Source organism: Caulobacter sp. FV2ps19 (assembly GCF_058681035.1).
On the sequence record NZ_CM178729.1, the window covers coordinates 1,737,703 to 1,793,693 of the forward strand.

General features: G+C 66.5%; 50 protein-coding genes, 3 tRNA genes, 3 rRNA genes and 1 pseudogene. 30 read left to right on the forward strand and 27 right to left on the reverse strand.

The genetic code is table 11. The features are described 5' to 3' along the window. Positions 1-13: 13 nt before the first annotated feature. Positions 14-667, forward strand: coding sequence for a rhomboid family intramembrane serine protease (locus tag ACW18B_RS08295; protein ID WP_492051096.1), 654 nt, complete (start codon positions 14-16; stop codon positions 665-667). 58 nt (positions 668-725) lie between these two features. Next, positions 726-1,157, forward strand: a complete 432-nt coding sequence (locus ACW18B_RS08300; protein ID WP_492051098.1) for a CBS domain-containing protein — start codon at positions 726-728, stop codon at positions 1,155-1,157. 60 nt (positions 1,158-1,217) lie between these two features. On the opposite strand, the gene ACW18B_RS08305 is transcribed toward ACW18B_RS08300, so the two are convergent. After that, the gene (locus ACW18B_RS08305; protein ID WP_492051100.1) at positions 1,218-1,649 is read right to left on the reverse strand and encodes an RrF2 family transcriptional regulator; all 432 of its coding nucleotides are present in this window, start codon (positions 1,647-1,649) and stop codon (positions 1,218-1,220) included. A gap of 908 nt (positions 1,650-2,557) precedes the next feature. On the opposite strand from ACW18B_RS08305, the gene ACW18B_RS08310 reads away from it, so the two are divergent. The 8 genes and pseudogenes from ACW18B_RS08310 to ACW18B_RS08345 all read left to right on the forward strand — a co-directional run bounded on the left by ACW18B_RS08310 (position 2,558) and on the right by ACW18B_RS08345 (position 8,610). Next, positions 2,558-4,041: ribosomal RNA gene (locus ACW18B_RS08310) — 16S ribosomal RNA — on the forward strand. 180 nt (positions 4,042-4,221) lie between these two features. After that, positions 4,222-4,298, forward strand: a tRNA-Ile gene (locus ACW18B_RS08315). 68 nt (positions 4,299-4,366) lie between these two features. Next, positions 4,367-4,442 (forward strand) — tRNA-Ala (locus ACW18B_RS08320). Positions 4,443-4,678: 236 nt separating this feature from the next. Further along, a 23S ribosomal RNA gene (locus ACW18B_RS08325) occupies positions 4,679-7,468 on the forward strand. Between the two features lie 111 nt (positions 7,469-7,579). Continuing rightward, positions 7,580-7,694 (forward strand): 5S ribosomal RNA (gene rrf / locus ACW18B_RS08330). Together the 16S, 23S and 5S rRNA genes with 3 tRNA genes alongside form the textbook arrangement of a ribosomal RNA operon. A 66-nt stretch (positions 7,695-7,760) precedes the next feature. Beyond that, positions 7,761-7,837 (forward strand) — tRNA-Met (locus tag ACW18B_RS08335). A 233-nt stretch (positions 7,838-8,070) separates the two neighbouring features. Continuing rightward, positions 8,071-8,274 (forward strand): annotated as a pseudogene (locus ACW18B_RS08340) (cold-shock protein); the annotation flags it as partial. A 141-nt stretch (positions 8,275-8,415) separates the two neighbouring features. Beyond that, a complete protein-coding gene (locus tag ACW18B_RS08345; RefSeq protein ID WP_233206781.1) occupies positions 8,416-8,610 on the forward strand; it encodes a cold-shock protein in 195 nt (64 codons plus the stop codon). 129 nt (positions 8,611-8,739) lie between these two features. Here the strand turns inward: ACW18B_RS08345 and ACW18B_RS08350 are convergent, their stop codons facing one another. After that, positions 8,740-11,037 (reverse strand): NADP-dependent malic enzyme, encoded by a 2,298-nt coding sequence (locus ACW18B_RS08350; protein WP_492051102.1) that lies wholly within the window; start codon positions 11,035-11,037, stop codon positions 8,740-8,742. Between the two features lie 318 nt (positions 11,038-11,355). Between ACW18B_RS08350 and uraH the strand changes: the two genes are divergently transcribed. The 5 genes from uraH to guaD all read left to right on the forward strand — a co-directional run bounded on the left by uraH (position 11,356) and on the right by guaD (position 17,917). Continuing rightward, entirely contained in the window at positions 11,356-11,703 is a 348-nt protein-coding gene (gene uraH, locus ACW18B_RS08355) for a hydroxyisourate hydrolase (protein WP_492051104.1), read from the forward strand. Continuing rightward, a complete protein-coding gene (gene xdhA / locus ACW18B_RS08360) occupies positions 11,703-13,151 on the forward strand; it encodes a xanthine dehydrogenase small subunit (protein WP_492051105.1) in 1,449 nt (482 codons plus the stop codon). Before uraH ends, xdhA begins: the two co-directional genes overlap by 1 nt. Next, the gene (xdhB, locus tag ACW18B_RS08365) at positions 13,144-15,477 is read left to right on the forward strand and encodes a xanthine dehydrogenase molybdopterin binding subunit (protein ID WP_492051106.1); all 2,334 of its coding nucleotides are present in this window, start codon (positions 13,144-13,146) and stop codon (positions 15,475-15,477) included. The genes xdhA and xdhB overlap by 8 nt, the downstream gene beginning before the upstream one ends. Positions 15,478-15,636: 159 nt before the next feature. Then, positions 15,637-16,647, forward strand: coding sequence for a xanthine dehydrogenase accessory protein XdhC (gene xdhC / locus ACW18B_RS08370; protein WP_492051108.1), 1,011 nt, complete (start codon positions 15,637-15,639; stop codon positions 16,645-16,647). Continuing rightward, on the forward strand, positions 16,634-17,917 hold the full coding sequence (gene guaD, locus ACW18B_RS08375) for a guanine deaminase (RefSeq protein WP_492051110.1): 1,284 nt from the start codon (positions 16,634-16,636) through the stop codon (positions 17,915-17,917). Before xdhC ends, guaD begins: the two co-directional genes overlap by 14 nt. Before the next feature lie 138 nt (positions 17,918-18,055). On the opposite strand, the gene ACW18B_RS08380 is transcribed toward guaD, so the two are convergent. Genes ACW18B_RS08380 through ACW18B_RS08395 form a run of 4 tightly spaced genes read right to left on the reverse strand, consistent with a single transcriptional unit; the run spans position 18,056 to position 21,054 of the window. After that, positions 18,056-19,021 carry a nucleoside hydrolase gene (locus ACW18B_RS08380; RefSeq protein ID WP_492051111.1) on the reverse strand — a complete coding sequence of 322 codons (966 nt, stop codon included), beginning with the start codon at positions 19,019-19,021 and terminating at the stop codon, positions 18,056-18,058. Positions 19,022-19,031: 10 nt separating this feature from the next. Further along, a complete protein-coding gene (hpxZ, locus tag ACW18B_RS08385) occupies positions 19,032-19,448 on the reverse strand; it encodes an oxalurate catabolism protein HpxZ (RefSeq protein ID WP_492051113.1) in 417 nt (138 codons plus the stop codon). Next, a complete protein-coding gene (locus tag ACW18B_RS08390) occupies positions 19,445-20,839 on the reverse strand; it encodes an AtzE family amidohydrolase (RefSeq protein ID WP_492051114.1) in 1,395 nt (464 codons plus the stop codon). The genes hpxZ and ACW18B_RS08390 overlap by 4 nt, the downstream gene beginning before the upstream one ends. Then, positions 20,836-21,054 (reverse strand): hypothetical protein, encoded by a 219-nt coding sequence (locus ACW18B_RS08395; protein WP_492051116.1) that lies wholly within the window; start codon positions 21,052-21,054, stop codon positions 20,836-20,838. Before ACW18B_RS08395 ends, ACW18B_RS08390 begins: the two co-directional genes overlap by 4 nt. A 233-nt stretch (positions 21,055-21,287) precedes the next feature. On the opposite strand from ACW18B_RS08395, the gene ACW18B_RS08400 reads away from it, so the two are divergent. Both ACW18B_RS08400 and ACW18B_RS08405 read left to right on the forward strand, forming a co-directional pair. Beyond that, positions 21,288-22,238: an acetamidase/formamidase family protein gene (locus ACW18B_RS08400; protein ID WP_492051117.1), complete on the forward strand. Its 951-nt coding sequence runs from the start codon at positions 21,288-21,290 to the stop codon at positions 22,236-22,238. A gap of 63 nt (positions 22,239-22,301) precedes the next feature. Then, positions 22,302-22,988, forward strand: coding sequence for a YceI family protein (locus ACW18B_RS08405; RefSeq protein WP_492051119.1), 687 nt, complete (start codon positions 22,302-22,304; stop codon positions 22,986-22,988). Here ACW18B_RS08405 and ACW18B_RS08410 read toward each other — a convergent pair. From ACW18B_RS08410 to ACW18B_RS08455, 10 genes are all read right to left on the reverse strand, one after another. Next, entirely contained in the window at positions 22,985-25,261 is a 2,277-nt protein-coding gene (locus ACW18B_RS08410) for a hypothetical protein (protein WP_492051121.1), read from the reverse strand. The genes ACW18B_RS08405 and ACW18B_RS08410 overlap by 4 nt on opposite strands. Positions 25,262-25,342: 81 nt before the next feature. Next, positions 25,343-26,035 carry a TetR family transcriptional regulator gene (locus ACW18B_RS08415; RefSeq protein WP_492051122.1) on the reverse strand — a complete coding sequence of 231 codons (693 nt, stop codon included), beginning with the start codon at positions 26,033-26,035 and terminating at the stop codon, positions 25,343-25,345. Then, the gene (locus tag ACW18B_RS08420) at positions 26,032-27,219 is read right to left on the reverse strand and encodes a urate hydroxylase PuuD (protein WP_492051124.1); all 1,188 of its coding nucleotides are present in this window, start codon (positions 27,217-27,219) and stop codon (positions 26,032-26,034) included. The genes ACW18B_RS08415 and ACW18B_RS08420 overlap by 4 nt, the downstream gene beginning before the upstream one ends. After that, positions 27,219-27,743, reverse strand: a complete 525-nt coding sequence (uraD, locus tag ACW18B_RS08425) for a 2-oxo-4-hydroxy-4-carboxy-5-ureidoimidazoline decarboxylase (RefSeq protein ID WP_492051126.1) — start codon at positions 27,741-27,743, stop codon at positions 27,219-27,221. Before uraD ends, ACW18B_RS08420 begins: the two co-directional genes overlap by 1 nt. 151 nt (positions 27,744-27,894) lie before the next feature. Continuing rightward, on the reverse strand, positions 27,895-28,812 hold the full coding sequence (puuE, locus tag ACW18B_RS08430; protein ID WP_492051128.1) for an allantoinase PuuE: 918 nt from the start codon (positions 28,810-28,812) through the stop codon (positions 27,895-27,897). Between the two features lie 166 nt (positions 28,813-28,978). After that, positions 28,979-30,262, reverse strand: coding sequence for a pyridoxal-phosphate-dependent aminotransferase family protein (locus tag ACW18B_RS08435; protein WP_492051130.1), 1,284 nt, complete (start codon positions 30,260-30,262; stop codon positions 28,979-28,981). A gap of 37 nt (positions 30,263-30,299) precedes the next feature. Beyond that, the gene (locus ACW18B_RS08440; RefSeq protein ID WP_492051132.1) at positions 30,300-31,583 is read right to left on the reverse strand and encodes an allantoate amidohydrolase; all 1,284 of its coding nucleotides are present in this window, start codon (positions 31,581-31,583) and stop codon (positions 30,300-30,302) included. Positions 31,584-31,776: 193 nt separating this feature from the next. After that, complete coding sequence (locus tag ACW18B_RS08445; RefSeq protein WP_492051134.1) at positions 31,777-32,499, reverse strand: anti-sigma factor; 723 nt, start codon at positions 32,497-32,499, stop codon at positions 31,777-31,779. Next, positions 32,496-33,050, reverse strand: a complete 555-nt coding sequence (locus ACW18B_RS08450) for a sigma-70 family RNA polymerase sigma factor (RefSeq protein ID WP_492051136.1) — start codon at positions 33,048-33,050, stop codon at positions 32,496-32,498. Before ACW18B_RS08450 ends, ACW18B_RS08445 begins: the two co-directional genes overlap by 4 nt. A gap of 103 nt (positions 33,051-33,153) precedes the next feature. Then, positions 33,154-33,555: a DUF2177 family protein gene (locus tag ACW18B_RS08455; protein WP_492051138.1), complete on the reverse strand. Its 402-nt coding sequence runs from the start codon at positions 33,553-33,555 to the stop codon at positions 33,154-33,156. A 138-nt stretch (positions 33,556-33,693) separates the two neighbouring features. Here ACW18B_RS08455 and ACW18B_RS08460 point away from each other — a divergent pair, with 138 nt between their 5' ends. Together ACW18B_RS08460 and ACW18B_RS08465 are read left to right on the forward strand one after the other, a co-directional pair. Further along, positions 33,694-35,031: an NAD(P)/FAD-dependent oxidoreductase gene (locus ACW18B_RS08460; protein ID WP_492051139.1), complete on the forward strand. Its 1,338-nt coding sequence runs from the start codon at positions 33,694-33,696 to the stop codon at positions 35,029-35,031. Next, a complete protein-coding gene (locus ACW18B_RS08465) occupies positions 35,028-35,783 on the forward strand; it encodes a DUF1365 domain-containing protein (RefSeq protein ID WP_492051141.1) in 756 nt (251 codons plus the stop codon). Before ACW18B_RS08460 ends, ACW18B_RS08465 begins: the two co-directional genes overlap by 4 nt. On the opposite strand, the gene ACW18B_RS08470 is transcribed toward ACW18B_RS08465, so the two are convergent. Both ACW18B_RS08470 and trmFO read right to left on the reverse strand, forming a co-directional pair. Further along, positions 35,780-36,907 carry a hypothetical protein gene (locus ACW18B_RS08470; protein ID WP_492051143.1) on the reverse strand — a complete coding sequence of 376 codons (1,128 nt, stop codon included), beginning with the start codon at positions 36,905-36,907 and terminating at the stop codon, positions 35,780-35,782. The two genes, ACW18B_RS08465 and ACW18B_RS08470, sit on opposite strands and share 4 nt — an antisense overlap. A gap of 129 nt (positions 36,908-37,036) precedes the next feature. Next, the gene (gene trmFO, locus ACW18B_RS08475; RefSeq protein ID WP_492051145.1) at positions 37,037-38,572 is read right to left on the reverse strand and encodes a methylenetetrahydrofolate--tRNA-(uracil(54)-C(5))-methyltransferase (FADH(2)-oxidizing) TrmFO; all 1,536 of its coding nucleotides are present in this window, start codon (positions 38,570-38,572) and stop codon (positions 37,037-37,039) included. A 139-nt stretch (positions 38,573-38,711) separates the two neighbouring features. Between trmFO and ACW18B_RS08480 the strand changes: the two genes are divergently transcribed. The 3 genes from ACW18B_RS08480 (at position 38,712) to ACW18B_RS08490 (ending at position 41,487) form a co-directional block, all read left to right on the forward strand. Beyond that, a complete protein-coding gene (locus ACW18B_RS08480; protein WP_492051147.1) occupies positions 38,712-39,665 on the forward strand; it encodes a hypothetical protein in 954 nt (317 codons plus the stop codon). Positions 39,666-39,810: 145 nt separating this feature from the next. Continuing rightward, positions 39,811-40,611 carry a hypothetical protein gene (locus tag ACW18B_RS08485; RefSeq protein WP_492051148.1) on the forward strand — a complete coding sequence of 267 codons (801 nt, stop codon included), beginning with the start codon at positions 39,811-39,813 and terminating at the stop codon, positions 40,609-40,611. After that, positions 40,612-41,487, forward strand: a complete 876-nt coding sequence (locus ACW18B_RS08490; RefSeq protein ID WP_492051150.1) for a hypothetical protein — start codon at positions 40,612-40,614, stop codon at positions 41,485-41,487. It abuts the gene before it with no gap. A 159-nt stretch (positions 41,488-41,646) separates the two neighbouring features. Here the strand turns inward: ACW18B_RS08490 and ACW18B_RS08495 are convergent, their stop codons facing one another. Continuing rightward, complete coding sequence (locus ACW18B_RS08495) at positions 41,647-42,261, reverse strand: glutathione S-transferase family protein (protein ID WP_492051151.1); 615 nt, start codon at positions 42,259-42,261, stop codon at positions 41,647-41,649. Between the two features lie 171 nt (positions 42,262-42,432). Here ACW18B_RS08495 and ACW18B_RS08500 point away from each other — a divergent pair, with 171 nt between their 5' ends. Next, entirely contained in the window at positions 42,433-43,362 is a 930-nt protein-coding gene (locus ACW18B_RS08500) for a hypothetical protein (RefSeq protein ID WP_492051152.1), read from the forward strand. 35 nt (positions 43,363-43,397) lie between these two features. On the opposite strand, the gene uvrA is transcribed toward ACW18B_RS08500, so the two are convergent. Then, positions 43,398-46,310 carry an excinuclease ABC subunit UvrA gene (gene uvrA, locus ACW18B_RS08505; RefSeq protein ID WP_492051154.1) on the reverse strand — a complete coding sequence of 971 codons (2,913 nt, stop codon included), beginning with the start codon at positions 46,308-46,310 and terminating at the stop codon, positions 43,398-43,400. A gap of 445 nt (positions 46,311-46,755) precedes the next feature. Here uvrA and ACW18B_RS08510 point away from each other — a divergent pair, with 445 nt between their 5' ends. Then, positions 46,756-46,923 carry a hypothetical protein gene (locus tag ACW18B_RS08510; protein ID WP_492051156.1) on the forward strand — a complete coding sequence of 56 codons (168 nt, stop codon included), beginning with the start codon at positions 46,756-46,758 and terminating at the stop codon, positions 46,921-46,923. Here ACW18B_RS08510 and ACW18B_RS08515 read toward each other — a convergent pair. Next, entirely contained in the window at positions 46,920-47,384 is a 465-nt protein-coding gene (locus ACW18B_RS08515; RefSeq protein ID WP_492051158.1) for a DUF1203 domain-containing protein, read from the reverse strand. The genes ACW18B_RS08510 and ACW18B_RS08515 overlap by 4 nt on opposite strands. A 122-nt stretch (positions 47,385-47,506) precedes the next feature. Here ACW18B_RS08515 and ACW18B_RS08520 point away from each other — a divergent pair, with 122 nt between their 5' ends. From ACW18B_RS08520 to ACW18B_RS08530, 3 genes are all read left to right on the forward strand, one after another. Continuing rightward, positions 47,507-47,623 carry a hypothetical protein gene (locus tag ACW18B_RS08520; protein WP_492051159.1) on the forward strand — a complete coding sequence of 39 codons (117 nt, stop codon included), beginning with the start codon at positions 47,507-47,509 and terminating at the stop codon, positions 47,621-47,623. Beyond that, positions 47,577-49,169: an ABC-F family ATP-binding cassette domain-containing protein gene (locus tag ACW18B_RS08525; RefSeq protein ID WP_492051161.1), complete on the forward strand. Its 1,593-nt coding sequence runs from the start codon at positions 47,577-47,579 to the stop codon at positions 49,167-49,169. The genes ACW18B_RS08520 and ACW18B_RS08525 overlap by 47 nt, the downstream gene beginning before the upstream one ends. Before the next feature lie 111 nt (positions 49,170-49,280). Further along, complete coding sequence (locus ACW18B_RS08530) at positions 49,281-50,354, forward strand: alkene reductase (protein ID WP_492051163.1); 1,074 nt, start codon at positions 49,281-49,283, stop codon at positions 50,352-50,354. On the opposite strand, the gene ACW18B_RS08535 is transcribed toward ACW18B_RS08530, so the two are convergent. Further along, positions 50,351-50,935 (reverse strand): HD domain-containing protein, encoded by a 585-nt coding sequence (locus ACW18B_RS08535; protein ID WP_492051165.1) that lies wholly within the window; start codon positions 50,933-50,935, stop codon positions 50,351-50,353. The genes ACW18B_RS08530 and ACW18B_RS08535 overlap by 4 nt on opposite strands. Before the next feature lie 90 nt (positions 50,936-51,025). Between ACW18B_RS08535 and ACW18B_RS08540 the strand changes: the two genes are divergently transcribed. Beyond that, entirely contained in the window at positions 51,026-51,409 is a 384-nt protein-coding gene (locus ACW18B_RS08540) for a DUF1801 domain-containing protein (RefSeq protein ID WP_492051166.1), read from the forward strand. Here the strand turns inward: ACW18B_RS08540 and ACW18B_RS08545 are convergent. From ACW18B_RS08545 to ACW18B_RS08555, 3 genes are read right to left on the reverse strand one after another with little or no spacing between them, the layout of a single operon-like run. Then, the gene (locus ACW18B_RS08545) at positions 51,406-51,852 is read right to left on the reverse strand and encodes a flagellar basal body protein (protein ID WP_492051168.1); all 447 of its coding nucleotides are present in this window, start codon (positions 51,850-51,852) and stop codon (positions 51,406-51,408) included. The genes ACW18B_RS08540 and ACW18B_RS08545 overlap by 4 nt on opposite strands. 2 nt (positions 51,853-51,854) lie before the next feature. Continuing rightward, positions 51,855-52,175, reverse strand: coding sequence for a rod-binding protein (locus ACW18B_RS08550; protein ID WP_492051169.1), 321 nt, complete (start codon positions 52,173-52,175; stop codon positions 51,855-51,857). Then, on the reverse strand, positions 52,175-53,287 hold the full coding sequence (locus ACW18B_RS08555) for a flagellar basal body P-ring protein FlgI (protein ID WP_492051170.1): 1,113 nt from the start codon (positions 53,285-53,287) through the stop codon (positions 52,175-52,177). Before ACW18B_RS08555 ends, ACW18B_RS08550 begins: the two co-directional genes overlap by 1 nt. A 219-nt stretch (positions 53,288-53,506) precedes the next feature. On the opposite strand from ACW18B_RS08555, the gene fliX reads away from it, so the two are divergent. Continuing rightward, entirely contained in the window at positions 53,507-53,935 is a 429-nt protein-coding gene (fliX, locus tag ACW18B_RS08560; RefSeq protein ID WP_492051171.1) for a flagellar assembly regulator FliX, read from the forward strand. A 235-nt stretch (positions 53,936-54,170) separates the two neighbouring features. Then, positions 54,171-54,599, forward strand: coding sequence for an RNA polymerase-binding protein DksA (gene dksA / locus ACW18B_RS08565; RefSeq protein ID WP_492051172.1), 429 nt, complete (start codon positions 54,171-54,173; stop codon positions 54,597-54,599). 187 nt (positions 54,600-54,786) lie between these two features. On the opposite strand, the gene ACW18B_RS08570 is transcribed toward dksA, so the two are convergent. Then, positions 54,787-55,401: a pyridoxamine 5'-phosphate oxidase family protein gene (locus ACW18B_RS08570; RefSeq protein ID WP_492051173.1), complete on the reverse strand. Its 615-nt coding sequence runs from the start codon at positions 55,399-55,401 to the stop codon at positions 54,787-54,789. Between the two features lie 65 nt (positions 55,402-55,466). Continuing rightward, a complete protein-coding gene (locus ACW18B_RS08575; protein WP_492051174.1) occupies positions 55,467-55,829 on the reverse strand; it encodes a response regulator in 363 nt (120 codons plus the stop codon). Positions 55,830-55,991 lie beyond the last annotated feature (162 nt).

Genomic DNA, 55,991 nt, shown 5'->3' on the forward strand with positions numbered 1-55,991 from the left:
GAATGAGAGCGTCATGCGCCAGGACCGCCCCGAACCCGTATTCCCCGAACCCGTATTCAATGCGCCTTGGCCGGCCTTGCTGGCGACCGCCAGCATCCTGCTGTCCACACTCCTTCTCTCGGGGGCGAGCGACCAGACGATCTATGACCTCGCCCTGGAGCCCGCGCGGGTGTGGCGCGGCGAGGTCACCGGGTTGGTCACCTCGCTCATTGTGCACGCTGGCTGGCTTCACGCCGGCATGAACGCCGTCTTCGCCCTGGCGTTCGGCGCGCCGGTGGCCCGGCTTTTGGGATTGGGCGTCAGGGGCGGGGCCCTGTTCATTCTCTTCTATATACTGTGCGGCGTGATGGCCGGGCTGGGCTACGCCGCCATCCACGCGCAATCGACGCAACTGGTTATCGGCGCCTCGGGCGCTGTGGCGGGTCTGATGGGCGCCGCGGGGCGGCTGATGGATCGTCCCGGAGACCTGAGCGGCCTGTTCGCGCCGCGTGTTCTGTCGCTGGGCGCCGCCTGGCTGATCGTCAATCTGGTCATGGCGGTGTTCGGCGGCTTTCCTGGCATGGGGACCGGGCCGGTGGCCTGGGAGGCGCATCTGTTCGGCTTCGCGGCCGGGGCGCTGCTCATTGCACCCATCGCTCGATTGCGCGCGAGTGCACAGACCCATTGATCCCCAGGCCGCTTTGCGAGACCCTCCTTAAACAACAACGATAAAAGGGAGATGCGCAGTGCTGGTTTCTCAGATTCTGAAAGACAAGGGCGATCTGGTGTTCACGGCCTCGCCCCAGGAGACGGTGGGCGCGGCCGCGGCCTTGCTCCACACCCGCCGGGTAGGAGCGATGGTGGTGGTTGACGCCGAAGAGGCGATCGTCGGCATTCTGTCGGAGCGCGACATCGTGCGAATGATCGCCAAGGAAGGGGCGCCCGCCCTGACCCGGCCGATCGCCGCCTGTATGAGCGCCGATGTGGTCTTCGCCTATCCCGAGGAGACGGTCGAAGCCCTGCTCGAGCGCATGACCGACCGCCGCATTCGCCACTTGCCGGTGGTGCGCGACGGGCGGCTGGCCGGCATCATCTCGATCGGCGATCTGGTGAAGTACAAGATCAACGAAGCCCAGGCCGAGGCCGAGGGGCTGAAGGCCTATATCGCGGCAGGGTAGGGCGCGGCTTCGGGCGAACCGACGCCGGTTGGCCCGAAGCTTGTATATAGAGCCGAGGATCTATCCGCCCAGCAGTTCGGCGCCGTGGCCGGCGACGGCGTCGGCCAGGCTGTAGGCGTCAAGCACGGCGGCGGTGGCGTCGCGGGCCTTGAGGAGCGCCTCGCGCAGGGCGCAGGTCGCCAGGTCGCGGCAGTCTTCGCAGCGACGGAAGGCGGTGCGGCTGACGCAGGGGGCCAGGGCCAGGGGGCCGTCGACCAGGCGGATGACGGCTGCGAAGCTGATGTCGGCGGCGGGGCGGCCCAGCAGATAGCCGCCGAACTTGCCCCGGCGGCTGATCACCAGACCGTCGCGCGCCAGGGTCAGAAGTATGGCTTCCAGGAACTTTCGCGGCGCATCGGCCCGGATCGAGAGTTCGCCGGCCGTGACCTGACCGTCCTCGCGCGCCAATTCGATCATCGCGCGCAAGGCGTAGCGCGCCTTTTGGGACAACATGAACGCGGGTGCTCCTCTAATCCCGACTTCTGGGGGAGGATAAGGCGGCGTGCAAGCATCCGTGCACAGGCGAATGGCCATTTGGGGATATTTCCCGGATTCGGCGCTTGCGACTCCGGGGGGCGATCTCTAGAAGCCGCCCCTCGCCCCGGGGTTCCCGCCGGTCGGACGAAATCCTGGCTTTCAGGCCTTGCGTTTCGGAAGACATGTCGTTAGTTTCCGCGGCTTCAATCGACCCGGTCACGGTAACGGTAGGCGCGCTTTAGGGCGCGCTGTCTGCACCGGTCTTGTCTCTGGATACGGCGCTCGCCGGACTGGAAAACAAGTTCAGAACGATCGGTTGACAAGGAGTTTTGGTTTCGTTAGAAGCCGCCCTCCTTGAGAAATACGGAAGATGTTCGCAAGAGCTTCCAAGTATTTCGAAAGTCTAGTTAGTGATTGTTTCGAAGATTTCTTCCAAATAATAGCTTGACTAGATTGGCCCGCTTCTCTAGAAGCTGCCAACTCTTCCGGATCTGCCTTCGGGTTGATCAAGTTGAGAAAGTCAGATGGTTTTGAAAAAAACGATTTGACACGGAATTCGAGGTTGGATAGATAGCCGCCTCCGCCGACACTGGGCGCTAAACGGTGGTGCTGCTGAGAGGCGGTTCTGGGAGCTTCGGCTCTGGGTCTTTGACATTGTTGATTTGGAAAGAGAAACGCAGGCGGCGGCGCTCTGGCGATGGACTGAAAAGGTTCATCTCGAACGCTGACAAATGCGGTCTCTTGAAGACACCATGAATATCATGGACTGAAGGCTTCGGTCTTCAATCCATCGATGTGATTGGGAACTCGTCAAGATACTATGCAAACCAGAACCAATTCCTCGGTTTTCCCCTTGGAATTGAAGTCTGTGTTAGCGGTCAACTCAACCTGAGAGTTTGATCCTGGCTCAGAGCGAACGCTGGCGGCAGGCCTAACACATGCAAGTCGAACGGATCCTTCGGGATTAGTGGCGGACGGGTGAGTAACACGTGGGAACGTGCCTTTTGGTTCGGAACAACTCAGGGAAACTTGAGCTAATACCGGATAAGCCTTTCGAGGGAAAGATTTATCGCCATTAGAGCGGCCCGCGTAGGATTAGCTAGTTGGTGGGGTAAAGGCCCACCAAGGCTACGATCCTTAGCTGGTCTGAGAGGATGATCAGCCACATTGGGACTGAGACACGGCCCAAACTCCTACGGGAGGCAGCAGTGGGGAATCTTGCGCAATGGGCGAAAGCCTGACGCAGCCATGCCGCGTGAATGATGAAGGTCTTAGGATTGTAAAATTCTTTCACCGAGGACGATAATGACGGTACTCGGAGAAGAAGCCCCGGCTAACTTCGTGCCAGCAGCCGCGGTAATACGAAGGGGGCTAGCGTTGCTCGGAATTACTGGGCGTAAAGGGAGCGTAGGCGGATAGTTTAGTCAGAGGTGAAAGCCCAGGGCTCAACCTTGGAATTGCCTTTGATACTGGCTATCTTGAGTACGGAAGAGGTATGTGGAACTCCGAGTGTAGAGGTGAAATTCGTAGATATTCGGAAGAACACCAGTGGCGAAGGCGACATACTGGTCCGTTACTGACGCTGAGGCTCGAAAGCGTGGGGAGCAAACAGGATTAGATACCCTGGTAGTCCACGCTGTAAACGATGAGTGCTAGTTGTCGGCATGCATGCATGTCGGTGACGCAGCTAACGCATTAAGCACTCCGCCTGGGGAGTACGGTCGCAAGATTAAAACTCAAAGGAATTGACGGGGGCCCGCACAAGCGGTGGAGCATGTGGTTTAATTCGAAGCAACGCGCAGAACCTTACCACCTTTTGACATGCCCGGACCGCCACAGAGATGTGGTTTTCCCTTCGGGGACTGGGACACAGGTGCTGCATGGCTGTCGTCAGCTCGTGTCGTGAGATGTTGGGTTAAGTCCCGCAACGAGCGCAACCCTCGCTATTAGTTGCCATCAGGTTTGGCTGGGCACTCTAATAGGACCGCCGGTGGTAAGCCGGAGGAAGGTGGGGATGACGTCAAGTCCTCATGGCCCTTACAAGGTGGGCTACACACGTGCTACAATGGCGACTACAGAGGGCTGCAATCCCGCGAGGGGGAGCCAATCCCTAAAAGTCGTCTCAGTTCGGATTGCACTCTGCAACTCGAGTGCATGAAGTTGGAATCGCTAGTAATCGCGGATCAGCATGCCGCGGTGAATACGTTCCCGGGCCTTGTACACACCGCCCGTCACACCATGGGAGTTGGCTCTACCCGAAGGCGCTGCGCTAACCGCAAGGGGGCAGGCGACCACGGTAGGGTCAGCGACTGGGGTGAAGTCGTAACAAGGTAGCCGTAGGGGAACCTGCGGCTGGATCACCTCCTTTCTAAGGACTGTCTCTCCAAGGTTTCGGCCTTATTGAGACGTCTATAAAATACAGATGAGCGGATCGCCGCCGTCTTCGTTTCTCTTTCCACTCCTTGATGACCGATCAGGTTATCGAGGCGATCGCGAGCCCAGGAACGGGTCTCATTCTTCGGAGTGGGATTTGGTCTATGCGGCCTATGGGCCCGTAGCTCAGTTGGTTAGAGCGCACGCTTGATAAGCGTGAGGTCACAAGTTCAAATCTTGTCGGGCCTACCACTCTCCACCCTGAACCGCGGACACGTACCGACCAGGCTCTCCTGGGCAAAGCAACTCACCGTTGGTGAGGGGCCATAGCTCAGTTGGTAGAGCGCCTGCTTTGCAAGCAGGATGTCGTCGGTTCGAATCCGTCTGGCTCCACCATCCTCTCATCCGGAGAGGTTGGTAACGCGATCGAGGAATGATCAAGTTTGTAGCCGTGCGCTTAGCGCCAGCTACGAAATGACATTGTGAAGGTAGGGTTCACCCGCCGACATCATCTCCCCTTGGGGATGGTCGAGGTTTTAGGGCGGACTTTGAAGAAGACATCAAATGTCTGACTAATACAAAGCGCATGCGAGCCGTCCCTAGACGGTAAGCGCATGGGTTTTGCTGAGAACGATCAAGCGCATAAGGGCTTCTGACGGATGCCTTGGCATTGAGAGGCGATGAAGGACGTGGCACGCTGCGATAAGAGCCGGGGAGGCGCGAGCACCCTTTGATCCGGCTATTTCCGAATGGGGAAACCCACCTTTATGGTCACTCCACTTGTTTCCGGCTTCGGCCGGATGCGTAGTGGGTTGGTCAGAAGAGGTATAATGGGCTGAATACATAGGCTCCATTAAGCAAACCCGGGGAACTGAAACATCTCAGTACCCGGAGGAAAGGACATCAACCGAGACTCCCGTAGTAGTGGCGAGCGAACCGGGACCAGGCCAGTGCTGTCGTGACATAAAGCTGAACGACTTGGAAAGGTCGGCCATAGTGGGTGATAGCCCCGTAAGCGTCAAATAGCGACAGACTCGAGTAGGGCGGGACACGTGAAATCCTGTCTGAACATGGGGGGACCACCCTCCAAGCCTAAGTACTCCTCAATGACCGATAGTGAACAAGTACCGTGAGGGAAAGGTGAAAAGCACCCCGACAAGGGGAGTGAAACAGATCCTGAAATCGGAAGCCTACAAGCAGTCGGAGCCACCGCGCGTGGTGACGGCGTACCTTTTGTATAATGGGTCAGCGACTTCATGTGCCGTGCAAGCTTAAGCCGTTAGGTGTAGGCGCAGCGAAAGCGAGTCTGAATAGGGCGAATAAGTACGTCGCATGACGACCCGAAACCAGGTGATCTATCCATGAGCAGGTTGAAGGTAAGGTAACACTTACTGGAGGACCGAACCGGTGAATGTTGAAAAATTCTCGGATGACTTGTGGATAGGGGTGAAAGGCCAATCAAACCTGGACATAGCTGGTTCTCCGCGAAAACTATTTAGGTAGTGCCTCGGACGTATTCCTTGGGGGGTAGAGCACTGAATGGATGCGGGGGGAGCGATCTCTACCAATTCTAATCAAACTCCGAATACCCAAGAGAACTATCCGGGAGACACACGGCGGGTGCTAACGTCCGTCGTGAAAAGGGAAACAACCCTAACCATCATCTAAGGCCCCCAAGTTCTGGCTAAGTGGGAAACGATGTGGGTTTGCTTTGACAACCAGGATGTTGGCTTAGAAGCAGCCATCATTTAAAGAAAGCGTAACAGCTCACTGGTCAAGCGAACCTGCGCGGAAAATGTAACGGGGCTCAAGCCAGACGCCGAAGGTATGGGTGTGCAGTTTACTGCACGCGGTAGCGGAGCGTTCCGTAAGCCGTTGAAGGTCAGGCGTGAGCCTGGCTGGAGGTATCGGAAGTGAGAATGCTGACATGAGTAGCGATAAAGAGTGTGAGAGACACTCTCGCCGAAAGCCCAAGGGTTCCTGCGTAAAGCTAATCTGCGCAGGGTTAGTCGGCCCCTAAGGCGAGGCCGAAAGGCGTAGTCGATGGGAATCAGGTGAATATTCCTGAACCAGTTGGAAGTGACGGATCTGGTAAATTGTCTAGGCTTATTGGATTGCTCTGGGCAGTGAACAGGTCCCTGGAAATAACTCCAACGGAGACCGTACCCGAAACCGACACAGGTGGGCAGGTAGAGTATACCAAGGCGCTTGAGAGAACCATGCTGAAGGAACTCGGCAAATTGCACGCGTAACTTCGGGATAAGCGTGACTCTGCTTTGGGCAACCAGAGTAGAGTGGCACAGGCCAGGGGGTAGCGACTGTTTATCAAAAACACAGGGCTCTGCGAAGCCGTAAGGCGACGTATAGGGTCTGACGCCTGCCCGGTGCCTGAAGGTTAAAGGGAGTTGTGCAAGCAGCGAACTGAAGCCCAGGTAAACGGCGGCCGTAACTATAACGGTCCTAAGGTAGCGAAATTCCTTGTCGGGTAAGTTCCGACCTGCACGAATGGCGTAACGACTTCCCCACTGTCTCCAGCATGGGCTCAGCGAAATTGAATTCCCCGTGAAGATGCGGGGTTCCCGCGGTCAGACGGAAAGACCCTATGAACCTTTACTGCAGCTTCGCCTTGGCGTTAGCAACAACATGTGTAGGATAGGTGGGAGGCTATGAAACTCGGGCGCCAGTTCGAGTGGAGCCATCCTTGAAATACCACCCTTATTGTTGTTGACGTCTAACCGCGGCCCGTTATCCGGGTCCGGGACATGGCGTGGCGGGCAGTTTGACTGGGGCGGTCGCCTCCCAAAGTGTAACGGAGGCGCGCGATGGTGGGCTCAGACCGGTCGGAAATCGGTCGTCGAGTGCAATGGCATAAGCCCGCCTGACTGCGAGACTGACAAGTCGAGCAGAGACGAAAGTCGGCCATAGTGATCCGGTGGTCCTGCGTGGAAGGGCCATCGCTCAACGAATAAAAGGTACTCTAGGGATAACAGGCTGATTTTGCCCAAGAGTCCATATCGACGGCAAAGTTTGGCACCTCGATGTCGGCTCATCACATCCTGGGGCTGGAGCAGGTCCCAAGGGTTCGGCTGTTCGCCGATTAAAGTGGTACGTGAGCTGGGTTCAGAACGTCGTGAGACAGTTTGGTCCCTATCTGCCGTGGGTGTACGAGACTTGAGAGGATCTGTCCCTAGTACGAGAGGACCGGGATGGACACACCTCTGGTGGACCTGTCATGGCGCCAGCTGTGCAGCAGGGTAGCTAAGTGTGGACTAGATAACCGCTGAAAGCATCTAAGCGGGAAACTAACCTCAAAACAAGGTCTCGCTGAGAGCCGTGGAAGACCACCACGTTGATAGGCCAGGTGTGGAAGCGCTGTGAGGCGTGTAGCTTACTGGTACTAATAGCTCGATAGGCTTGATCGTTCTTCAGCCAAACCTATGCAAATGCTCTTTGTAGCAATCAGACATACGATGTCTTCTTCGACTTGATAACCAGAACGCCTCAGAACGTTCTGCACGCATCCTTTTTGCTGACCTGGTGGCTATGCCGGGGGTTCCCCACCCGATCCCATTCCGAACTCGGTCGTTAAGTCCCCCTGGGCCAATGGTACTTCGTCTCAAGGCGCGGGAGAGTAGGTCGCCGCCAGGTCCGCTAAAAGGATACGTCTTCAAGTCCCTTCAAAGTCCAACCCTACCAACACAATCCTCACTCTGCCGCGGGGTGGAGCAGCCCGGTAGCTCGTCAGGCTCATAACCTGAAGGTCACAGGTTCAAATCCTGTCCCCGCACCCAAGATCCTGTTGATGTGGCTTGTTTCGCGGCGCGAATAGAGCATCCTGATTCAGCAAATGACCTGCGCAACCGGCGCTTGATCGCCCCGGAAGCGATATTTTCTGCATTTCTGTCATCGTTCTTCGAGAATCTACCTTCAAAGCCCATGGCGCGATCGTTTGATTTGCGTCATGAGAAAGCTATGGAAGGCGCGGGTCGGCAATTGACCCACGGAATAGGTTTTTGAGGATAAGATGGCTAACGGTGTCGTTAAGTGGTTCAACCCGGCCAAGGGCTTTGGTTTCATTCAGCCCGATAACGGCGGCGAGGACGTCTTCGTCCATATCGCAGCTGTCGAGCGCTCGGGTTTGTCGGGCCTGAACGAAGGCGATCAAGTCGCCTACGAAATGGAAGAAGATCGTCGCTCGGGCAAGACCTCGGCCGGCAATCTGCGCGTGACGGGCCAGGGCGCCGCCCCGACCTCGACGCGTCGTCCGCCCTCGCGCGGCTTTGATGCTCCCCGTGGCGGTGGCTATGACGCCCCGCGTGGCGGCGGCTATGACAGCGGCGGCGGCGGCGGCGAAGCCGGCACGGGCGTCGTGAAGTGGTTCAACACCACCAAGGGCTTTGGTTTCATCCAGCCCGACAACGGTGGCGGCGACATCTTCGTGCACATCTCGGCCGTTGAACGCGCCGGTCTGCGCGGCCTGAACGAAGGCCAGCAGGTCGGTTACGAGCTGGAGCAGGACCGCCGCTCGGGCAAGACCTCGGCCGGCAATCTGCGCATCCTCTAAGGATTTTTGAGGCGGCGATCGCTTTCGCGCGACCGCCGCCTCAGACTCCGCTGATCAGGCCCCGCGAGGAACCGCTTCCGTCCCTTCGGGCGGTGGGCGGCTTCGCGCGGGGCTTTTCTGCGTCTGGATCTAGGCCTTTTGGGCTCGCTCGTTGGCGACCTGGTTCACCGCCAGGGCGGTCATGTTGACGATGCCGCGGGCGGTGACGCTGGGCGTCAGCACGTGCAGGGGCTGGCTCATGCCCAGCAGGATCGGGCCGACCAGCAGGCCCTCGGTAGCGGCGGTGAGCAGGGTCAGGGCGATATTGGCCGCGTCCAGGGTGGGCATGACCAGCAGATTGGCCGAGCCTTTCAGGGCGCTGTCATGCACAAGACGATCGCGCAGGGCCTGGGACAGGGCGGCGTCGGCGTGCATTTCGCCATCGACCTCCAGGTCCGGCGCCTGTTCGCGCACGATCGCCAGGGCGTCGCGCATCTTGCGGGCGGTCGGCGAGTTGGAGGCCCCGAAACTGGAGTGCGATAGCAGGGCCGCCTTCGGGACGAGGCCAAACCGCCGCACCGAATCCGCCGCCAGCAGCGTCATCTCGGCCACCTGTTCGGCGGTCGGGTCGACATTGACGTGGGTGTCGCAGAAAAACAGCGTGCCGTTGTCGAGGATCAGGGCGGACAGGGCATAGACCCGATCAACGCTGTCGCGCTTGGGGATCACCGGCAGCACATAGGTCATATGCTGCCACCAGTCGCGGTTGCCGCCCACCAGGGCGGCGTCGACATGGCCGGCCTGCAGCAGCATCGAGGCTGACACCGTCCGCCGGTTTGTCACCCGCCGCGCCGCCGCCGCCGGCGGAACGCCCCGGCGGCTGACCAGGCCCTGATAGCGCTCGATCATCGGGGCGAAGAGCGCCGTATCAGCGCCCGGATCGAGGATCTCGACCTGGCCGCCAAGATCCAGGCGCAGGCCCATCTCGGCGACCTTGGCGATGATCGTCTCGCGGCGACCGATCAGCACCGGCTGGGCCAGGCCTTCGTCGACCACGGTCTGGACAGCGCGCAGCACGCGCTCGTCCTCGCCCTCGGCATAGGCCACGCGAATCGGGGAGGCCTTGGCGGCCTTGCGGGCCTGCTCGAACAGGGGGCGCATCAACTGACCCGAGCGATAGACGAACAGCTCCAGTTCCTGGCGATAGGCGTCAAAATCGGCGATCGGCCGGGTGGCGACGCCGCTGTCCATGGCCGCCTTGGCCACGGCCGGCGCGATCTGCAGGATCAGGCGGGGATCGAAGGGCTTGGGGATGATGTATTGCGGGCCGAACATCGGTGCGATGCCGCCATAGGCGCTGGCTACCACTTCGCTGGCCTCGGCGCGGGCCAGTTCGGCGATCGCCTCGACGGCCGCCACCTTCATGGCCTCGTTGATCTCGCTGGCCCCGACATCCAGGGCCCCGCGGAAGATGAACGGGAAACACAGGACGTTGTTGACCTGATTGGGATAGTCGCTGCGGCCGGTGGCCATGATGGCGTCGGGGCGGGCGGCGGTCACCAGGGCCGGCAGGATCTCCGGCTCGGGATTGGCCATGGCCAGGATCAGCGGATTGGGGGCCAGCAGCGGCAGCCACTCGGCCTTGAAGACGCGCGGCGCCGACAAGCCCAGGAAGATGTCGGCCCCGGACAGCACTTCAGACAGCGTGCGCGCGTCGGTCTTGCGGGCATAGCGCGCCATGTTGTCGAGCATGTCGTCGTCGCGGCCGGCATAGACGACGCCCTTGATGTCGGTCAGCGTGACGTTCTCGACCGGCAGGCCCATCGAGACCAGCAAATCGACGCAGGCCAGGGCGGCCGCGCCGGCCCCCGAGGTGACCAGCTTGACGTCCTTGAGGGTCTTGCCCTGGACGACCAGGGCGTTGCGGACGGCGGCGGCGCAGACGATGGCCGTGCCGTGCTGGTCATCGTGAAAGACCGGGATCTTCATCCGCTCGCGCAGGGTGCGCTCGATGATGAAGCATTCGGGGGCCTTGATGTCCTCCAGATTGATGCCGCCGAAAGTCGGCTCCAGCGCGGCCACCACCTCGATGAACTTGTCAGGGTCCTCGGCGTCGACCTCGATGTCGAAGACATCGATGCCGGCGAACTTCTTGAACAGGACCGCCTTGCCCTCCATCACCGGCTTGGACGCCAGCGGGCCGATATTGCCCAGGCCCAGCACGGCGGTGCCGTTGGAGATCACCGCCACCAGATTGCCGCGCGCCGTGTAGTCGCGGGCCGTGTCGGGATCTGCGGCGATGGCCTCGCAGGGGGCGGCGACGCCGGGCGAATAGGCCAGACCCAGGTCCCGCTGGGTGGCCATGCGCTTGGTGGCTTCGATCGCCAGTTTTCCGGGCCGCGGCAGACGGTGATAGTCCAGAGCGGCTTTGCGGAAATCCTCGTCCATCGATCGGTCCTCTGTAGCGTCTGCGCGGGCTTTGCGGTCCGTCTGGTTTGCGAGCCGCCGACGTCTAGCTACCGGGGTTGGCGGGTCATTGCCAACCCTATGCGCCAGATAGGGATATTTCTTGTGGTAGCGGTCACATGCGCATGGACCAATCCGGGCTCTGGTAAGTAATAAATCTATTATATATGCCTGACCGGCAGGCGCCGGTCGCTGCGTTCGGCGGCGACCGGGATCGGCATGCCCCTCTACGACGCAAGGCGCTGGACAGGGCGTGCGGGCAGGTCGAGCATCGGTCGAACGCGTATTGAAGGACGGGACATGAGCGGACTGACGACCCATATCCTCGACCAGGCGCTCGGGCGGCCCGCGACGGGGGTTCTGGTGCGTGTGTCGCGGCGCGAGGGCGAAGCGGTCTCGGTCCTGGCAGTGCTGCGAACCGACGCCGACGGACGCGCGCGGCTGATCGCGGGCGAGGACCTTCAGGTCGGCGGATATCGGCTGGAGTTCTCGATCGGCGCGCATTTCGAGGCCACCGGCGCGGCGGTGACCGATCCGCCGTTCCTGGACGGGGTGGTCATCGACTTTTCCGTGGCCGACGTCAGCCAGCACTATCACGTGCCGCTGCTGGTCTCGCCCTACGGCTATTCGACCTACCGGGGCAGCTGATGGGGGAGACGATCCGCTTTTTGCTGGACGGCCAGACGCATGAGGCGCGCGGCGTGGATCCGACCCGCACCCTGCTGGAGCACCTGCGTGGTGATCTGCGCCGGACGGGGACCAAGGAAGGCTGCGCCGAGGGCGACTGCGGCTCGTGCACCGTTCTGGTCGGCGAAGCCGACGGCGAGGGCGTCAACTGGCGGGCGGTCAACAGCTGCATCCAGTTCCTGCCGATGCTGCACGGCAAGGCGCTGATGACGGTGGAGAGCCTGGCCAGGGACGGCGCGCTGCATCCGGTGCAACAGGCCATGGTCGACAAGCACGGCTCGCAGTGCGGCTTCTGCACGCCGGGCATTGTCATGTCGCTCTACGCCAAGGCGGTGGCGGCCAAGGGGACCGATGCGCCGCCGGCCGAAATGCTGGCGGGCAATCTGTGTCGCTGCACCGGCTATGGCCCGATCATCGAGGTGGCCAGGACCGTCGAAGCCGATTCCGCGCCCGATGTGGCGGCGGCTATGGCGGCTCTGGATGACGGCGCGATGCTGGACCTGACGCACGAGGATCCGGTGCGGGGCGTCACCCGCCGCTGGCTGGCGCCGCGGTCGCTGGATCAACTGGCCAAGGCCTATGTCGAGAATCCGGACGCCACCCTCGTTGCCGGGGCCACCGATGTCGGCCTTTGGGTCACCAAGCTGCGCAAGCCGCTGACGGCCCTGATCGACATCGGCCAGGTCACAGAGCTCAAGCGGATCGAGACGGTCGAGGGCGGCGTGCGGATCGGCGCGGGCGTCCGTTATGTCGATGCGATGGCGACCCTGTCCGGGCTCTATCCGGATTTGGGCGCGATGATGCGGCGGCTGGGCTCGACTCAGGTGCGCAACAGCGGCACGATCGGCGGCAATATCGCCAACGGCTCGCCGATCGGCGACATGCCGCCGGCCCTGATCGCGGCGGGTGCGACCCTGGTGCTGAACCGGGGCGGCGAGCGGCGGCAGACGCCGCTGGAGGCCTTCTTCATCGACTATGGCAAGCAGGACCGCCGGCCCGGCGAATTTGTCGAGGCGGTGATCGTGCCCTCACCGAAATCCGACCTGATCTACAAGGTCTTCAAGCTGTCCAAGCGCTTTGATCAGGACATTTCGGCGGTCTGCGGCGCCTTCGCGCTGACGCTGAAGGACGGCGTCGTCGCCTCGGCGCGGATCGCGTTCGGGGGCATGGCCGGAACGCCCAAGCGGGCGGCCGCCTGCGAGACGGCTCTGGTGGGACAGCCCTGGACCGAGCCCACTGTGGTGGCCGCCATGGCCGCGCTCGACACCGACTTCACGCCGCTCAGCGACATGCGCGCCTCGGCGGCCTATCGGTCGCTGGCCGCGCGGAACATGTTGCGCAGGGCGTTCATCGAGACCCTCCAGCCGGACCATATCGCCCGCGTTGAGCCGGAGAGCGCTCATGGCTGACGCCGCCGTCCCGGCCGCCCTCGACGCTTTTCAGGGCGTCCATGCTTCGCTGCCGCATGATAGCGCCGCCCGTCATGTCTCGGGCTCGGCGGTCTATATCGACGACATGCCCGAGCCGGCGGGGATGCTGCACGTCCATTTCGGACTGAGCGCCAAAGCCCACGCGCGGCTCGTCAAGCTGGACCTGTCGGCCGTCCGCGCCGCGCCGGGCGTGGTGCTGGTGCTGACCGCCGACGACATTCCCGGCGAGAACGACGTCAGCCCGGTGATCCATGACGACAAGCTGTTCGCCACCGACACCGTGACCTATGTCGGCCAGAGCCTGTTCGCGGTGGCGGCCACCTCGATCGCCGCCGCCCGCGCCGCTGCGGCCAGGGCCGTGGTGACCTATGACGACCTGCCGGTCGCCATCGACATCGCCGCCGCCCGCGCCGCCGGCCTGACCCTGGAAAAAAGCCAGCACATGGCGCGCGGCGACGCGGCCGCCGCCCTGGCCGCGTCGCCCCGGCGCCTGCAAGGCCAGTTCGCAATCGGCGGCCAGGACCATTTCTATCTGGAAGGCCAGGTCGCCCTGGCCGTTCCGGGCGAGGATGGCGACGTCCATGTCTGGTCGTCCACACAGCACCCCAGCGAGGTGCAGCACCTGATCGCCCGGGTGCTGGATCGCCCCCACACCGCCGTCATCGTCGAGGTGCGCCGAATGGGCGGGGGCTTTGGCGGCAAGGAGACGCAGGCCTCGCTGTTCGCCGCCGCCGCCGCCCTGGTCGCCGTCAAGACCGGCCGCGCCGCCAAGTGCCGGCCAGACCGGGACGAAGACATGATCATGACCGGCAAAAGGCATGACTTCGAGATCGCCTATGATGTCGGCTTCGACGATGACGGCGTCTTGACCGGGATCGCCCTGGAGCTGGCCTCGCGCTGCGGCGCGACCGCCGACCTGTCGCTGGCCATCAACGACCGCGCGATGTTCCACGCCGACAACTGCTATTTCCTGCCGGCGGTCGAGATCCTGTCGCATCGGTTCCGCACCCATACCGTCTCCAACACCGCTTTCCGGGGATTTGGCGGACCGCAGGGCATGCTGGCCATCGAGCGGGTGCTGGACGCGGTGGCTCAGGCCACGGGGCTGGATCCGTTGGCGGTGCGTCAGCGTAATCTTTATGGCGGCGCCGGTCGCGACCAGACGCCCTATCACCAGACCGTTGAGGACAATGTCGCGCCGCAACTGCTGTCCGAGCTGGCCGCGTCCTGCGACTACGAGGCGCGCCAGGCCCAGATCGACGCTTTCAACGCGCGCAGTCCGATCCTGAAGAAGGGCCTGGCCCTGACGCCGGTCAAGTTCGGCATCTCGTTCACCACCACGCATCTCAACCAGGCCGGGGCCCTGATCCACCTCTATGCAGACGGCTCGATCCTGCTGAACCATGGCGGGACCGAGATGGGGCAGGGGCTGTTCACCAAGGTCGCGCAGATCGTCGCCGAGGCCTTCCAGGTCGACATCGCAAGGGTCAAGGCGACGGCCACCGTCACCGACAAGGTGCCCAACACCTCGGCCACCGCGGCGTCGTCGGGCACGGACCTCAACGGCATGGCGGCCCTGAACGCGGCCAACACGATCAAGGCCCGGCTGGTGTCTTTCGCGGCCCAGGAGTGGGGCTGCCCCGAGGCGGATGTGGCTTTCACGCCCGAGGGGCTGAGGGTCGGCCAGGCGCTGATCCCGTTCAGCGACCTGTGCCGCCAGGCGCATCTGGGTCGGATCTCGTTGTCGGCCACCGGCTTCTACGCCACGCCCAAGATCCACTATGACCGCGCCACCCACAGCGGCCGGCCGTTCTATTATTTCGCCTATGGCGCGGCGGCGTCCGAGGTGCTGATCGACACCCTGAGCGGCGAGATGAAGGTCACCCGCGTCGACATCCTGCATGACGTCGGCAAGTCGCTGAATCCGGCCATCGACCTGGGCCAGATCGAGGGCGGCTTCATCCAGGGCATGGGCTGGCTGACCACCGAGGAGCTGGTGTTCGACGCGGCGGGGCGCCTGCGAACCCACGCGCCGTCGACCTACAAGATCCCGACCATCGGCGACCGGCCGGCCCATCTGGATATCAAGCTGTGGGCGGCCGGCCGCAATGTCGAGGCCACCGTGCATCGCTCCAAGGCCGTGGGCGAGCCGCCGCTGATGCTGGCCATCTCGGTCTTCTCAGCCATTACTCGGGCGGTGGCCAGTGTGGGCGATCACAAGGTCATGCCGCACCTGAACGCCCCGGCCACGCCCGAGGCGATCCTGATGGCGGTCGAGGACGTGAAGGCGAGGGCCAGTGTTTAGTTCCCTCTCCCAGAGGGAGAGGGAGGGGCCCGCGCCGCAGGCGTGGGAGGGTGAGGGGTTACGCCCTCAACCGGCGTGCCGGCGCGCCGTCAGCCACCTTAACCCCTCACCCTCCCATGCTGCGCATGGGCCCCTCCCTCTCCCTTTGGGAGAGGGACTGTGAACTGGGCCCGCGCCGCCCTGGCGCGTCTTGCGGACAACGACACCGCCGCCCTGGTCACCGTGCTGGCCACCGAGGGCTCGGCGCCGCGTGAGGCGGGGACCAAGATGGTGGTCTGGGGCGGCGGTCAGTCGGGCACCATCGGCGGGGGCAATCTGGAGCATCAGGCGACCACTCAGGCGCGCCGCATGTTGACCGGCTCTCAGGCCCATTTCGCCATCCAGGACTATCCGCTGGGACCGCTGCTGGCCCAGTGCTGCGGCGGTCGCGTGCGACTGCTGATCGAGCGGGTCGAGGCCGCCAGCCGAGACTGGCTGACCGACGCCGCCCGGCGGATGGACGCCGACCAGCCGTTCGAGGTCCGCACCCGCTTTGATCCGGGCCTGCTGAGCAAGACCATCGTGCCCATCAGCGCCCTGTCCGACGCCCCGCCGGTGACCCTGGCCGGCGCTGCGGCCAGCGCGCGCGGCGCTCGGCCCGAGCTGGGCGACGAGCTGGTCGAGCGCAATGACGCCCCGCGTCCGCCGCTGCTGGTGTTCGGCGCCGGCCATGTGGGGCAGGCTGTCGCCAAGGCCTTCGCGCCGCTGCCCTTCAAGCTCTGCTGGTACGACAGCCGCCCCGAGACCGCCGACATCCCCGGCGTCACGGTGGCCGAGCCGGCCGAGATGGCGGCGGCCGCCATGGGCGCGGGCGGCGAGGCCTATGGCCTGATCTTCACCCATGACCACGGCCTGGACTATGCCCTCGCCTCGGCCGGACTGGCCGGCGGCGGCTTCGCCTATCTGGGTTTGATCGGCTCGAAGACCAAGCGGGCCCGGTTCATGAGCCGGCTGCGCGAAGACGGCTTCTCCGAAGCCGCCCTGACCCGCTTGACCTGTCCGATCGGCCTGCCGGCCCTGAAGAGCAAGGCCCCCGAGATCATCGCCGTCTCGGTGGCCGCCGACCTGCTGATGCGGCTGGAAGCGGCCCGGATTTCCAACGACGAGGACGCCGACCTTGCAAGCCTATAGGGCGTCGATCCTCCACCTGCTGGAGGATCCGACCAAAGACGCGGGGGCGGTCGCCTTCCACGACGACGGCCTGTTGCTGGTCGAAGACGGCCATGTGGTCGCCTGCGGCGACTACGCGGCCCTGCGCGATCTCGTGGCCGATACGCCGGTGGAAGACCTGAGCGGCAAGCTGATCACGCCCGGCTTCATCGACACCCATGTCCACTTCCCGCAGGTCGACATCATCGCCGCCCATGGCGCGCAACTGCTGGACTGGCTGGAGCAGCACACCTTTCCGGCCGAGGCGGCTTTTGCTGATTCGGCCCATGCGGCCGAGGCGGCGGCTTTCTTCCTCGACGAGTTGCTTCGCAACGGCACGACCACGGCCCTGGTGTTCGGCTCGGTGCACAAGGGCTCGGTCGAAGCCCTGTTTCGCGAAGCCCTGACCCGCGACATGCGGTTGATCGCCGGCAAGGTCCTGATGGACCGCAACGCCCCGGCGGGATTGACCGATACGGTCGAGACCGGCCGCGCCGACATGGAGAGCCTGATCGCCGACTGGCACGGCAAGGGGCGACTGGGCTACGCGGTCACGCCGCGCTTCGCGATCAGTTGCAGCGACGCCCAGCTGGCCATGGCCGGGGAGGTTCTGGCGCAGAATCCCGGCGTCTGGATGCAGACCCACCTGTCGGAAAATCCCCGCGAGATCGAGGAGACCGCCGCGCTGTTTCCCGACGCCGCCGACTATCTGGACGTCTATGAGCGTTTTGGCCTGGTGGGCCCGCGCTCGGTGTTCGCCCACTGCGTCCACCTGCGGGGCGAGGCGTTTCAGCGGCTGGCGGCGGCGGGTTCAGGGATCGCCTTTTGTCCGACCTCGAACCTGTTTCTCGGCTCGGGCCTGTTCCCGCTGGACGAGGCTTGCGCCCATGGCGTCAAGGTCGGGATCGGCACGGATGTGGGGGCGGGGACCAGCTTCTCGATCCTCCACACCCTGGGCGAGGCCTACAAGGTGGGCCAACTGCGCGGCGCCGCGCTGGATCCATTCCACGCGCTGTATCTCGCCACCCTGGGCGGGGCGCGGGCCCTGGATCTGGGCGACCGGATCGGCAATCTGGCGCCCGGCAAGGAAGCCGACTTCCTGCTGCTCGACCTGACCGCCACGCCGTTGCTGGCCCGGCGTTTGGCGGGAGATCGCAGCCTGGAAAACCGCCTGTTCGCCCTGACCGTGCTGGCCGACGACCGCGTGGTCGAACGGACCTATCTGGCCGGGGTGGTGAGGCATCGGCGGTAGAGGCTCCCTTCCTCCTTGATGGGGGAAGGGCTGGGGATGGGGGTGATTGCTGAGCTGGCCGCAAAGCGCCGCGCCCGTCATCCACCGCCGCGTCACCCCCAACCCCGACCCTTCCCCCATCAAGGGGGAAGGCAGAACTCAGCCGACCGCCATCGTCTCGGCGTACAGCTTCAGCAACCCCGCTCCATCCACCGCCACTGTCGCCGCCTGGATCGGTTGGTCGTCCCAGGCCGAGGGGCCGAACAGTTCGCCCTCGACCTTCTGGCAGGTCTGGCCCAGGGCCACGCCGTCGGTGACGACGCGCACCGAACCGCGACGCAGCTTGAACAGCGACGGGTCGATCACGAAGGCCACGGCGGCGGCGTCGTGGACGCAGCAACCCTCGATGCCGTCACGACCGCCATAGAAGGCGGCATAGGGCTTGGAGATGGCGTTGAGGAACGCGCCGGCCTCGCCGGACGAAGCCTCCAGCGCGTCCATATAGGCCGGCGACATCACCACCTGGGTGGTGACGTCCAGGCTGACGGCGGTCAGGGCCCAGGGGGCGGTGAAGACCAGGTCGGCGGCCTCGGGATCGTTCCAGATATTGGCTTCGGCCACGGGGGTCACATTGCCCGGCTTGCCGGCCACGCCGAACGCGCCGCCCATGATGACGACGGATTTCAGCAAGGTCGCGACTTCAGGATCGGCCTGCAGGGCCAGGGCCAGATTGGTCAGCGGGCCGACGGCGCACAGCACCACTTCGCCCGGATGCTGGCGGGCCAGGTCGATGATCGCCTGATGGGCCGGCTTGGCCTCGGGCTGGCGCGGAACGTGGTCGCTGATGTCCACATCGCCCAGGCCGTTCTCGCCATGCACGAAGGTGGGCGAGGGGTTGCGCGGCCGGGTCAGCGGCTTGTCCGTGCCCTGATACACTGGGGCTGACAGCCCGAACCGGTGCTTCAAATAGAGGGCGTTGCGGGTGGTGGTCTCGATGTCGGCATTGCCGAACACGGTGGTCACGGCCAGCAGATCCAGGGCCGGGCTGGCCTGGATGAACAGCAGCGCCATGGCGTCGTCGATGCCGGGATCGGTGTCGAAAATGATCTTGGTGGGGGCGGTCATGGGCGGGGCTCTAGCCGTTTTTGGCGTCGGAGGCGAGGCGCTGGTCGGCGCCGGCCTGCATCAGGGAGACGTGGGCGCTGGCGACCTTCCAGCCGTCGGGCGTGCGGATCCAGGTCTGGCTCTGGCGGCCGATCTTGCCACCGCCGTCGCGCCGGAACTCGACATTGGCGATGGCGAAGTCGGCGCCAAAGGTGGTGATTTCGGTGCGTAGGCGGGTGCGGGGCGGCGAGCCGCCGGCCCGACCCAGTCGGAAGGCGGCGATCTCGCCAAAGCCGTAGAGGTTCTCGGCTACGCCCAGCCTCACGGTGTGCGGCGAGTTCCAGAAGGCGCCGTCCAGGGCCGCGACGTCATTGGCCATCAGGGCCGCCTCATAGGCGTCGACGGCGTCGGTGACCTGGGCCAGCACGGCCGGATCGTTGAGGATCATCGGGCGGCCTCCGGAGCGTGGGCGGCGACGACGCCCAGGCGCTGCAGCTTCAGGCCGGCCGCCAGGGCCAGGTCCTCACGCCAGGCCGGGGCGATGATTTGCACGCCGATCGGCAGTTGGCCTGGCCGGTTGACCGGCGCGGCCAGCACCGGCAGGCCCACATAGCTGATCGGCTGGGTGAAGGCGCCCAGGTTCTTGCGCACCGACACCCGCTGGCCGCCCATGTCCATGTCGGTCTGGCCGATCTCCGGCGCCGGACAGACCGAGGCCGGGGCCAGCAGGATGTCGAACTGTTCGAACGCGCGGCGGACCTCATCGCGGAAGATCGTGCGATAGCGCCGGGCGGCCTGGGCCACGCCGTCGGGCAGCAGGGCGCCGGCCAGCAGGCGGTCGCGGACGGCGGGGTCATAGTCCATCGCCGAGGTCTTCAGGTCATCCAGATGCAAGTGCGCCGCCTCGACGGGGGTCAGGCAGAAGGCGGCGGCGCGGGCGGCCTGGGCGCCGGGCAGGATCACGCGGTCACGGGCCTCCAGAGCCTGGGCGACGATGTCGAGCGCCTCCAGCACCTCGGGAAAGGCGCCCTGCGCGAACCAGCCGCCCAGCACACCGACGCGCAGCGGACCATCGGCCAGGGCGGCCAGGCGATCGGAGACCGGTTCGGCGGCGCGGCTGCAGATCGCGTCGCCCGCGACATCGGGCCCCTGCATCAGGTCATAGGCCAGGGCCAGGTCCTCGACGCTGCGGGCGAAGGCCCCGGCATGGTCCAGGCTCTCCACGAACGGAAACACCCCCTGGCGCGACAGCCGGCCATAGGTGGGCTTGAGGCCAAATACCCCGCACAGGCTGGCCGGGATGCGGATCGAGCCATTGGTGTCCGAGCCCAGGGTCAGGGGAACCAGGCCTGCCGCCACCGCCGCCGCCGAGCCGCCCGACGAACCGCCGGCGATCCGGCTCAGGTCATGGGGATTGTGGGTGGGGCCGTCATGGGCGTTCTCGGTGACGAAGCCATAGGCGAACTCGTCCATGTTCAGCGCGCCCACCAGGATGGCCCCGGCCGCCTCCAGCCGCTGGATCAGCGTGGCGTCGCGGCGAGGCGGGGTAGCCTGGCGACGGATCTTCGAACCGGCGAGCGTGGGCAGGTTTTCAATGTCGAACAGGTTCTTGACCGCGAAGGGCACGCCGGCGAGCGGCCCCACCGGCGCGCCGGCGGCCAGGGCGGCGTCGACGGCTTCGGCGCGGGCGAGGGCCCGCTCGGCCAGGATGGCGGTGAAGGCTTTGATCGCGCCGTCGCGACGGGCGATGCGCGACAGGGTGGCCTCGGTGACGGCGCGGGCCGTGACGCGGCCCTCGCGGATCTCGCAGGCGATCTCAACCAGGCTTGGAAAGCTCACGGTTGGAACGTCTCGGGGGCCTCGCCGGCGCGCTCGCCCAGGGCGGCGAGGAACAGGGCGGTCTGGGTGCGCAGCAGGGCCAGGTTGTCGCGCACGCCGGCCACGGTCGCTTGGGGCAGGCTCAGGCCGATCGCCTCGGCGCGAGTGTGGGCATAGGCCGCGACATCGCCGTCGGTCAGGTCGAGAAAGGCCTTGGTCGCCGTGTCGATCGCCATGCGGGCGCATCTCCATAAGTAAGAATTTTATTCCTATACCGGCGCTGCATGGCCGCGCTAGTGGGGCGGCGTTTGCGCGCGCCCGCGACCGTTTGCGCTCGCCGCGCGGACAGGCTCGCGCCAAAACGCCTTTCTGGCGGGCGCCTGAGACCAATCGGCCCTGCGCGCGGCGCTGGACCCTGCAGCCAGGGCCGGATAGGCGTTCTGATGCCCACTCGTAATAAAAGGCTTACTTGATGCGCCACCATCTCGCCTCGACGCCCGAGACCATCCGCTTTGGCATGTTCGACGCCGCCTTCGATCCCGTGCTGACCATCGCGTCGGGCGACAGCGTGACCTTCGCGTGCGTGTCGGGCGGGGTCGAGGTGATGCCGGGGCCCGAGAGCGGCCTGGTGATCCCGCCGGACCTGCAGGCCATCCACGACGCCAAGCCCGAACGGATCGGCCCGCACATCCTGACCGGCCCGGTGGCCATCGCCGGCGCGGAACCCGGCGATACGCTGGAGGTGCGGATCGAGACGGTCGAGCCCAACAACGACTGGGGCTATTGCGCCGTGCGCCCCCTGGCCGGGACCCTGCCCGAAGACTTTCCCGAGCGCTATGTCAGCCATATCGCCGTCGATCGCGCAGCCGGGACCTGCAAGCCCAGCTGGGGGCCGACCCTGCCGCTGCGGCCGTTCTTCGGCACCATGGGCGTGGCTCCGCCGGCCCGCTACGGCCGGCTGTCCAGCAAGGAGCCGCGCGAGCACGGCGGCAATATGGACAACAAGGAGCTGGGGGCCGGCGCGACCCTGTTCCTGCCGGTCTGGGTCCCGGGCGCCAATTTCAGCGTCGGCGACGGCCATGGCCGCCAGGGCGACGGCGAGGTCTGCGTCAACGCGCTGGAGATGGGCCTGACGGGAACCTTCAGCTTCATCCTCCACAAGGCGGCGGATGTGGGTGTGGCGACCTGGCCGCGCGCCGAGACCCAGACCCACTACATCATCATGGGCTTCAACGAAGATCTCGACCTGGCGATGAAACAGGCCCTGCGCGGCATGATCGACTTCATCACCGCCCGCTCCAACCTGACCCGCGTCCAGGCCTACCAGTTCTGCTCCCTGGCCGTGGACTTCCGCGTCACCCAGACGGTCAACGGCGAGAAGGGCGTGCACGGCATGCTGGAGAAAGGGGTTTTATTTTAGGGCTGGTGTCGGCGGCGAGTGCGCGGGATCGTCCTTGAAAGAGCGCCACCGGAGGGAAACGCCATGAACAAGATGATCGTCGCTGCGGCGCTGTTGAGCGTGGCCGGCTGCTCGCCGGCTGCAGAGGTCAAGAAGGCCCCGCCGCCGCCGCCTGCGGCCGCCGCGCCCGCGCTGGTCAATGTACCCGCCGGCGCCTACACCCTGGACAAGTCGCACGCCTCGCTGGTGTTCAAGCTCAGCCATCTGGGCTTTTCGAACTACACGGCGGCCTTTGCCGATTTCGACGCCAGGCTGACCTTCGACCCGGCCAAGCCGGAGGCCAGCGTGGTTGAGGTCACCATCGACCCCCGCTCGCTGACCCTGCCCAGTCCGCCGGCCGGCTTTCAGGCCGAGTTGACGGGGCCGCAGTGGCTGGACGCCAGGCAATATTCGGCGATCACCTTCAAATCGACCAAGGTTGAGGTGACGGGGCCCGACACCGCCAGCATCACCGGCGACCTCAGCCTGCACGGGGTGACCAAGCCGGTGGTGCTGCAGGCCAAGTTCAACGGCGGCTATGCGGGGCATCCGATGGATCCGCACGCCCGCATCGGCTTCTCGGCGACCGGAACGTTCAACCGTTCCGACTTTGGCATGGCCTACGGCGTCCCCGCGCCCGGCACGACCCTGGGCGTCGGCGACGCGGTGACCGTGGCGATCGAGGCCGAGTTCAGCGGCCCGCCGCTGGCGGCCGCGCCGCCGGCTTCTTAGGACGCCAAATCGCCGACCACGATCCCGCGTCCGTCGGTTCCGACATAGACGCGGCCGAACACCCGCTGGTCGGCGGCCAGGCAACGGAAGCGACGGCCGTATTCGTGGCGGCCGTCGTTGATCCGCGTCCACGACCGGCCCTCGTCGTCCGAGCGCCAGATGGCGCGCAGATCGCCGCGCCGGCCGATGGCGTATAGCGCCGGATGGCTGCGGCCGGGCGGCGGGGCGCCCAGCGCCAGGACCTCAACGACCACATCGCTTCCGACCTTGTCGAAGCGTGTTCCACCGTCACGCGACCGGTACAGGCCGTGTTTCGAGACGAACCACAGCGCGCCCGCCGGACCGGGAACCGCCTGCAAGGGCCAGGCGTCCTCGCGCCAGGTTTTATGGTCGGCCGAGATGTCGGGCAGGCCGTGCGTCGGGCGCGGGGCGAAGCTGGCGCCGCCGTCCTGGCTGACCAACAGCGCGCCGGTGGCGAAGTTCAACGCGTAGAACCGCTTGGGGTCGGCGCGGTCGGGCACGGGGCGCGCCCCGGACGGCAGACCCCGGCAGAGCGTCCAGGTCGCGCCGCGATCGCGGGTGATCTGGGGCGTGGCGGTCATCACCATGAAGGTCCCGCCGTCGGCGCTGACGACGATCGCGGCGTCGTCGTGCGGATCCTTGCCGCGCCGACCCGGCCCGATCGGCGGTGAGGCGTCGGGAAGGCGCGGCGCGACCAGGGGTTTCCAGGTGCGTCCATGGTCGGCGGACCAGGCCAGGGTCGGGCCGCCTTCGCGCTGATGCGGCGTGCCGCTGCGGACCACGATGTTCGGGGCCAGGCCGGCATAGTCGATGGTGTTGGTGTTGCCGAACACCGGCGTGGTGAACTGGATGCTGGGCGAAACGTCGAGGTCGTCGTGGACGAAGCCGGAGATGTCGCCGAAACCGCTGAGCAGCGAGGGGCCTTCGGGCAGGCTGGTCAGGGTGATGATCGCCGTCTGCTCGATCCCCTCCACCCACGGAAACCAGGTGTTGGATTGTCCGGCCGAGACCTTGGAGAATTCCCGCGTCGCATAGATGGTCGCGCCGGTCGTGTAGCAGGCGAACTCACTGTCGAACGGATCGATGGCCAGGCCTGCCATCCACCAGCCCAGGTCGGCTTCGGGCTTGCCCCAATGGAGGAACGGCGTGGCCGAGACATCGCGATGGGCGGTGGTTTCGAGACTGGTCCAATGCGCGCCGGCGTCGGTCGAGCGCCAGACGGTGTCGCGGGGGCTCCAGCGGTTGAGGCTGGTCACGGCCACGACGTCCGGCCGCTGGCGATCGACGCTGACGCCCATGAAGCCGCCGCCGCGCTCGGCCTGGGGCTTGACCGGGGTGATGTCGGTCCAGGCGTTGGTCGCGGTGTCGAGCCGCCAGACCGCGCCGTCGGTTACGCCGTTGGGGCCTATGCCGTTACTGTAGGTGACGTACAGCCGCCCCTCGCCATCGAGCTCGGCCTTGCAGGGGAGGAGCGCGTGCGGGGCGGGGATGGGGGCCCAGCTCTGACCGGCGTCATCTGAGCGCCACAGGCGATGCGGGGCCGGATCGGCGACGCCGACGAACAGGGTGCGCGAGCTGTGGCCAGGCGTGCCGCTGCGCGGATCGAAGACCACGAACGACACCCCGCCATGGGTCGGTTGCGGATAGGCGTTCAGGCCCAGGCCGGGCAGGGGAAAGCCGGCGACCGTCTTCCAGGTCGCGCCGCGATCGGTGCTGCGCTGCAGGCCGTCATGGCGTGAACCGAAATAGAGGATGCGGGTGTCGTGAGGGTCGACGGCCAGTCGCTCGCCCAGCCCCCGGCCGTCCTCGTTGCCGCCCATGCGGAAGGGGACGTCGAACACCGACCAGTCCGTGCCGCGATTGTCCGAGCGCAGGATCGCCGCCGGGGCGCTTCGGCCCATGCCGCAAGCCAAATAGACGACATCGGCGTTGACCGGATCGGGCGCGACGCTCTCCACGCCCTGCCAGCTTCCGTTGGCCTGGTTGTCGAGCAGGGGGATCCAGCGTTCGGCCTCTGCCTCCCAGCGATAGGCGCCGCCCATGTCGGAGCGCAGATAGGCCAGGCCCTTCTCGACCCGGCTGAACACCACGCTGGGAATGAAGCCGCCGCCACCGACCTTCACATTGCGCCAGCGATAGGGCGCGCCAGCCGCCCTGGCGGGCGCGGGGGAGAGGACGGTCGCCGGCAGGGCCGCCAACGTCACGCCGGTCAGACCCTTCAACGTCGCGCGACGGGATAGCGGAAAGGACATGCGAACTCTCTTGTGGGATGGAGCTTGGTAGCGCTCCCATAAGGTCGCACGGCGCCCGCCCTCGGCGCCAGCCCATTTATCCTATGATTGGGTCTTGTCGGCGCCCGCCGTCAGATAACCCTGCATCAGGGCCAGGGCATGAGCCAGTCGCGCGCGGCGCCAGGCGGTGGTGGTCATGTCGGTGTCCAGGGTGGCTGACAGCGAATAGCCGTTGGCCAGGTGGAAACGGCTCATGGCCGCCATGGTCACGTAGATCTGCACCGGGTCGAGGTCCGGGCCGAACAGGCCCTGGCGCTGGCCGCTGTCGATCAGTCGCTCGATGGTGCGGCGCAGGGGGAAGGCGGTCTCGGTGACGACGCGCGACTGGGCCGCGAACTTGCCGTGCATCAGGTTCTCGTTGCGCAGAAGGCCCTCGAACTTCGGGTTCTTCTCGAAGTAGTCGAAGGTGAAGCGCTGCAGCTCCAGCAGGCCCTCCAGCGGCTTGTCGACATCGATCTTCAGCTCGGCCTCGCGGGCCCGCAGGTCCACATAGGCCGACTCCAGAACGGCCATGTAGAGGCCCTTCTTGTCGCCGAAATAGTGGTAGAGCATGCGGATATTGCACTTGGCGGCCTTGACGATCCGCTCGATGCGGGCCCCGGCGAAGCCGGCCTGCGAGAACTCCTTCAGCGCGGCGGCCATGATCGCCTTGCGGGTGCGCTCGGGGTCGCGCTTGCGCGGCGCGGGCCGGGTTTCGGTCTCGGAGGCGGCAGACAGCACGAGGGCGTCGGTCACGGGATCTTGGCTCCCTGTTTGATCCAGGCGCCCAGTTGGGCGCGCTCCTCATCGGTCATGCTGGTCTCGTTGCCAAGGGGCATAGAGTCGGTGGCCACCGCGCGCTCATAGATTTTCGGCGCATAGGTCTGGATATGGGCAGGGGTGTCGAAGCTCGCGCCCAGCGGCGGGGCAGGAATGCCCGCATGGGTCGGCGAGGCGCTGTGGCACATCACGCAGTGCTTGTTGACGATGGCCTGGGCGGTGGTGAAGGGCACGGGCGACATCGCTGCGGCGTCGGTCTTGGGCTTGCCGCTGGCGATCACGCTGACGGCGAAGATCAGCATCGCGCCATAGAACAGGAAGTCGTGGCGGATGGTCCCATGGTGCTTGAGGACGAAGAAATAGCGGATCGACACCCCGCCGGCGCTGATCATCGCCAGCAGCAGCCAGGCCAGCGGATGGCCGGTGACCATGGCGTAGTGGTTGCTGATCATGATGAAGATGACCGGCAGGGTCATGTGGGTGTTGTGCACCGAGCGCTGCTTGCCCATCGCCCCCAGGCGCGGATCCACGGGCCGTCCGGCCAGCATGTCGGCGACGATCTTGCGCTGGTTGGGGATGATGATCAGGAACACGTTGCCGACCATGCAGGTGCCGATGATCGCCCCCACATGGATAAAGGCGCCCCGGTCGGTGAACAGCTGGGTCAGCACCCAGGTCGCCGCCGTCAGGGTCAGGAACCAGACGATCCCAAACGCGCGCGGCCGCTGGCCCAGGGGCGAGCGGCACAGGGCCTCATAGACCAGCAGGCCGCCGAAGATGAAGGCCAGCCCGGTAGCGATGGCCTGCGGCTGCGTGAAGGCGTGCTTGGCCGCATCGATCAGATAGATCGGCGCCTGGACGTAGTAGAGCACGGTCAGCAGCCCGAAGCCCGACAGCCAGGTCGTGTAGGCCTCCCATTTGAACCAGTGCAGGTGGTCGGGCATGTGGGCCGGGGCCGTCATGTACTTCTGCGAGTGATAGAAGCCGCCGCCGTGCACGGCCCACAGCTCGCCCTTCACGCCCTCTTTGGGCGGGTGCGGTTCGCGCAGATTGTTGTCCAGCCAGACGAAATAGAACGACGCCCCGATCCAGGCGACGCCGGCGATCACATGCAGCCAGCGAAGGCAGAGGCCGGCCCAGGCGGCGAAATCATAGTCCATCAGGCGCTCACTGCGTCGAGAAGGCGTAGTCGGGAGATGTGGCCGATCTGGGCGATCGCCTCGGCGATCTCGGCGGCGTCATCGTTGGCCAGCCGCGCCTGCATGGCCGCCAGGATCGAGGTCTTGTCGTTCAGCCGCACGGCGATGATGAACGGGAAGCCGAACCGCGCGGCATAGGCGGCGTTCAGCTGATGGAAGCGCTCGAACTCTTCCGGCGTCAGGGTGTCGAGGCCGGCGCTGGCCTGTTCGGCGGTGCTCTCGGCGGTCAGGGTCTTGGCGATGGCGGCCTTGCCGGCCAGTTCGGGGTGGGCGCGGATCAGGGCCAGCTTGTCGGCGGTGGTCGAGGCGTCCAGCACCTTCATCATCGCCGCGTGCATCTGCTCGATGCTGGTGAACGGCCGTGCGTCCCAAGCGCGCTCCACCACCCAGGGCGACAGCTCGAAGGCAAAGCCCAGGGCGGTGGTGAAGCCGGTCTGGTTCATGCTGTTGAGCAGTTTCAGCGACAGGGGCGGGGCTGAGCTCATGTTTTGATCTCCCCAATTTCCGTCATCCCGCGCCTTGTGCGCGGGACCCATTTGTCCGTCGCAGGTGCAGGGATGATCTCGCTCTCACGTGGAAGCTGAACCATGGGTCCCGCGCACAAGGCGCGGGATGACGGGGAAATCGCGGAAGCGATCATGTCGCTTTCCCCCCATACGGATGCGTCGCCAGCCAGTGCCGGGCGATGTCGATGCGCCGCGCCACCCAGACCTTGTCGTGGCGCATCACGTGTTCGAGGAAGCGCTTGAGGCCCTGGATCCGGCCGGGCTTGCCGACCACGCGGCAGTGCAGGCCGATGCTCATCATCTTGGGCGCCGTGTCGCCCTCGGCATATAGGGCGTCAAAGGCGTCGCGCAGATAGGTGAAGAAGTGCTCGCCGGTGTTGAAGCCCTGGGCCGCGGTGAAGCGCATGTCATTGGCGTCCAGCGTATAGGGCACGATCAGCTGCGGGCGGCCGTGCTGGTCGTCATAATAGGGCAGGTCGTCGGCATAGCTGTCGGCGTCATAGACAAAGCCGCCTTCCTCGCTGATCAGCCGCGCGGTGTTGGGGCTGGTGCGGCCCTGGTACCAGCCCAGCGGCCGCTGGCCGGTCAGGCGGGCCTGAATCTCGATGGCCTTCTGGATGTGCTCCAGCTCCTGGTCGGGCGTGAAGTGCTGATAGTCGATCCAGCGATAGCCGTGGCTGGCGATCTCCCAGCCGGACTCCATCATCGCCTCGACCGCGTCGGGATGGCGCTCCATGGCCTGGGCGACGCCGAACACCGTCAGGGGCAAGCCCAGCTCGTCGAACAGCCGCCGGATGCGCCAGAACCCGGCGCGGGAGCCGTATTCGTAGAGGCTCTCCATCGACATGTGGCGCATGCCCTCGATGGGCTGCGCGCCGACCATCTCCGACAGGAAGAACTCGCTGACGGGGTCGCCATGCAGCACGGAACGCTCGGCGCCTTCCTCGTAGTTGAGGACGAACTGCACCGCGATGCGGGCGCCGTTGGGCCAGGCGGCGTGCGGCGGGGCGGCGCCGTAGCCGATGAGATCGCGGGGGTAGGGCGTCATCTCATCTGCCCCCTACGGGGGCGGACGACCGCCCCCGGGTCGCGCGAAGCGCGCGCCCGAGGACAGGCTCCGCGGTCAGGTGGGGGCGAGTGGTCGCCACGACTGGCCCCCTCCGCGCCTGCGGCGCTCCTCCCCCGTAGGGGGAAGATGAAGCTTGCCCCGCCCATCACGAAAACATCCCCGCCGCCGCATCCACGCCCGCCCCCGGCGTCGTCGAGAAGCCTTCCCACCGCAGCACCGCCTCCAGCGCGGCCAGGGTGGTGAGCACCGCGTGCTTGCGGGCATTGACCCCCATCGCCCCGATCCGCCAGATCTTGCCGGTCAGGGGACCAAAGGCGGTGCCGATCTCGATCTCGAACTCGGTGCGCATGCGGGCGCGCACGCGGTCGCCGTCGACGCCGGCCGGGATCCAGACGCCCGTGACGTTGGTCATCTTGTAGGCCTTGTCGCCATAGACCTGCAGGCCCATCGCCTCGACGCCCGCGACCACGGCCGCGCCGGCCGAGGCGTGGCGGGCGAAGCGATTCTGCAGGCCTTCCTCCAGCGTCACGCGAGCGCATTCACGGGCGGCGTACAGCATGCTGGCCGCCTCGGTGTGGTGGTTCAGGCGCTTGTCGGACCAGTAGTCCATGATCATCGCCAGGTCGAAATAGTTCGACGCGATACGGTGGCCATGGCCGGACGCCGTGCTGGCCGTGGCGATGCCGCGCTCCACATGCCTGCGGCCGGCGATGTGGTGGGCGGCGCGGTCGCTGATGGTGATCGGGGCCGAGCCGGAGGGACCGCCCAGGCACTTTTGCAGACCGGCGGTGACGATGTCGGCCTGCCAGGCGTCGACGGGGCAGGGCATGCCCGCCAGCGTTGCCGTGGCGTCGACATACAACAGGGCGTCATGGCGGCGGCAGATCTCGCCGATCGCCCCGAGCGGCTGGGCCATGGTGGTGGAGGTGTCGCCATGCACGCAGGCCACCAGGCGCGGCTTGACGCGGGCCACCGCGTCCTCGACGGCCTGCGGGTCGATGACCTGGCCCCATTCGCCCTCGACCAGGGTGACCTTGGCGCCGCAGCGCTCGGCGATCTCGGACAGCAGCAGGCCAAAGCGGCCGGCGTTGAGCACCACCACGTCATCGCCCGGCGCCAGGACCGACACCAGGGCCGCCTCGATGCCGGCGCGCGAGGTGCCGTCGACTAGGAAGGTCCAGTGGTTCTGGGTCTGGAAGACCTGGCGGTACAGGGCCATGGTCTCGTTCATATAGCCCGTGAACTCCGGGTCGAACTGGCCCAGCAGCTGCACGGACATGGCCCGCAGCACGCGCGGATGCACATTGATCGGGCCGGGGCCCATCAGCAGGCGGGGCGGGTGGTCGAGTTCTTTGAAGGTTTCGGTCATATCGTTGTCTTGGGTCCGGGGAGCGCCGTGCGTCCTTCGAGGCTCACCTTCGGTTCGCACCTCAGGATGAGGTAGGTTGGTGGCTGCATTGATTTCCTCATCCTGAGGCGCCGCGTAGCGGCCTCGAAGGACGCAAGGGGATGGCCGCCAGCTTCTCAACAAACCCCAGCATCGCCCGCGCCGCCAGGGCGCAGTCGGCCTGCGTCACGGACTCGGCCGGGTTGTGGCTGATCCCGCCTTCGCAGCGGATGAACAGCATGGCGGTGGGGCACAGGGCCGCCATCACCATGGCGTCGTGGCCTGCGCCGCTGGGCAGGCGGCGGGCGGGCGGGCCCAGATCGCCGACGGCGGCTTCCAGCAGGGCGGTGAGGCCGGGATCGCAGGGGCTCTCGTCCAGGGTCTGCATCAGGGTGACCGAGGCGGTCAGGCCGCGCCGGGCGGCGATGGCGTGGATTTCGGCGGTGACGGCCGAGGCGGCGGCGTCGCGCGTGGCCGAGGTCTCGGCGCGGATGTCCATCGAGAACTCGACCGCGCCGGGAATGACGTTGAAGGCGCCGGGCAGGGCGGTCATGCGGCCGACGGTGCCGACCAGATTGTCGGTCCCCGCCGCGCAGATCCGCTCCAGGGCCAGCATGGCCTCGGCGGCGGCAGGCCCCGGATCCTTGCGCAGACTCATCGGCGTCGTGCCCGCATGGCCGGCCATGCCGGTGAAGCGCACCATCAGCCGCTTCTGGGCGGCGATGGCGGTGACCACGCCCAGGGCCAGGCCCTCGGCTTCGAGCACGGGCCCCTGCTCGATATGAGCTTCCAGAAAGGCGAGGATGTCGGCGGGCCGGCGGACCGCCTCGGTGATCCTGGCCGGGTTCAGGCCGAAGGTGGTGAAGGCGTCGGCCAGGCTCACCCCGTCGGCGTCGACCATGTCGAGCACGGCGGCTGGATCCAGCGTCCCGGCGATGGCGCGGCTGCAGCTCATCGAGGCCGAGAAGCGCGAGCCCTCCTCGTCGCCGAAGGCGATGACCTCGAGCGCGAAGGGCAGGCGACGGCCGGCGTCGCGCTGGGCCTCGACCACGTCGATGCCCAGCATGATCCCCAGCGGACCGTCATAGCGTCCGCCGTTGCGGACGCTGTCGATGTGCGAGCCGATCAGCAGGGCGGGTGCGCCGGGCGCGTCGCCCTCGTAGCGGCCGACCAGACTGCCGGCGGCGTCGACGCGCACGGCCATGCCGGCCTCGATCATCCAGACCGTGAGTTGCTCGAGGGCGGCGGCGTGGGCCGGGGTGAGGAAACGACGCGTCAGCTGGCCGTCGACCTCGCTATAGGGCGGTCGCCCCAGCAGGTCGCAGCGGGCCTTGGCCCTCGCGCCGATCTCCAACTCGCTCACCCCGTCCTGGCTCCGATCGCGTCCCCGCCGCCCCTGGCCGCCTTGATAGCAGGCTGCGCTGTGGCGCGGGGGGTTCCAGGCCCTGGCGCGACCGGATCGGTCCGCCAATGCCTCGACATGCGCCAGCCCCAGCGGCCGGCGCCCGCGAATAAGTCATAAACCACTTACTTAGCGCGGGCGAGGGGCCGTCGGCTCAGCTCTTCACGAACTTGCCGATCGCCCGCACCGAACCGGTGGCCACGCCCGTCGGGGCGCCGCCGGGCGGTTCGTCGGTGATGGCCAGGACGGCGGTATAGGTCGCCGCGCCATGCAGGCCGGCGGGCAGGGCGATCTGGATCGGCGTATCGGTGGGGATCACCCCCAGCGAGATGGCCTTCTGTCCCTCGGGAATGATCCACAGTTCCGGCTCGCGTCCCGCCGGCATCGTCATCGCCACGGGGGTCAGGATCAGCTTGTCGGCGCCATGGTCCAGGGTGGCGATCAGGGCCGGCTGCTTGGAGCCCGGGTCGTTGATCAGCGCGACTTCTGCGGGCGCCGGGGCGGCGGGCGCGACCACGGGCGGCGGGGCCGGACGCGGGCTCAGCACCAGCACGGCGAGGCTGGCGGCGGCCAGGGCCAGGGCGCCGGCCGAGACGCCGCGCCAGACGCCGGTGTTGTTCCACAGGGTGGGCTTGCTGACGTCGCCGATCAGGTTGGCGATGCGCGGCCACAGGCCGGCCGACGGCTCGACCGGGCGGAGGTCGGCGATCAGCGGCGTCAGATGGGTTTCCCACCACTGCACGGCGCGGGCGAAGGCGGGTTCGGCGGCGATGCGGGCCTTGACCTGGGCGCGCTCGTCGGCGTCCAGCACGCCCAGCACATATTCGCCGGCCAGGGGACGCTCGTCTTCGGTCATCGGGGGCGCGGCGTCGGTCATGCTTCGAGACACGCGCGAAGGCTGATCAGGCTGCGCCGGATCCAGCTTTTCATCGTGCCCAGCGGCACGCCGATCATCTGGGCCAAGGCGTCATAGGTGACGCCTTCGAAGAAGGCGGTGCGCACCGCGCCGGCGTGCTTGGGGTCCAGCTGATCGATACAGCCGTTGAGGCGCAGGCGCTCCTCGTCGGTCTCGACCACGCTCGAGGCCAGGGGCGCGGAGTCGGCGAGGGATTCGGCCTCCTCGACGCCGGCCATCACCCGACCGCCGCGCGCGCGCAGCTTGTCGATCGAGCGGTTGCGCGCCATGGCGACCAGCCAGGTGATCGGGCTGGCCTTTTCCGGATCAAAGCGGTCGGCCTTGTTCCAGACGTTGAGATAGACATCCTGCAACACGTCTTCCGCCTCCTCGCGGTCATTCAAGATACGGAGGCAGACCCCAAACAGTTTCGCCGAGGTGTGGCGGTACACATATTTGAGGGCGTCGGAGTCCCGGTTGGCGACCCGGGCGATGGCGCGCGAAAGCAAGGCGCGGTTCGTGTCGGCATCCATCGATCAGGCGTTCCCGCGGTGCATTGTCGCGCAACGGTGACATGGGGACTTGGCTGAGGCAATGGGCTGGCGGGGGCGCTGCGGACTGTCCGCTTCCGCCGCCCTACCTCACCGCCCGCAACGCCGCGAAGCCCGCCGAGGCGGCGACGGTGGTCAGGAACGTGCCCCAGGCCATGTCGACCAGGGTGATGGTCGTCGACCAGGTCTTCAGCGTCGCCTGGTTGGTCAGGTCATAGGTGGCGTAGGCGCAGAAGCCGAACACGGCGGCGTTGAACAGCAGGCGGCTCCAGCTGTTCTCGCGGTCGGCCGGCAGCACGGCCAGCAGCATCACCCCGGCCAGATAGATCACATAGAAGGCCGCGGCCGGGGCCAAAGCGGCGGTGTCGGCCATCAGCTCGCCGATGCGCGGCCGATAAAGGCGCGGGGCCATCAGGGTCAGCCAGACCAGATCCAGGACCAGCATGACGCCGCCCGTCGCCAGAAACCCAAAAACGATCCGTTTCATCCCGCCGCTCCCTGTTGCGCGTTAGACTATACGCGTGAGCGGGCTTTTCGGATGCGGACGCGTCCAAATCCCCCCGTGCACCGTAGTTGAGACATCAAGCGTCGCCGTGACGCGCCCGAGGGGATCGCCTTTTTGTCCGTGTCTCGCCCAACGCCCCGCCTGAGCATCGCCGTGATCGGATCCGGCATCGCCGGCCTGTCGGCCGCCTGGCTTCTGTCAAAGCAACACGACGTCACCCTGTACGAAGCCGACGACCGGCTGGGCGGTCACGCCAACACGGTGCGGGTCGAGGGGGTGGCGGTCGACACCGGGTTCATCGTCTACAACGAGCCCAACTATCCCAACCTGGTGGCGCTGTTTGAGCATCTGGGCGTCGAGACGGTGGACAGCGACATGTCGTTCGGCGTCTCGCTGGACGATGGCGCGCTGGAATACAGCAGCAACAACCTGCTGGCCCAGAAGCGCAACGCCTTGAACCCGCGCTTCCTGAAGATGCTGCTGGACGTCACCCGCTTCTACAAGACCGGGACCCGCGACATAGCCGATCTGGAGAAGGGCGGGCTGTGCCGGCTGGACGACTATCTGCGCCAGCAGGGTTTCGGCCAGGCCTTTGCCGAAGATCACCTGCTGCCGCAGGCCGCCGCCATCTGGTCGGCCTCGATGCGCGACATCCGCGAATTCCCCGCCGCCGCCCTGCTGCGGTTCTTCGACAACCATGGCCTGATGCTGCCGATCGACAAGCGTCCGATCTGGCGCACGGTGGTGGGCGGCAGCCAGGCCTATGTGTCGCGGCTGGCGTCCGATTTCGACGGCGAGATCCTGGCCGGCCGGCCCGTGCGCCAGATCGTACGGACCGCCGACGGCGTTTCGGTCGAGGACATGACCGGCCAGACCCGCCGCTTCGACCAGGTGGTGATCGGCGCCCATGCCGACCAGGCGCTGCGCATGCTGGCCGCCCCGACCGCCCAGGAGACCGAAGTGCTGGGCGCCTTCCGCTACAGCCGCAACCGCGCGGTGCTGCACCGGGACAAGGCCCTGATGCCCAAACGCCCCGCCGCCTGGGCCAGCTGGAACCATGTGGGCCGCCGGGCCGAGGGCGGCGAGGGCGGGGTGACCTACTGGATGAACAGGCTCCAGCCGCTGGACACCAACGCCCCGTTCTTCCTGTCGCTGAACCCGCAGGCCTCGCCGCGCGCCCAGGCGGTGCTGCACGATCAGGTCTATGAGCATCCGCTGTTCGACGGCCCGGCCATGCTGGCCCAGCGCCGGCTATGGTCGTTGCAGGGCCGCGACCGGGTGTGGTTCTGCGGGGCCTATTTCGGCTCGGGCTTTCATGAGGACGGTCTGCAGGCTGGTCTGGCCGTGGCCGAGCAGTTGGGCGGCGGCCTGCGGCCCTGGCTGACTCCCGATCCCTCCGGCCGGATCTTCGTGGACGCCGCGCCCGCGCCCGACGAGGCGCTTGAGCTGGTGGCGTGACCTGGGGCTCAACGCTGTATGATGGGGCGGTGGTCCATGAGCGGGCGCGGCCCAAGCGTCACCGGCTGCGCTATCGCCTCTTCATGCTGCTGCTGGATCTGGACGAGCTGGAGGCGCTGGACAAGCGCTTGAAGCTGTTCTCGCTGAACCGCTTCAACCTGCTGTCGCTGGCCGACCGCGACCATGTCGTGGACGGGAGCGGCTCGATCCGCGAGTCGGTGCTGGCCAAGCTGGCGGCCCATGACATCCGGCTGGACGATCCCGGCATCGCCCTGCTGTGCATGCCCCGGGTGCTGGGTCATGGCTTCAATCCGCTCAGCGTCTATTTCTGTCGCGAGCGGCAGGGGCCCCTGGGGGCGATCGTCTATGCGGTGCGCAACACCTTTGGCCAGCGCCACGACTATGTGCTGCCGGTGCGGCGCGAGCGCGACGGCTGGGTGGAGCAGGGCTGCGACAAGGCCTTCCACGTCTCGCCGTTCATGCCGATGGATCTGCGCTACGCTTTCGAGGTGGCGGCCCCGGCCGAGACGGTCCATGTCGGAGTCGATGTGTTCGACACTCAGGGTCTGGTGATGACCACCAGTTTCCATGGCGAGCGGCGCGAGCTGACCGACGCAGCCCTGCTTCGCGCCGTGCTGGGCCATCCCTGGCAGGTCATCGGGGTGATGGCCGCCATCGTCTGGGAGGCGCTGAAGCTGGCCCTGAAGGGCCTGCGCCTCTATCCCGATCCGCGCGCTGCCCGGAAGGCCTAGCGCCCGCCGCGCGTCAGGGCGCGGTACTCGACCAGACGTTCCTTGTCGCGCCGCACCTGGTCGGCGACGGCGTTGTCGACGTCCAGCGAGGCGTAGCGGACCCAGTTCTCGACCCCCAGCTTGTCCTGCACGGCCGAGGTCGGGGTCTGCCAGCGGAAATAGGACAAGAAGGTCACCGCGCAGCCGATGATCACGGCCAGGGCCTGCAGACCGCGGAAGGCCGCCTGATGGCCCTGCGGCGCGGGCGCGACCAGGAACGCGCCCAGCCAGACCAGCAGCACCAGCGGCGTCATGAAGCGCGAGAACCAGCGCATCCAGTAGCGTTCGCGGCGCACGCGCCACAGCTCCATCTGCACGTACTTTTCCAGATATTCCATGCGCGCGCCCAGCCACATGGTCAGGCGGGTCAGGTACAGGGCGCGCTGGCCCCAGCCCTTGCCGTCCTGCTGGTATTCGGTCTCGGCCTGGTCGGCCATGGCCCGGCCGCTGGTGAACAGGTTCTGCAGCTCGCGGGTGCGCTGCACCACCGAGCGCGACAGCTGGTAGGAGTCGTTTTCCAGCTTGAAGCGGTACTGGGTGAACAGGATGGCCTGCGACGCCCAATAGAGACCAAACACCGCCAGCATCGCGGCGGCGGCCAGGGCGGCGCCGTAGAGCTCCGAGCCCGTCCAGCGGCTGAACCAGATCGGCCCCAGCAGGGCCAGGACCGCCAGGCCGATCAGGGCCAGGGTCTGGCTGACCCGCTTGATGATGACGTGGACCCGCAGGGCGTCGAAAATCCCGCGGCCATAGGCGTAGATGTCGCCGCGGATGTCGGCGTCGTTGGGAAACCGCTCCTCGATCTGGCGGGCGTACAGCACGTGGAAGCGGTCGGGCTTGCCGTCGGTTTCCCAGAACGGAAAGATGTCCAGCGGCTGGTTGAAATACTCGTCGATATGGGCCGAGACCTTCTCGGTGGCGGCGGGGTCGTGCGAGAAATATTCGCTGTCCTGGATCGGCGTCAGGATGCCGTCAGGCGCCCGATAGGGGCCCGAGCGGAGCGGCGGCGTCGCCGAGGGCGCCGTGCGGTTTGGCAGATCAGCGGCCCCGGGCGGCGGCGCCGGTTGGTGTTCGTGGTCAGACATGCCCGTCAAACGCTCCCAGACCCAAGCTCGACCTTAGGGCAAGCGCGCCCCTGGGCCGATGGTCTTCACGCCAGAGGCGAAGACCAGGCTCAGCTATCGCTGTTAACCGAACCCATGGGCAAGTGAAGATTAGGACAGCTCGGCCTGGCTGGCCTCCAGCCAGGCGTCCAGATCGGCCAGGGCCCGCACGCTCATCAGCCGCTTCTTGGCCCGGCCGCGTTCCTTCAGCGGGATCTTCACGCCGTCTTCGCCGGTCTTGGGGGTCTCCATCGGCGGCAGCAGGCCATAATTGATGTTCATCGGCTGGAAGCTGGTCTTGCCCGGCTCGACCGCGCCTTCGATGTGGCCGCCGGTGACATGGTCGACCAGGGCTCCAAGCGCGGTGGTGGCGGGCGGGGCGTCAAGCGTCCGGCCCAGGCGCTCGGCGGCGGCGAAGCGGCCGGCCAGCAGGCCGGTGGCGGCGCTTTCGACATAGCCCTCGACCCCAGTCATCTGGCCGGCGAAGCGCAGGCGGGGCGCGACCTTCATGCGCAGATTGCGGTCCAGCAGGCGCGGACTGTTGATGAAGGTGTTGCGGTGCAGGCCGCCCAGCCGGGCGAACTGGGCCTCTTCCAGGCCCGGGATCATCCGGAACACCTCGGCTTGGGCGCCGTGCTTCAGCTTGGTCTGGAAGCCGACCATGTTCCACAGCGTGCCCAGGGCGTTGTCCTGGCGCAGCTGGACAATGGCGTAGGCCTTGACCAGCGGATCGCGCGGATTGGTCAGGCCCACCGGCTTCATCGGGCCATGGCGCAGGGTCTCGCGGCCCCGCTCGGCCATCACCTCGATCGGCAGGCAGCCGTCGAAATAGGGGACGTGCTCCCACTCCTTGAACTCGGCCTTGGGCCCGGTGATCAGGGCGTCGACGAAGGCCTCGTACTGGGCCTTGTCCATGGGCAGGTTGATGTAGGCCGCCGCGTCGCCGCCGGGGCCTTCCTTGTCGTAGCGCGACTGGCGCCAGGCGACGTCCATATTGATCGACTCAAGATGGATGATCGGGGCGATGGCGTCGAAGAAGCTCAGCTGGCCCTCGCCCGACAGGTCCAGGATCGCGTCGGCCAGGGCCGGCGAGGTGAGGGGGCCGGTGGCGACGACCACGCTGTCCCAATCTTCGGGCGGCAGGCCGGCGATTTCCTCACGCACGATGGTCACCAGCGGGTGGGCCTCAAGGCGGCGGGTGACCTCGGCGGAGAAGCCGTCGCGATCGACGGCCAGGGCCCCGCCGGCGGGCACTTGGTGCTGGTCGGCGGCCGACAGGATCACGCTGTCGCAGCGGCGCATCTCGGCGTGCAGCAGGCCCACGGCGTTGAACTGCCAGTCGTCCGAGCGGAACGAGTTGGAGCAGACCATCTCGGCCAAGCCGTCGGTGTGGTGCGCCTCGGTGCGGATCTTTTTTGTTTGCCCTAGCGCTTCGCTGCTTGAGGGCGTTCCCGTCTGCCCTACCGCTTCGCTGATCGAGGGCGTTCCCGTCTGCCCTACCGCTTCGCTGCTTGAGGGCTCGTCGCGCCGCATTTCATGGAGGATCACCGGCACACCGGCCTGGGCGATCTGCCAGGCGGCTTCGGAACCGGCGAGGCCGCCGCCTATGACGTGGATGGGGGCGAGCGAGGAGGTCTTGGTGTTCATGGCGCTCTCATAACCCCGCCGGGCGCGTCGGGAAACCTCGCGCGCACGCCTCAGGGGCGCCCCCTTGGCGAGGTCGGCCGAAGGTGTAGGGTCCGCCCATCGCTGAACGCCGTTATCACGGCAGGCAAAGGTGGGGACCATGGCTAAACTATCGGTGACGAGCACGGCGACGGCGGGTCTTGGGCTGATCGCCCGCAAGCCGTGGGCCGTGGCGATCTGGGGGCTGGCGCTGCTGGTGCTGCTGCTGATCCCGTTGCTGGCCCTGATGAGCCAGATGCTGCCGATCATGCAGGACTTTATCCAGATGGCCAAAACCCAGGGCCAGGCCGGCGATGAGATGTCTCCGGCCATGTTCCAGAAGATCATGGCCCTGCAGTCCGGCGTGATCGGCGTGCAACTGATCAGCTGGTTCTGGTCGGCCGGGGTCAAGGCGGTGATCTGCGCGGCGGTGTTCCGCGCCGTGCTCAACCCGGGCCAGAGCGCGTTCGGCTATCTGCGGCTGGGGGGGCAGGAGCTGTGGCTGGCCCTGCTGTTTCTGGTGCAGGCCGTGCTGGCGATGATCGTCTTGGCCCTGGGGATACTGCTGGCGGGTCTGCTGGCGGCGCTGCTGTTCGTGATCGCCGGCAAGGTCGGGGGCGGGGGCGAGATCGCGATCCGGATCCTTGCCGTGATCCCGATCGTGGCCTTGCCCGTCACCCTGATCTGGGTGGCCCTGCGCCTATCGATGGCCGGGCCGATGACCTTCGCCGACAGGACCTTCCGGCTGTTCGAGTCCTGGAGCCTGACGAAGGGCAAGGCCTGGGCCCTGCTGGGCGTCGCGGCCCTGGTCGTGGTTCTCGTGGTCCTGATCGAGCTGCTGGTCGAGGGGGTGAGCTTCGGGGCGCTGTTCCTGCTGGGCGGTCCCCATCTGGCCCGGGCCAATCCCGAGCAGGTCCTGGCGCTGTTCGAAAAGTCGCCGATGGTGCTGCTGCAGATGTTCTGGCCGTGGATCGCCGGTTTCAGCCTGATCTGGTCTGTCGTGGCGGCGATCGTGTTCACGGTGCTCTGCGCGCCCTGGGCGGCGGCCTACAAGGCCCTGACCTCGGAGCGCTGAGCGGGCCGCGGCGTGGCGGCAACGCCGGCGGGAAATTCGTCGGGACACGGCCGTGACGCGTCGCCAAGCCCGGGGTCGGCGTCGTAGCCTGTCGGTCCATCGGCGTGACTCGCGCCGAAACGACTTTGAACCAAGGGGAGCCAGCATGACCGATGGACCGGTCGCGATCGGCGCGACCGTTCGCGCGGGCGTTTCAGGCCTGGCGCCGTCGGTGCGCGCCTGCTGGGCGGCGCTGCTGGCCGCTGTGCTGATCAGTGCGGTCTCCCAAAGCCTGCCGCTGGGCGCCCGCGGCCTGGCGATCCCGCTGGAGCTGACGGCCGTGATCATCGCCTGGGGCGCGCTGTATCGCCGCGCCTTTGGCCGTCCGTCGGGACTGGCCGGCCTGCGCTGGGGCCAGGACGAGTGGCGGCTGCTCGGCGCCCAGGCGCTGATCGCCGTGGTGTTCATTGTGGTGGGAACGGTGCTGGCCACGGTGGTCGGCGCGATCGCTCTGGGCGTGGCGCGGGCCAATGCGCCGGATTTCGACGCCACCTCGGCTCAGGCCTGGCGCGTCGCCATGGCCCATTCGGGTCCCGGCGCGATCGTCGCCGGCGCCGCGCCGCTGCTGGGCCTGGCCCTGCTGGTCTGGCTGGGCGCGCGGCTGTCCCTGGCGGCGGCGGCCACGGTGGAGCAGGGGGGGATCAAGGTGCTGAGCGCCTTTCCGCTGACGCGCGGCGTGGTTCTGCCCATCCTGGGGGCGGGGTTGGTGCTGGCGGCGCCGGTGGCGGGGCTGGCGGCGCTGTCCAGCCTGGTCGCCCGTTGGGGTGGAGCGAACCTCCAGCTTTCCCTGGCCGTTCTGGGCGCGATCTTCGCCTATGGCTATCTGGCGCCGGTGTGGACCGGGGCCCTGGTTTATGTGTACCGACGCCGACATATGCTGGCGGCGTCGCCTTTGCGGGATGTCTAGATGACCTTGCTTTCACCCGCCGCCGCCGCGTTCGAAGGCCTGCGGATCATGCGCCGCCATCCCGTCGCCGTGCTGGCCTGGGCCGGATTTTCGCTGGTCATGCTGCCGCTGCTGGGGCTGCTGGCCAAGCTGGTGCTGGGCGAGCAGGACCGGGCCAATCTGGCCCTGCGCTCGTCGTCGGCCGACCCGCGCGAGATCCTCGACTTCGTCTCGCAACTGGGCGGGGTGATGGTGCTGCTGATCCTGCTGGCCCTGGTGCTGGGCGCCATCCTGTCGGCGGCGATCATGCGCTCGGTGCTGCGGCCGCAGGAGCGCCGCTGGGCCTATCTGCGCATCGGCCGTGAGGACCTGCGGCTGCTGGTGGTGGCCCTGATCCACTGGGCGGCCGCCCTGATGGTGGCGGTGATCCCGGGCGGCGTCGTCGCCCTGGGCACGGCGCTGCTGGGCGAGTCCCCGGCCGCCGGCTGGTTCGGCTTTCTAGGCGGGTTGACGGTGATCGGCCTGTCGACCTGGGTGGCTGTGCGCCTGTCGCTGCTGGCGCCCCACGCCTTCATGAGCGGACACATCGACCCGCGCGCCGCCTGGCTGCTGACCCATGGCCAGTTCCTGCGGCTGCTGGGAATGATCGTCATCGTCATCGTCACCTGCCTGATCGTCTCGATCGTGGGTACGACGATCTCCAGCATCGTCGGCGCGATCATCGCCGGCGGACTGGAAGACCCCATCGCCGGCGGAGCGGCCGCCAGCCATCCGCGTCTGATCCTGGCCCTGCTGGCCAATCTGCTGCTGGCGCCGGTGTTCCTGACCTTGCAAGCGGTGATCGTCACAGCGGCCCCGGCGGCGGCGTTCGGGCAGCTGATCAAGGCTGAAGGTTAGGCCGCCTAAAGATTGAAGTCCTATAATCTTGTCATCCCGGAAGCCTCGCAGAGGCTCTCCGGGACCCAGGGGCCGGCGCATTGCGTTTGCCCTGGGTCCCGGCGCTCCGCTTCGTTGCGGCCGGGATGACAAGCTATTTGAGCTTGAACTTGAGGAAACCTACGCCGCCGCGCTGGGCCGCGACCCGACCCGCTCGCGCCAGGCGGTCAGGTGCGGGGTGTCGGCGGGAGCCTCCAGCCCGATGAAACCGCCGAAGTCGAGCGTGGTCTGGGCCACGATGTCGGCGATCGAATAGGTCTCGCCGGCGATGAACGACCGGCCGTCGGCCAGTTCGCGGTCCAGCCACGTCATCGCCTTGGCCACGGTCTGGCGGTTGGATTCGCCAAAATCCTTGTGCTGGGTCAGCAGGGCGGCGGTCAGGGGATGGGCGTGGCGCCAGAACATGCCGATCGGGATCAGCAGCTGGAACTCCACCCGCCGCAGCCACATGTCGATCTGGGCCTGTTCCAGCGGCGTGGTCCCGAACATCGGCGGTTCGGGATGGAGGGCTTCAAGATAGCGACAGATCGAGACGCTCTCGCTGATCATCGTGCCGTCGTCGAGCTCCAGGGTCGGCACCTGGCCCAGGCTGTTGCGGGCCCTGTGCTCGGGCGACTTGTGCCCGCCCTGGCGCATGCCGATCCTGATCTCCGGCAGGTCGACGCCCTTCTCGGCCAGGAAGATGCGCACCCGGCGCGGATTGGGCGCGGGATTGGCTTCGCCATAGAGCTTCATCAATCGTCCTCCCGCAGCGCTATCGGCCGCTTTCAAACAGATGTTAGGATCGGGCTGCCCGGCGGACAAGCCGCATTCACCTGAAGGACGATTTTGCCGTCCGCGCCCTGTCGAAAGGGCGCAAACCTTGTTAGGCCTAGGGGGCGCTTCATCTCGTAGCCTGAGGGTTTCATGTCCAAGTTCTCCGCCTCCGACGCGGCCTTCGTCGGGTTTCGGCTGGTTCGCGAGCATCCCCGGACGATCGCGGTCTGGGCGGTGGCGATGACGGTGTTGTCGCTGATCACCAGCAGCTTGACCATCGCTGTGGCCGGTCCGCAGCTGACCGCCTTCATGGCCATGAGCGCCGAAAAGACCGCCTCGCCCGACGAGATGATGGCGGCGATGGGCGGCCTGCTGCCGCTGATGGGCGTCTCGCTGGTCTATAGCCTGGCGCTCTATTCGGTGATGCTGGCGGCCGTCAACCGCATGGTCCTGCGACCCGCCGACAGCCGCTCGGCCTATCTGCGTCTGGGCGCGGACGAACTGCGTCAGGCCGGAACGTTGGTGCTGGTCAATCTGTTCATGCTGGGCGTCTATATCGTCGCCGTTCTGGTGATGGCCGTCCTCTTGGGCGTGACCGTCGCGGCCAGCGGCGGCGGCGGCGCGATGGCCGGTTTGGTCGGCCTGATCACCTTCATCGCCGTGGCCTGCCTGATGATCTATGTGGCGGTGCGGTTGTCCTTCGCCTCGGCGATCACCTTCGACACCGGCAAGGTGTCGGTCCGCGCCTCCTGGGCCCAGACGAAGGGCCATGTCGGGTCATTGCTGGGCGCCTATCTGCTGGCCGCGGTGATGGCGGTGATCGTCTATTTCTTGATCATGACCATCGTGGCGGCCGTGGGCGCCATCGTCTCGGGCGGGATCACCGGCCTGTCGGGACTGTTCGAGCCGGACATGACCTCGCTGTCGACTTTCTTTACCCCGATCGGCATAGCCCGCGCGGTGTTTGCGGGCGTGATCTCGGTGCTGACCTCGCTGATCATGTTTTCGCCGGCGCCCACCATCTATCAGATCCTGAAAAACGGCGGCGCGTCGGAGTCGGTGGGCGGCGCCGGCATCTGATCAAAGGCCCTTCCCCCATCGAGGGGGAAGGGAGATCAGGCGCTCTTCTTTGCCTTCTTCAGCTCGGCCACCCGCGCCTTGCGGCGCTCTTCGTGGCGGTCCAGCACGTCCTTCAGATAGCGCCCGGTCCACGAGGCCTCGACCTTGGCCACGTCCTGGGGCGAGCCCACGGCGACGATCTCGCCGCCGCCGTCGCCGCCTTCAGGACCAAAGTCCAGCAGCCAGTCGGCGGTCTTCACCACATCCAGATTGTGCTCGATGACCACCACGGTATTGCCCTGGTCGACCAGCTCATGCAGCACGTCCAAGAGCTTCTTGGTGTCCTCGAAGTGCAGGCCGGTGGTGGGCTCATCGAGGATGTAGAGCGTGCGGCCGGTGGCGCGCTTTGACAGTTCCTTGGACAGTTTCACGCGCTGGGCCTCGCCGCCCGACAGGGTGGTGGCCGACTGGCCGACCTTCACATAGGTCAGGCCCACGCGCTTCAGCGTCTCCATCTTGTCGCGGATCGGCGGCACGGCCTTGAAGAAGTCGGCGGCCTCTTCCACCGTCATGTCCAGCACGTCGGCGATGGTCTTGCCCTTGAACAGCACCTCAAGGGTTTCGCGATTGTAGCGCTTGCCCTTGCAGACGTCGCAGGTGACGTAGACGTCGGGCAGGAAGTGCATCTCGATCTTGATCAGGCCGTCGCCCTGGCAGGCCTCGCAGCGGCCGCCCTTGACGTTGAAGCTGAACCGGCCGGGGCCATAGCCGCGCACCTTGCTTTCCGGCAGTTGGGCGAACCAGTCGCGGATCGGGCCAAAGGCGCCGGTATAGGTGGCCGGGTTCGAACGCGGGGTGCGGCCGATGGGCGACTGGTCGATATCGATGACCTTGTCGAAATTCTCCAGCCCCTCGATCCGCTCATGCTGGGCCGGGGCGTCGCTGGCGTTGTTCAGGCGACGGGCGGCGGCCTTGTAGAGGGTCTCGATCGTGAAGGTCGACTTGCCGCCACCGGAAACCCCGGTGATGCAGGTAAAGGTCCCGACGGGGATCTCGCCGGTGACGTTTTTCAGGTTGTTGCCGGTGGCGCCGATGACCCGCAGCATCTTCTTCCTGTTGATCGGGCGGCGGTCCTCGGGCACGGCGATCTCGCGCACGCCGGTCAGGTACTGGCCGGTGATGCTGGCGGGATTGGCCATGATGTCGGCCGGCTTGCCCTCGGCGATGATCTCGCCGCCGTGCACGCCCGCCGCCGGGCCCATGTCGATCACATAGTCTGCGGTGAGGATGGCTTCTTCGTCATGCTCGACCACCAGCACCGAATTGCCCAGGTCCCGCAGGCCCTGCAGCGAGGTCAAAAGCCGGGTGTTGTCGCGCTGGTGCAGGCCGATCGACGGCTCGTCCAGCACATACAGAACGCCGGTCAGGCCCGAACCGATCTGGCTGGCCAGACGGATGCGCTGGCTCTCGCCGCCCGACAGGGTGCCCGAGCCGCGCGAGAGGTTCAGATAGTCCAGGCCCACATCGACCAGGAACCGAAGGCGATCATTGATCTCCTTCAGGATCCGCCGGGCGATCTCCATCTGCTTGTCGCTGAACTGGGCTTCCAGGCCGGCGAACCAGTCCTTGGCCGGCCGGATGGCCAGCATCGAGACTTCCGCGATGTCCATGCCGGCGATCTTCACCGCCAGGGCCTCGGGCTTCAGGCGCTTGCCGTGACAGACCTCGCAGGGGGTGTCGGACTGGTAGCGGGCCAGCTCTTCGCGCACCCACGAGGAGTCCGTCTCGCGCCAGCGGCGTTCGAGGTTTGGCATCACGCCCTCGAACGGCTTGTCGACCTCGTATTTGCGGGCGTTGTCGTCATAGACGAACTTGATCTTGGTGCCGCCCGAGCCGTGCAGCACCACATCGCGGGCGGTCTGCGGCAGCTTGTGCCACGGCTCGTCCATCGAGAAGCCGTAGTGGCGGGCCAGGGCCTGCAGGGTCTGGGTGTAGAGCGGCGAAGGCCCTTTCGCCCAGGGCGCGATGGCCCCCTTGTGCAGGGCCTTGTCCTTGTCGGGAACGACGCGGTCGGCGTCGAAGGCCAGCTTGGCGCCCAGGCCGTCGCAGGCCGGGCAAGCGCCCGCCGGATTGTTGAACGAGAACAGACGCGGCTCGATCTCGGCGATCGTGAAACCGCTGACCGGACAGGCGAAGCGTTCCGAGAACAGCAGCCGCTTGGGCTCTTTCTCGCCCTCGTCGATCGTCGCCCACTCGGCGACAGCGAGGCCATCAGCGAGACGAAGCGCCTGTTCGATGGAGTCGGCCAGGCGCTGTTCCATGTCGGGCTTGGTGACGACGCGGTCCACGACCACGTCGATGTCGTGCTTGAACTTCTTGTCGAGGGCGGGCGCGTCCTCGATCGGATAATATTCGCCGTCGATCTTCAGCCGCTGGAAGCCGGCCTTCTGCCACTCGGCGATCTCTTTCTTGTACTCGCCCTTGCGGTCGCGCACGACGGGGGCCAGCAGATAGAGGCGCGTGCCCTCGGGCAGGACGGTGATCTTGTCGACCATCTGGCTGATGGTCTGGCTCTCGATCGGCAGGCCGGTGGCCGGCGAATAGGGGATGCCGACCCGCGCCCACAGCAGGCGCATATAGTCGTGGATCTCGGTGACCGTGCCGACCGTCGAACGCGGATTGCGCGAGGTGGTCTTCTGCTCGATCGAGATGGCCGGCGACAGACCCTCGATCAGGTCGACGTCGGGCTTGCTCATCAGCTCCAGGAACTGGCGCGCATAGGCCGAAAGGCTCTCGACATAGCGCCGCTGACCCTCGGCATAGATCGTATCGAACGCCAGCGAGCTCTTGCCCGAGCCCGACAGGCCGGTCAGCACCACCAGTTCGCCGCGCGGAATGTCGACGCTGACATTCTTCAGATTGTGCTCACGCGCGCCACGCACGCGGATGAAGTTCAGTTGTTCGGCCATGTTTTCCGGAACGCTTGGGTCGCATCTGGGCGCTGCCGGGAGGATGCAACGCGACGGCTATATGTAGGGCTCGATCCGGGAATTAACACAAGAACAAGATGCGAACAAATGTCGCGGTGTTGCTGCGAGGGGTTCTGCTGACAGGAGGTGTCAGCAGAACCCCTCCAAAAGCGTCCTGCCCCCAGGATCCGTCCGCCGCCCTTCGCCTGAACGGGCGCCGCCGTGCGCAAGGCGGGGGCGCGGGGCGGCGGGACACCGCGGCCTAGCGCCGCACCTTGCGCCGTCAGCGCGGTCGGATCTGAGGGGTTTTTTGCAATTTTCGGCCTTTTTGGCTGCATTTTCGGTCCCTCTGGCCGCGTCCGCCACAGGGTTAGGGGCGCTTAACCCTGCTTCGAAGCTCGCCGTTCAGCACGCTCGCCTTGAATGGGCGGGAACGGAGAGTGTGATGAGCAATGCGGCCAAGCCCGGAAAAGTCGACAAACAGGCCCTGGCCCGGCAGGCGCTTCGCGACGCCAATGGCCACAAGCCGCGTTCGCCCGAGAAGGACTTCTGGGTCTTTGTCTGCGGCGTGGGCTCCTTGATCTATGTCGTCCTCACGATGGTTCCCAACTAGGCGCGATCGATGCGTGCGGCATAGCAGCCGGGCTTGGCGTAGTGGGCGTGCAGATAGGCGACGTCCGGATCGGCCAGCAGCCTTTCGATCACCGCGCCCGCCTCGGAGCCCTGAACCACATCCGCGTCGCGCAGCAGACCCTGATCGTCGAAACCCCGCAGTGAGAGAAGGCGGCGGCGCAGGGCGGGCGGCAGTTCGTCCGTCGTCGTGGCCGGGGTCGCGGTCTCGCGGACATAGATGGCGTGACTGGCCCGGAACGGCGACGCCGCCGGCTGATGCTCATAGTTCAGCAGGATCAGGCGCTCGCCCAGCTCGGCGTCGGCCAGACTGACGCGGCACGGGAAGGCAAAGGCGGTATCGGCCACCACCCGCATCATCCCGCGCGCGGCGAGGGCGGCGTCATCCAGATCAAACAGCGCCTGGAACGGTTCGAGGGGCAGGCTGGAGACGGTGAAGGTCATGGGAAACTCCTTTGCTGGAGCGGGTTTGATCCCGTCGAAGGCGCGGCGACACCCGATCCTTGCGGTGACCCAGACTTGCGAAACGCCGTTCGGCGGCGTACATCGCGGCCCTCAAACCCTTGATGGAGGCTCTCATGATCAGCGTGACGGAAGACCGGTTCGCCCTTCCCGTTTCCCTGACCCTGAGCGCCCATGTCCGCCTTCATCACACTGGACTCCGTCGCCGCCGCCACGCCTGACGGCCGCCGCCTCTTCGAAAACCTGACCCTGTCGATCGGGGCCGAGCGCATCGGCCTGGTCGGTCGCAACGGCGTGGGCAAGTCCAGCCTGCTGGCGATCCTGGCCGGCCTGCAACCGCCTGCGTCCGGAGCCCTGACCCGCGCCGGCGCGGTCGGCTGGCTGGACCAGACGCCCGACCTGTCGACCGACGACCGACTGGCCGCCTTGCTGGGCGTCGCGCGGGACTGGGACCGCCTGAACCGTATCGAGGCCGGGCAGGGCGATGAAGCCGATCTGTCCGAAGCCGACTGGGACCTGCCGGGCCGGATCGTCCAGGCCCTGGCCGATGTCGGTCTTGGGGAACTGGACCCCGAGCGGCCGGCCCGGTCGCTGTCGGGCGGCCAGGCGACCCGCGCCGGACTGGCCCGTCTGCTGATCGCGTCGCCCGACGTGCTGTTGCTGGACGAGCCGACCAACAATCTGGACGCTCCGGCTCGCGCCCTGGTCGCCCGGGTGCTGTCGCGCTGGAAGGGTGGGGCGGTGGTGGTCAGCCACGACCGGGCCCTGCTGCGCGGCATGGACCGCATCGTCGAACTGTCGTCGCTGGGCGCGCGGTCCTATGGCGGCGGCTATGACCTCTATGTCGCCCGCAAGGCCGAGGAGGCCGCCGCCGCCGAACGCGATCTGGATCAGGCCGAGCGGGAGACCCGGCGCGTGGCCCGCGAGATCCAGGTGGCCCGTGAGCGCAAGGACCGTCGCGACGTGGCCGGCAAGCGCGCGGCGGCCAAGGGCGGCGCGCCGAAGATCGTGCTGGGGGCGATGGCGCAGCGGGCCGAGCTCAGCGGCGCGCGCGAGGGCAGGCTGGCCCAGCGTCTGGCCGCTGACGCCGCTTCGGCCAAGGCCGAGGCCGAGACCCGGGTCGAGCGGCTCAAGACTCTGGCCTTCGACCTGCCGCCCAGCGGCCTGCCGGCGGGCAAGACCGTGCTGGCGTTCGACGCCGTGTCCCTGACCTGGCCCGGCGGCGCGAGCGTGCTGAGCGATCTGTCGTTCCAGATCCTCGGCCCCGAGCGTGTGGCGGCGGTCGGGGCCAACGGCTCGGGCAAGACCACCCTGATCCGGCTGGCGACCGGTGATCTGGCGCCCACGGCCGGCGCGGTTCGGCCGGGCGTCCCCGCGACCCTCCTCGATCAGCGGGCGGCGTTGCTGGACGACGATCAGACCATCCTGGAGAATTTCCGACGGCTCAATCCCGACGCCTCGGTCAATGACGCCCACGCCGCCCTGGCCCGGTTCCTGTTTCGCAACGCGGCCGCCCATCAGCGCGCCGGAACGCTGAGCGGCGGCGAGCGGTTGCGCGCGGCCCTGGCCTGCGTGCTGTGCGCCGCTGCGCCGCCGCAGTTGCTGATCCTGGACGAGCCGACCAACCATCTGGATCTGGCCTCGATCGCCGCCATCGAGGCGGCGCTGGTCGGTTACGATGGGGCGCTGCTGGTCGTCAGCCACGATGAAGACTTCCTCGACGCGGTGGGCGTGGAGCGGCGGATCGAGCTGGGCCGCAGATTTTGACCGGGGCGCTTTCAGCGGAACTGCGAGACCTTGACGGTTGTTTTGCTGCAGCGCGGCGCCACATCAGACGCAAGCGCCGCCCCGCGGCGAACCCCTTCGAGGATGGCTTGCATGCCCACGCTTTTTGACCCCCTTCGCCTTGGCGACCTGGACCTGCCCAACCGGGTGATCATGGCGCCGCTGACCCGCCTGCGCGCCGGCCCGACCCAGATCCCCAATGCGACCATGGCCGAATATTATCGCCAGCGCGCCACGGCAGGCCTGATCATCAGTGAAGGCGTGCCGGTCTCGCCCCAGGGCGTCGGCTATGCCGGCGTGCCCGGCATCTGGTCGCAGGAGCAGGTGGAGGGCTGGAAGCTGGTCACCCGCGCCGTCCACGCCGAAGGCGGCCGCATCTTCATGCAGATCTGGCATGTCGGCCGGATCTCCGATCCGTCGCTGCTGAACGGCGAGACGCCGGTTGGCCCCAGCGCCATCGCCGCGACGGGCCATGTCAGCCTGCTGCGCCCCCAACGCCCCTATCCCACGCCGCGCGCCCTGAGCACCGAAGAGGTCAAGGGCGTGGTCGAGGACTTCCGCAAGGGCGCGGAAAACGCCAAGGCGGCCGGCTTTGACGGCGTCGAACTGCACGGCGCCAATGGCTATCTGCTCGACCAGTTCCTGCAGGACGGCTCCAACCAGCGCACCGATGACTACGGCGGTTCGATCGAAAATCGCGCCCGCCTGTTGCTGGAAGCCACCGACGCGGCGATCTCGGTGTTTGGTCCGGGCCGCGTCGGCGTGCACCTGGCGCCGCGCGCCGACTCCCACAGCATGGGCGACAGCGATCTCGCGGCCACCTTCGGCTATGTGGCGGCCGAGCTGGGCAAGCGTGGCGTGGCCTTCATCTGCGCCCGCGAATATCAGGGCGACGACAGTCTGGGAGAGACGCTGAAGAAGGCCTTCGGCGGCGTCTATATCGCCAATGAGAAGTTCGCACCCGAGGCAGCCAAGACCGCCGTGGAAACCGGCCAGTACGACGCCATCGCCTTTGGCAAGGCCTTCATCGCCAACCCGGATCTGGTGAAGCGCCTACGCATCGGAGCCGAGCTCAACGCGCCGGACTCGACGACCTTCTATGGCGGCGACGGCAAGGGCTACACCGATTATCCGGTGCTGGAAGAGCGCGCGGCGGTTAGCGCCTAGCTTCGGAGTTGCGCGATCGAGCGCTTGAGGTTCTCGCGAGCCTTGGCCTCGAAGCGCGTTCGCCCCCAGTCGGACATGTAGAGGGCTTCCCGCGACAGGAAGCCCTCGAGTATCGCGGCGCGGCCCTGGCGGAAGGCGTCTTCCGGGACGTCGCGATACTCGTGTCGGACGCCGGCCTCGTAGGCGTCGAAGATGTCGACGGGCGCTGCGAGGATCGAAAGGTCCATGTCGAGGAAGTGCGCTATGTCGGCGGTTTCGTCTTTCGGCAGGCCTGTCGGGATGGCGTGTCGCGCCGTGGCTTCGATCAGGCGGATGACCCGGCTCAGGCTGTCGTCCGGAATGACGCCCGTCAGCATTGTCGCGGCCAGCGCCGCGCTGCGGGCCTCGTTGTCCGACTGGCGCGGTTCGTAGATGACGTCGTGCAGGAGTATCGCGCAGTAGACCGCCAGCGGATCGTTCAGCGCGTCTTCTGTCTCGGTAAAGAGACCTAGCAGGGCCAACGGATGGCTCCAGCCGTGATAGCCGCGATCGGGGCCGGAATGGAGCTCGGCGATCTCCGCGACAAGGGCCTCGTCAAGCACGGGCGTCTCCCTGGGTTTCGGCGGCGGCTTGGCCGTCTTGACGATCAGTTTTAGGGTCGCTCGTCAACCAGCGGCGCAATGAGGTTAGGCGTGACGAAGGCCCCATCCGTTGAAACCTACCTCGCCACTCTGGATCCCGCCCTCCGGACGGCCGTCGACGCCTTGCGAGCCTTGGTGTTGAACGGATCTCCCGGTCTGACCGAGGCGATCAAGTGGAACGCGCCAAGCTTCGCCCATCAGGGCCGGGATCGCGTGACCCTGAACCTGAACCCCAAGGGCGGCTTTCGGATCGTGCTGCATCGGGGAGCCCAGGCGCTGGACGCCGCCGGCTTTCACTTTGTCGACGACGCCAGGCTGGCCAAGTGGCCGGCGCCGGATCGCGGCGTGATCACGTTGAAGGATCTGGCCGAGATTGAGGCCAGGCGCGAGGCGATCTCAGGTCTGATCGCCCGCTGGATCGAAGCGACCCGCTAGGCCTTCTTGTTCACCGTGATCGCCGTGGCGCTGGACAGCGGATTGTTCATCATGGCGCCGGCGCCATAGCCCGCCGCGGGCGCGCGCTGGGCGGCGATCTCTTCGGCCACGGCCTTGACCAGACCTTCGGTGACCGTCTTGGCGGCGTTCAGGGCGCGGGCCTGGCGGGCGAGGACGGCGTCAAAGGCCTCGGTGGCGCGGATCAGCCGCTGGCGCAGGGCCTGATCCGCGCCGGAGATGAGGGCGATATTGGCGCGGACGCGGGTGGACTCGTGGCGGTAGAGATTGGCCAGCCTGGCCGTCTCCTCGATATATTGCGCGGCGTCCTGGGGGCGGCGGGTCTCGAAGGCCGTGGCCTCCTTGGCGATCAGGTCGGTCAGGCGCTCGGTCAGGATGACCAGTTGGTCGACGCGGTCGTTGGGATCTGTTGCGGCGAGGGCCATGACTAGTCTTTCAATCCTTGAAGCTTGAGCATTTCGCGCTGCACGCTGCCGGCCAGGCCGATGCCGCCGGCCTGGGTGACTTCCTTGGCCATGGCCTCGGTGAGCAGCGATCTGAACTGTTCCTCGGCCTGGCCGCCGCCGAACGGTTCGGAGGTTTTCACGCCCTGGAACATCGACTGCATCATCACCGACAGGAACGAGGCCTCGAACTTCTGGGCCGTGTCCTTGATCTGGCCGCGCTTGGCCAGATCCTTGGCGGAGGTGGCGTTGACGGCGCCCGACAGCGTGTCGATCGGCGCGGCGAAGGCGGAGAGGGCGCTCATCACATCACCTCGATTTCGGCTTGCAGGGCGCCGGCGGCCTTCACCGCCTGCAGGATCGAGATCATGTCGCGCGGTGTGACGCCCAGGGCGTTGAGGCCGCCGACCAGGGTCTTGAGCGACGCGCCGGAGCTGAGGGTGATCAGTTGCTTGCCCTTCTCCTCGTCGACGGTAACGTTTGATTGCGGCACCACGGCCGTCTGGCCCTGGCTGAACGGGGCGGGCTGGCTGACCGCCGGGCTTTCCTGGACCGAGATGGTCAGGTTGCCCTGGGCGATGGCCACCTGGCTGATGCGAACGTCATCGCCCATGACGATGACGCCGGCCACCTCGTCGATGATCACCTTGGCCGGACCGTCGGGCTCGACTTCCAGGTTCTCGATGTTGGTGATGAAGCTGATCATGTCCATGCCGGCCGGGGGACGAACGGCGACGATGGTCGGGTTCTGGGCCTGGGCGCAGTGGGGGAACTTGCTGTTGATCACGTCGGCGATGCGGCGCGAGGTGGTGAAGTCGGGGTTGCGCAGGGTCATGCGCAGCTCGCCCATATTCACCATCTGAAAGCCGGTTTCCCTTTCGATGATGCCGCCGGCGGCGATCCGGCCCGCGGTCGGAACGCCCTTGGTGACCGAACTGCCCGAGGCGCCGCCGGCCGAGATCGATCCGGTCTGCACGCTGCCTTGCGCCACGGCGTAGGTCTGGCCGTCAGCGCCTTGCAGGCCGGTGACCAGCAGGGTGCCGCCCAAGAGGCTCTTGGCGTCGCCCAGGGTGGAGACCGAGACATCCAGCCGCGCGCCGGCCGCCGAGAACGGCGGCAGATTGGCGGTGACCATGACGGCCGCGACGTTCTTGGTGTTGAGATTGCCGTCGCGGACATTGACGCCCTGACGCTCCAGCATCGCCTCGAGGCTCTGCTTGGTCATGGGCGCGTTGCGCAGGCTGTCGCCCGAACCGTTCAGGCCCACGACGATGCCGTAACCGATCAGCTGGTTGTCGCGCACGCCCTCGAAGGCGACGATGTCCTTGATCCGCGACTTGGCGAAAGCCGGGGTCGAGATCAGCGCGCAGGCCGTCAGGGCGACGGCGAGAACGGTGCTTAGACGTAAACGCGACATGGCTATCCTGCTTTGGGGAACCGTCCCCAGCCCGCCCCTTGCCAGAAGTGGGCCAAACTCAAAGGCTTGAGTCATAAGGGGTTGCGGCGGCGGGACCGGTCCGGCCGGCGCCCTTCGGCAGATTCTGCCCGGCATTAACCATACCGCAAGCGGGCCGGTTGATTATGCAGCGGTGGCGAGGCAATGACTCGCCCCAAGGTCTATTGGAGCGCGTGCGTCATGAAGGTTTCGAGCACGGGGGGCGTAGGCGCGAGCGGCGCGTCACGGGCCAAGCCATCAGGCGGTGGCGGCGGCTTTGCCCTGCCTTCGGTCAACGCGGCCAGCGGCGCGGCCAGTGTGGCCCAGGCCGGCGGCGTTGCGGGCGTCGGCTCGCTGGATGCGCTTTTGGCGCTGCAGGCCATGGGCGATCCGCTGGAGCGGAAGAGGCGGGCCGTGAAGCGCGCCGACGGCCTTCTCGACATTCTGGGCGAGGTGAAGATCGCTCTGCTCGACGGGGAGGTGTCCACGGCCACCCTGGACCGGCTGACCCGGGCGATCCGTGAGCAACGCGAATCGACCGACGATCCCCGGCTCGAAGGCGTGCTCAACGAGATCGAAACCCGGGCCGCCGTCGAGAAGGCCAAGCTCGAACAGGCGCGGGGCGCCTGATGCACCGGGCGGCGATCATGGCTTGTGCTCACGATCACGCCTTTAGCGAATTCAAGGTGTTGCGCGCGGTGCGCCGTTGCGTTTGTAAATCTGTCGCAGGTCGTATTTACAGCGAACCAGGCGAGTGGCGCGTCCCTGAACGCGCCACTCACGCGAGGTTCATTGAACACGGCTATTCTTTTGGTATAAGCACCCAGCCTGACCAAGGCGGAGTTCATTGGGGCGTGAGGCGTTAATGCAAACGGCCACTGTTCTAGGCGATACGAGTAACTATCGTCCTTCCGATAGCGAGCCGTTCATGAATGAACGGCAGCTTGAGTATTTCAAAGGCAAGCTTAACGAGTGGAAGGAGGAGATCCTTCGCGAATCTCGCGAAACGATCACTCACCTCCAGAAGGAAACCGAGAATCACGCCGATCTCGCCGATCGCGCGTCCTCGGAAACTGACCGGGCGCTTGAATTGCGCACCCGCGACCGCCAACGGAAACTGATCTCCAAGATCGACCAGGCCCTGCGCCGCGTCGAGGACGGTTCCTACGGCTATTGCGAGGAAACCGGCGAACCCATCGGCCTGGCCCGGCTTGAGGCGCGCCCTACGGCGACCTTGAGCCTGGAAGCCCAGGAACGTCACGAGCGCCGCGAACGCGTGCACCGCGACGACTAGGGCGCGCTTGCGGCCCACCTGTTTTGAGGCGGCCCCGAGCGCGAGTTCGGGGCCGTTCTTGTTTGCGAGCCGGCGCGACCCGTCGCGATGTCTGCTGGCGGGCCAGGCGGTCAATGTCAGGCTTCGGGCGACGGCCTGATTTCCGTTTCCGAGCCTGGGCGGACGCTGAGAAAGTCCGCTCCGCCGCTCACCACATCGTCTTGGCGGCGCGTTCGGGCCACTCGCGGTCATAGGACTCGCCGCCGACCGCGCCGGCCGTGACCGCCGCCAGGATGGCGCCGGGCGTGGGCAAACTGGCCGCAGCAGCCTGGCTCTCGGCCTTCCACAGCCCTGAGCGGACGATGGCCCGCGCGCACTGGAAATAGGCTTCCTCGACGGTGATCACCATCGCCGTGCGCGGCGCCTTGCCGTCGATGGCGAAGCTGTCCAGCAGATCCGGATCGGCGCTGATCACGGCGCGGCCATTGACCCGGAAGGTCGTGCCCGAGCCCGGGATCAGGAACAGCAGCGCCACGCGCGGGTCACGCACCACATTGCGCAGGCTGTCGATGCGGTTGTTGCCGCGTCGATCGGGCAGGATCAGGGTCCTGGGATCGGCGATCCGGACGAAGCCGGGCTTGTCGCCGCGCGGGCTGCAGTCCAGGCCTTCCGGACCGATCGTGGCCAGGGCGACGAAGGGGGAGGCCTCGATGAGGGCGCGATAGTGCGGCGTGATGTGGTCGGAAACCTTGACCATCGACGCGGCTGCCGGCGCGGCGTCGTAAAGGGCTTCCAGATCTTGCAGGTTGTCGATCGTGGTCATCGGTCCCTCCGCTTGGCGCCGCCAAGCTTAGGCGGCGGGGCGCGAGGGCGAAAGAGGTTGGTGTGTCAGCTCGCGATCGCGCGGGCGCAGGCCTCGGCCAGGCGCATCGGCGAGATCGGCTTGCCCACCACCGGCGGCTCGCGACCCATCAGAAGTTCGGAATTGCCGGTGACATAGACCACCGGGATCGCCCCCAGGCGCTGGTGTATGGCTTCGACAGCCTCGACGCCCGTGCCGCCGATAATGCGGTAGTCGGCGGTGATCAGGTCGGGGCGGCGGGCGGTGGCCAGGGCGAGGGCGTCTTCCGGACAGTCGGCGATGTCAAAGCTTGTGAAGCCCTGTTCAGCCAGCAAGGCCTCCACTTCGAAGGCGATCAGGATCTCATCCTCGATAATCAGCGCGTGTCGGGTCTTCATGTGCACGGTCATTCGCCGCCGCCTTCTTTTTCGTCCCCTGATGATTTCAGCGCTGACATACTGCCTCAGGCTAGTCGCGTTTTCGTGATGCTGCAGATGCTCACATACTCAATTCGCGTAAGATTCGGCGGAAAACCAGCCGCCATTTGTCGATCCAATTGTAAACAATGTAAC

What these genes read in the sequence shown, in the direction of transcription:
- ACW18B_RS08500 (WP_492051152.1), top strand. Translation starts at nt 42,433, where the DNA reads ATGTCCAAGTTCTCCGCCTCCGACGCGGCCTTCGTCGGGTTTCGGCTG.
- ACW18B_RS08545 (WP_492051168.1), bottom strand. Translation starts at nt 51,852, where the DNA reads ATGGCCCTCGCCGCAACAGATCCCAACGACCGCGTCGACCAACTGGTC.
- ACW18B_RS08490 (WP_492051150.1), top strand. Translation starts at nt 40,612, where the DNA reads ATGACCTTGCTTTCACCCGCCGCCGCCGCGTTCGAAGGCCTGCGGATC.
- ACW18B_RS08520 (WP_492051159.1), top strand. Translation starts at nt 47,507, where the DNA reads ATGGAGGCTCTCATGATCAGCGTGACGGAAGACCGGTTCGCCCTTCCC.
- hpxZ (WP_492051113.1), bottom strand. Translation starts at nt 19,448, where the DNA reads ATGATCCTCAACGATCCGGCCGTGCTGGCCCAGGTCACCGACGCCGTC.
- ACW18B_RS08380 (WP_492051111.1), bottom strand. Translation starts at nt 19,021, where the DNA reads ATGACCGCCCCCACCAAGATCATTTTCGACACCGATCCCGGCATCGAC.
- ACW18B_RS08405 (WP_492051119.1), top strand. Translation starts at nt 22,302, where the DNA reads ATGAACAAGATGATCGTCGCTGCGGCGCTGTTGAGCGTGGCCGGCTGC.
- ACW18B_RS08295 (WP_492051096.1), top strand. Translation starts at nt 14, where the DNA reads ATGCGCCAGGACCGCCCCGAACCCGTATTCCCCGAACCCGTATTCAAT.
- ACW18B_RS08395 (WP_492051116.1), bottom strand. Translation starts at nt 21,054, where the DNA reads ATGGCGATCGACACGGCGACCAAGGCCTTTCTCGACCTGACCGACGGC.
- dksA (WP_492051172.1), top strand. Translation starts at nt 54,171, where the DNA reads ATGCAAACGGCCACTGTTCTAGGCGATACGAGTAACTATCGTCCTTCC.
- fliX (WP_492051171.1), top strand. Translation starts at nt 53,507, where the DNA reads ATGAAGGTTTCGAGCACGGGGGGCGTAGGCGCGAGCGGCGCGTCACGG.
- ACW18B_RS08550 (WP_492051169.1), bottom strand. Translation starts at nt 52,175, where the DNA reads ATGAGCGCCCTCTCCGCCTTCGCCGCGCCGATCGACACGCTGTCGGGC.
- xdhA (WP_492051105.1), top strand. Translation starts at nt 11,703, where the DNA reads ATGGGGGAGACGATCCGCTTTTTGCTGGACGGCCAGACGCATGAGGCG.
- puuE (WP_492051128.1), bottom strand. Translation starts at nt 28,812, where the DNA reads ATGACGCCCTACCCCCGCGATCTCATCGGCTACGGCGCCGCCCCGCCG.
- trmFO (WP_492051145.1), bottom strand. Translation starts at nt 38,572, where the DNA reads ATGAACACCAAGACCTCCTCGCTCGCCCCCATCCACGTCATAGGCGGC.
- xdhB (WP_492051106.1), top strand. Translation starts at nt 13,144, where the DNA reads ATGGCTGACGCCGCCGTCCCGGCCGCCCTCGACGCTTTTCAGGGCGTC.
- ACW18B_RS08510 (WP_492051156.1), top strand. Translation starts at nt 46,756, where the DNA reads ATGAGCAATGCGGCCAAGCCCGGAAAAGTCGACAAACAGGCCCTGGCC.
- ACW18B_RS08410 (WP_492051121.1), bottom strand. Translation starts at nt 25,261, where the DNA reads ATGTCCTTTCCGCTATCCCGTCGCGCGACGTTGAAGGGTCTGACCGGC.
- ACW18B_RS08525 (WP_492051161.1), top strand. Translation starts at nt 47,577, where the DNA reads ATGTCCGCCTTCATCACACTGGACTCCGTCGCCGCCGCCACGCCTGAC.
- ACW18B_RS08555 (WP_492051170.1), bottom strand. Translation starts at nt 53,287, where the DNA reads ATGTCGCGTTTACGTCTAAGCACCGTTCTCGCCGTCGCCCTGACGGCC.
- uraD (WP_492051126.1), bottom strand. Translation starts at nt 27,743, where the DNA reads ATGAGCTCAGCCCCGCCCCTGTCGCTGAAACTGCTCAACAGCATGAAC.
- uvrA (WP_492051154.1), bottom strand. Translation starts at nt 46,310, where the DNA reads ATGGCCGAACAACTGAACTTCATCCGCGTGCGTGGCGCGCGTGAGCAC.
- ACW18B_RS08495 (WP_492051151.1), bottom strand. Translation starts at nt 42,261, where the DNA reads ATGAAGCTCTATGGCGAAGCCAATCCCGCGCCCAATCCGCGCCGGGTG.
- ACW18B_RS08570 (WP_492051173.1), bottom strand. Translation starts at nt 55,401, where the DNA reads ATGACCACGATCGACAACCTGCAAGATCTGGAAGCCCTTTACGACGCC.
- ACW18B_RS08420 (WP_492051124.1), bottom strand. Translation starts at nt 27,219, where the DNA reads ATGGACTATGATTTCGCCGCCTGGGCCGGCCTCTGCCTTCGCTGGCTG.
- uraH (WP_492051104.1), top strand. Translation starts at nt 11,356, where the DNA reads ATGAGCGGACTGACGACCCATATCCTCGACCAGGCGCTCGGGCGGCCC.
- ACW18B_RS08350 (WP_492051102.1), bottom strand. Translation starts at nt 11,037, where the DNA reads ATGGACGAGGATTTCCGCAAAGCCGCTCTGGACTATCACCGTCTGCCG.
- ACW18B_RS08515 (WP_492051158.1), bottom strand. Translation starts at nt 47,384, where the DNA reads ATGACCTTCACCGTCTCCAGCCTGCCCCTCGAACCGTTCCAGGCGCTG.
- ACW18B_RS08445 (WP_492051134.1), bottom strand. Translation starts at nt 32,499, where the DNA reads ATGACCGACGCCGCGCCCCCGATGACCGAAGACGAGCGTCCCCTGGCC.
- ACW18B_RS08450 (WP_492051136.1), bottom strand. Translation starts at nt 33,050, where the DNA reads ATGGATGCCGACACGAACCGCGCCTTGCTTTCGCGCGCCATCGCCCGG.
- ACW18B_RS08575 (WP_492051174.1), bottom strand. Translation starts at nt 55,829, where the DNA reads ATGACCGTGCACATGAAGACCCGACACGCGCTGATTATCGAGGATGAG.
- ACW18B_RS08530 (WP_492051163.1), top strand. Translation starts at nt 49,281, where the DNA reads ATGCCCACGCTTTTTGACCCCCTTCGCCTTGGCGACCTGGACCTGCCC.
- ACW18B_RS08480 (WP_492051147.1), top strand. Translation starts at nt 38,712, where the DNA reads ATGGCTAAACTATCGGTGACGAGCACGGCGACGGCGGGTCTTGGGCTG.
- ACW18B_RS08455 (WP_492051138.1), bottom strand. Translation starts at nt 33,555, where the DNA reads ATGAAACGGATCGTTTTTGGGTTTCTGGCGACGGGCGGCGTCATGCTG.
- ACW18B_RS08485 (WP_492051148.1), top strand. Translation starts at nt 39,811, where the DNA reads ATGACCGATGGACCGGTCGCGATCGGCGCGACCGTTCGCGCGGGCGTT.
- ACW18B_RS08305 (WP_492051100.1), bottom strand. Translation starts at nt 1,649, where the DNA reads ATGTTGTCCCAAAAGGCGCGCTACGCCTTGCGCGCGATGATCGAATTG.
- ACW18B_RS08470 (WP_492051143.1), bottom strand. Translation starts at nt 36,907, where the DNA reads ATGTCTGACCACGAACACCAACCGGCGCCGCCGCCCGGGGCCGCTGAT.